The 54073-nt window shown below is 60.5% G+C and carries 46 protein-coding genes and 1 tRNA gene; 25 read left to right on the top strand and 22 right to left on the bottom strand.

The window, feature by feature from the left end; genetic code table 11:
- Nucleotides 1-60 precede the first annotated feature (60 nt).
- The 3 genes from ACKAMS_RS30520 to ACKAMS_RS30510 form a co-directional block, all read right to left on the bottom strand.
- Nucleotides 61-1674, bottom strand: coding sequence for a serine hydrolase (locus tag ACKAMS_RS30520; RefSeq protein ID WP_151531758.1), 1614 nt, complete (start codon nt 1672-1674; stop codon nt 61-63).
- A 97-nt stretch (nt 1675-1771) separates the two neighbouring features.
- Nucleotides 1772-3343 carry an MFS transporter gene (locus ACKAMS_RS30515; RefSeq protein ID WP_020970254.1) on the bottom strand — a complete coding sequence of 524 codons (1572 nt, stop codon included), beginning with the start codon at nt 3341-3343 and terminating at the stop codon, nt 1772-1774.
- Nucleotides 3344-3440: 97 nt separating this feature from the next.
- Nucleotides 3441-4004 carry a TetR/AcrR family transcriptional regulator gene (locus ACKAMS_RS30510; RefSeq protein WP_029255849.1) on the bottom strand — a complete coding sequence of 188 codons (564 nt, stop codon included), beginning with the start codon at nt 4002-4004 and terminating at the stop codon, nt 3441-3443.
- A 340-nt stretch (nt 4005-4344) separates the two neighbouring features.
- Between ACKAMS_RS30510 and ACKAMS_RS30505 the strand changes: the two genes are divergently transcribed.
- Nucleotides 4345-4815: a nitroreductase family deazaflavin-dependent oxidoreductase gene (locus ACKAMS_RS30505; RefSeq protein ID WP_153211883.1), complete on the top strand. Its 471-nt coding sequence runs from the start codon at nt 4345-4347 to the stop codon at nt 4813-4815.
- A 44-nt stretch (nt 4816-4859) separates the two neighbouring features.
- Nucleotides 4860-5579: an NADPH-dependent F420 reductase gene (locus ACKAMS_RS30500; RefSeq protein ID WP_020908517.1), complete on the top strand. Its 720-nt coding sequence runs from the start codon at nt 4860-4862 to the stop codon at nt 5577-5579.
- Nucleotides 5580-5628: 49 nt separating this feature from the next.
- Here the strand turns inward: ACKAMS_RS30500 and ACKAMS_RS30495 are convergent, their stop codons facing one another.
- Nucleotides 5629-7032, bottom strand: a complete 1404-nt coding sequence (locus tag ACKAMS_RS30495) for a class II fumarate hydratase (RefSeq protein WP_019744582.1) — start codon at nt 7030-7032, stop codon at nt 5629-5631.
- Nucleotides 7033-7133: 101 nt separating this feature from the next.
- Nucleotides 7134-8168, bottom strand: coding sequence for a class II fructose-bisphosphatase (glpX, locus tag ACKAMS_RS30490; protein WP_019744581.1), 1035 nt, complete (start codon nt 8166-8168; stop codon nt 7134-7136).
- A gap of 180 nt (nt 8169-8348) precedes the next feature.
- Between glpX and ACKAMS_RS30485 the strand changes: the two genes are divergently transcribed.
- A complete protein-coding gene (locus ACKAMS_RS30485; RefSeq protein ID WP_408989975.1) occupies nt 8349-8918 on the top strand; it encodes a DUF4245 domain-containing protein in 570 nt (189 codons plus the stop codon).
- Nucleotides 8919-8939: 21 nt separating this feature from the next.
- On the opposite strand, the gene ACKAMS_RS30480 is transcribed toward ACKAMS_RS30485, so the two are convergent.
- The 3 genes from ACKAMS_RS30480 to ACKAMS_RS30470 are packed head-to-tail and all read right to left on the bottom strand — an operon-like array spanning nt 8940 to nt 11016.
- Nucleotides 8940-9158, bottom strand: coding sequence for an exodeoxyribonuclease VII small subunit (locus tag ACKAMS_RS30480; RefSeq protein ID WP_003945276.1), 219 nt, complete (start codon nt 9156-9158; stop codon nt 8940-8942).
- The gene (gene xseA, locus ACKAMS_RS30475) at nt 9155-10420 is read right to left on the bottom strand and encodes an exodeoxyribonuclease VII large subunit (RefSeq protein WP_003945258.1); all 1266 of its coding nucleotides are present in this window, start codon (nt 10418-10420) and stop codon (nt 9155-9157) included. Before xseA ends, ACKAMS_RS30480 begins: the two co-directional genes overlap by 4 nt.
- On the bottom strand, nt 10417-11016 hold the full coding sequence (locus ACKAMS_RS30470; RefSeq protein WP_408989974.1) for a lipid droplet-associated protein: 600 nt from the start codon (nt 11014-11016) through the stop codon (nt 10417-10419). Before ACKAMS_RS30470 ends, xseA begins: the two co-directional genes overlap by 4 nt.
- Before the next feature lie 153 nt (nt 11017-11169).
- Here ACKAMS_RS30470 and ACKAMS_RS30465 point away from each other — a divergent pair, with 153 nt between their 5' ends.
- Complete coding sequence (locus ACKAMS_RS30465) at nt 11170-12183, top strand: 4-hydroxy-3-methylbut-2-enyl diphosphate reductase (RefSeq protein WP_408989973.1); 1014 nt, start codon at nt 11170-11172, stop codon at nt 12181-12183.
- Nucleotides 12184-12251: 68 nt separating this feature from the next.
- Here ACKAMS_RS30465 and ACKAMS_RS30460 read toward each other — a convergent pair whose 3' ends face one another.
- Nucleotides 12252-13208 carry a DUF6542 domain-containing protein gene (locus ACKAMS_RS30460; RefSeq protein WP_020908514.1) on the bottom strand — a complete coding sequence of 319 codons (957 nt, stop codon included), beginning with the start codon at nt 13206-13208 and terminating at the stop codon, nt 12252-12254.
- Between the two features lie 217 nt (nt 13209-13425).
- Here ACKAMS_RS30460 and ACKAMS_RS30455 point away from each other — a divergent pair, with 217 nt between their 5' ends.
- Together ACKAMS_RS30455 and ACKAMS_RS30450 are read left to right on the top strand one after the other, a co-directional pair.
- Complete coding sequence (locus tag ACKAMS_RS30455; protein ID WP_020908513.1) at nt 13426-14601, top strand: exonuclease SbcCD subunit D; 1176 nt, start codon at nt 13426-13428, stop codon at nt 14599-14601.
- Nucleotides 14598-17576, top strand: coding sequence for an AAA family ATPase (locus tag ACKAMS_RS30450; RefSeq protein WP_408989972.1), 2979 nt, complete (start codon nt 14598-14600; stop codon nt 17574-17576). Before ACKAMS_RS30455 ends, ACKAMS_RS30450 begins: the two co-directional genes overlap by 4 nt.
- Here ACKAMS_RS30450 and ACKAMS_RS30445 read toward each other — a convergent pair whose 3' ends face one another.
- The gene (locus tag ACKAMS_RS30445; RefSeq protein WP_003945249.1) at nt 17577-18770 is read right to left on the bottom strand and encodes an AI-2E family transporter; all 1194 of its coding nucleotides are present in this window, start codon (nt 18768-18770) and stop codon (nt 17577-17579) included.
- A 152-nt stretch (nt 18771-18922) separates the two neighbouring features.
- On the opposite strand from ACKAMS_RS30445, the gene ACKAMS_RS30440 reads away from it, so the two are divergent.
- The gene (locus ACKAMS_RS30440) at nt 18923-19327 is read left to right on the top strand and encodes a hypothetical protein (protein ID WP_019744573.1); all 405 of its coding nucleotides are present in this window, start codon (nt 18923-18925) and stop codon (nt 19325-19327) included.
- A gap of 6 nt (nt 19328-19333) precedes the next feature.
- Here the strand turns inward: ACKAMS_RS30440 and ACKAMS_RS30435 are convergent, their stop codons facing one another.
- From ACKAMS_RS30435 to ACKAMS_RS30425, 3 genes are all read right to left on the bottom strand, one after another.
- A complete protein-coding gene (locus tag ACKAMS_RS30435; protein ID WP_019744572.1) occupies nt 19334-19534 on the bottom strand; it encodes a YbdD/YjiX family protein in 201 nt (66 codons plus the stop codon).
- 2 nt (nt 19535-19536) lie between these two features.
- Nucleotides 19537-21819, bottom strand: a complete 2283-nt coding sequence (locus tag ACKAMS_RS30430; protein ID WP_019744571.1) for a carbon starvation CstA family protein — start codon at nt 21817-21819, stop codon at nt 19537-19539.
- Nucleotides 21820-21931: 112 nt separating this feature from the next.
- Nucleotides 21932-23509: an FMN-binding glutamate synthase family protein gene (locus ACKAMS_RS30425; RefSeq protein WP_024487321.1), complete on the bottom strand. Its 1578-nt coding sequence runs from the start codon at nt 23507-23509 to the stop codon at nt 21932-21934.
- 89 nt (nt 23510-23598) lie between these two features.
- Here ACKAMS_RS30425 and ACKAMS_RS30420 point away from each other — a divergent pair, with 89 nt between their 5' ends.
- Nucleotides 23599-24102, top strand: a complete 504-nt coding sequence (locus ACKAMS_RS30420; protein ID WP_020908510.1) for a CD225/dispanin family protein — start codon at nt 23599-23601, stop codon at nt 24100-24102.
- A gap of 70 nt (nt 24103-24172) precedes the next feature.
- Nucleotides 24173-25252 (top strand): redox-regulated ATPase YchF, encoded by a 1080-nt coding sequence (gene ychF, locus ACKAMS_RS30415; RefSeq protein WP_019744568.1) that lies wholly within the window; start codon nt 24173-24175, stop codon nt 25250-25252.
- A gap of 17 nt (nt 25253-25269) precedes the next feature.
- Here the strand turns inward: ychF and ACKAMS_RS30410 are convergent, their stop codons facing one another.
- Together ACKAMS_RS30410 and ACKAMS_RS30405 are read right to left on the bottom strand one after the other, a co-directional pair.
- Nucleotides 25270-26292 carry a site-specific integrase gene (locus ACKAMS_RS30410; protein ID WP_283383895.1) on the bottom strand — a complete coding sequence of 341 codons (1023 nt, stop codon included), beginning with the start codon at nt 26290-26292 and terminating at the stop codon, nt 25270-25272.
- Between the two features lie 139 nt (nt 26293-26431).
- A complete protein-coding gene (locus tag ACKAMS_RS30405; protein ID WP_283383894.1) occupies nt 26432-27100 on the bottom strand; it encodes a helix-turn-helix domain-containing protein in 669 nt (222 codons plus the stop codon).
- A 26-nt stretch (nt 27101-27126) separates the two neighbouring features.
- Here ACKAMS_RS30405 and ACKAMS_RS30400 point away from each other — a divergent pair, with 26 nt between their 5' ends.
- The 3 genes from ACKAMS_RS30400 to ACKAMS_RS30390 all read left to right on the top strand — a co-directional run bounded on the left by ACKAMS_RS30400 (nt 27127) and on the right by ACKAMS_RS30390 (nt 29726).
- Complete coding sequence (locus ACKAMS_RS30400; RefSeq protein ID WP_408989971.1) at nt 27127-27426, top strand: helix-turn-helix transcriptional regulator; 300 nt, start codon at nt 27127-27129, stop codon at nt 27424-27426.
- Nucleotide 27427: 1 nt separating this feature from the next.
- The gene (locus ACKAMS_RS30395; RefSeq protein ID WP_283383893.1) at nt 27428-27637 is read left to right on the top strand and encodes a hypothetical protein; all 210 of its coding nucleotides are present in this window, start codon (nt 27428-27430) and stop codon (nt 27635-27637) included.
- Between the two features lie 310 nt (nt 27638-27947).
- Entirely contained in the window at nt 27948-29726 is a 1779-nt protein-coding gene (locus ACKAMS_RS30390) for a hypothetical protein (protein WP_408989970.1), read from the top strand.
- A 530-nt stretch (nt 29727-30256) separates the two neighbouring features.
- Here the strand turns inward: ACKAMS_RS30390 and ACKAMS_RS30385 are convergent.
- Together ACKAMS_RS30385 and ACKAMS_RS30380 are read right to left on the bottom strand one after the other, a co-directional pair.
- Nucleotides 30257-33097: an NACHT domain-containing protein gene (locus ACKAMS_RS30385; RefSeq protein WP_408989969.1), complete on the bottom strand. Its 2841-nt coding sequence runs from the start codon at nt 33095-33097 to the stop codon at nt 30257-30259.
- Between the two features lie 142 nt (nt 33098-33239).
- Nucleotides 33240-34088: a pentapeptide repeat-containing protein gene (locus ACKAMS_RS30380; protein ID WP_283383890.1), complete on the bottom strand. Its 849-nt coding sequence runs from the start codon at nt 34086-34088 to the stop codon at nt 33240-33242.
- Between the two features lie 924 nt (nt 34089-35012).
- Between ACKAMS_RS30380 and ACKAMS_RS30375 the strand changes: the two genes are divergently transcribed.
- The gene (locus tag ACKAMS_RS30375) at nt 35013-35561 is read left to right on the top strand and encodes a recombinase family protein (RefSeq protein WP_283383889.1); all 549 of its coding nucleotides are present in this window, start codon (nt 35013-35015) and stop codon (nt 35559-35561) included.
- Nucleotides 35562-36896: 1335 nt separating this feature from the next.
- The gene (locus tag ACKAMS_RS30370; protein WP_408989968.1) at nt 36897-39176 is read left to right on the top strand and encodes a hypothetical protein; all 2280 of its coding nucleotides are present in this window, start codon (nt 36897-36899) and stop codon (nt 39174-39176) included.
- Nucleotides 39177-39901: 725 nt separating this feature from the next.
- On the opposite strand, the gene ACKAMS_RS30365 is transcribed toward ACKAMS_RS30370, so the two are convergent.
- Nucleotides 39902-40864 carry a pseudouridine synthase gene (locus ACKAMS_RS30365; RefSeq protein ID WP_408989967.1) on the bottom strand — a complete coding sequence of 321 codons (963 nt, stop codon included), beginning with the start codon at nt 40862-40864 and terminating at the stop codon, nt 39902-39904.
- Between the two features lie 187 nt (nt 40865-41051).
- Here ACKAMS_RS30365 and ACKAMS_RS30360 point away from each other — a divergent pair.
- Nucleotides 41052-41124, top strand: a tRNA-His gene (locus ACKAMS_RS30360).
- A 300-nt stretch (nt 41125-41424) separates the two neighbouring features.
- On the opposite strand, the gene ACKAMS_RS30355 is transcribed toward ACKAMS_RS30360, so the two are convergent.
- Nucleotides 41425-42489 carry a glycerophosphodiester phosphodiesterase family protein gene (locus ACKAMS_RS30355; RefSeq protein ID WP_408989966.1) on the bottom strand — a complete coding sequence of 355 codons (1065 nt, stop codon included), beginning with the start codon at nt 42487-42489 and terminating at the stop codon, nt 41425-41427.
- 95 nt (nt 42490-42584) lie between these two features.
- On the bottom strand, nt 42585-43454 hold the full coding sequence (locus ACKAMS_RS30350) for a PE-PPE domain-containing protein (protein ID WP_031331067.1): 870 nt from the start codon (nt 43452-43454) through the stop codon (nt 42585-42587).
- A gap of 107 nt (nt 43455-43561) precedes the next feature.
- Here ACKAMS_RS30350 and ACKAMS_RS30345 point away from each other — a divergent pair, with 107 nt between their 5' ends.
- The 7 genes from ACKAMS_RS30345 to ACKAMS_RS30315 all read left to right on the top strand — a co-directional run bounded on the left by ACKAMS_RS30345 (nt 43562) and on the right by ACKAMS_RS30315 (nt 48235).
- Nucleotides 43562-44527, top strand: coding sequence for an L-lactate dehydrogenase (locus ACKAMS_RS30345; RefSeq protein ID WP_020908505.1), 966 nt, complete (start codon nt 43562-43564; stop codon nt 44525-44527).
- A gap of 40 nt (nt 44528-44567) precedes the next feature.
- Entirely contained in the window at nt 44568-44954 is a 387-nt protein-coding gene (locus ACKAMS_RS30340; protein ID WP_019744552.1) for a phage holin family protein, read from the top strand.
- Nucleotides 44951-45316, top strand: coding sequence for a VOC family protein (locus ACKAMS_RS30335; RefSeq protein WP_020908504.1), 366 nt, complete (start codon nt 44951-44953; stop codon nt 45314-45316). The genes ACKAMS_RS30340 and ACKAMS_RS30335 overlap by 4 nt, the downstream gene beginning before the upstream one ends.
- Before the next feature lie 75 nt (nt 45317-45391).
- On the top strand, nt 45392-45886 hold the full coding sequence (locus tag ACKAMS_RS30330; protein ID WP_019744550.1) for an SRPBCC family protein: 495 nt from the start codon (nt 45392-45394) through the stop codon (nt 45884-45886).
- 32 nt (nt 45887-45918) lie between these two features.
- Entirely contained in the window at nt 45919-47247 is a 1329-nt protein-coding gene (locus tag ACKAMS_RS30325; protein WP_408989965.1) for a WS/DGAT domain-containing protein, read from the top strand.
- Between the two features lie 20 nt (nt 47248-47267).
- Nucleotides 47268-47831 (top strand): mismatch-specific DNA-glycosylase, encoded by a 564-nt coding sequence (locus tag ACKAMS_RS30320; RefSeq protein ID WP_195790677.1) that lies wholly within the window; start codon nt 47268-47270, stop codon nt 47829-47831.
- A gap of 53 nt (nt 47832-47884) precedes the next feature.
- A complete protein-coding gene (locus tag ACKAMS_RS30315) occupies nt 47885-48235 on the top strand; it encodes a hypothetical protein (protein ID WP_020908500.1) in 351 nt (116 codons plus the stop codon).
- A gap of 60 nt (nt 48236-48295) precedes the next feature.
- On the opposite strand, the gene ACKAMS_RS30310 is transcribed toward ACKAMS_RS30315, so the two are convergent.
- Nucleotides 48296-49993: a fumarate hydratase gene (locus ACKAMS_RS30310; protein ID WP_003945198.1), complete on the bottom strand. Its 1698-nt coding sequence runs from the start codon at nt 49991-49993 to the stop codon at nt 48296-48298.
- 114 nt (nt 49994-50107) lie between these two features.
- A complete protein-coding gene (locus ACKAMS_RS30305) occupies nt 50108-51229 on the bottom strand; it encodes a winged helix DNA-binding domain-containing protein (RefSeq protein WP_408989964.1) in 1122 nt (373 codons plus the stop codon).
- 272 nt (nt 51230-51501) lie between these two features.
- On the opposite strand from ACKAMS_RS30305, the gene ACKAMS_RS30300 reads away from it, so the two are divergent.
- The 3 genes from ACKAMS_RS30300 (at nt 51502) to ACKAMS_RS30290 (ending at nt 53945) form a co-directional block, all read left to right on the top strand.
- Complete coding sequence (locus tag ACKAMS_RS30300) at nt 51502-51627, top strand: hypothetical protein (RefSeq protein WP_019744544.1); 126 nt, start codon at nt 51502-51504, stop codon at nt 51625-51627.
- 330 nt (nt 51628-51957) lie between these two features.
- Nucleotides 51958-52962, top strand: a complete 1005-nt coding sequence (locus tag ACKAMS_RS30295; protein WP_020970238.1) for an alpha/beta hydrolase family protein — start codon at nt 51958-51960, stop codon at nt 52960-52962.
- Nucleotides 52959-53945 (top strand): alpha/beta hydrolase family protein, encoded by a 987-nt coding sequence (locus ACKAMS_RS30290; protein WP_020908496.1) that lies wholly within the window; start codon nt 52959-52961, stop codon nt 53943-53945. Before ACKAMS_RS30295 ends, ACKAMS_RS30290 begins: the two co-directional genes overlap by 4 nt.
- Nucleotides 53946-54073 lie beyond the last annotated feature (128 nt).

Raw genomic sequence — 54073 nt, 5'->3', positions numbered from 1 at the left:
TCACCTCCCGCCACGGGAGTCGTTGCTGCTTGACAACAAGATTGAGATGTCCTTGGCTGATTATTCGGCCGGTGTTGCCCGGATGAAGGTACCGAGATGATCGTGATCGAAGTACTCCAAGGTTAGCGAGTTTCCGTCGAAGGTGGCCTTCGAGACCGTCCCGGCCGGTGCGTTCTCGCCGCTGAGCGGAAACGTGAAGGTGTTTCCGTCCCAGTGGGTCAGCTGGTACGTCACCGCCGCGGGACCCATGGTCAAGGTCAGCGCACCGTTCTGCTGCGTCACGAGTGCGGGACCCCAGTACGGGTTGCCGTAGTCGCCGGTCAATTGGTTTGTCGGTGGGGCAGGCGCGGGGGAGGTCGGCGGTGTCTTCCCGGCAAGTTCGCCCTCGGGATCGGCTTGTGAGGCAAACGCCGCTTCGTACAGCGGGCGCCACTCGCGGGTGATCTTCCCGAACTGCACCAGATCGGCGAACTCGGCGGTCAAGGTCTCCGCGACGCCGGTGGGCGTGCCGTTGGTTAGAACGACGATGCCGACGTCAGCGGAGGGAATCGTCACGAAATTTGTCCCGGCTCCGACCAGGAAGGCGCCGGAGTGGCTGGCGGTGACACGGCCTGCGGCGCTGTCGGAAACGTTGAACCCGTAGCCGTAGAAGCCGGAGCGTTCCCCGATTTCCTGCGCGTGGCGCGAGACGATCTCCGGGTTCACTGCGGGCACGAGCGCATCCGTCTGAACGACCTGCTGCCCCTGATACTGACCGCCGGACAGCACCATGTCCAACCACTTGGCCAAGTCGTTCGCGGAGGAGCTGACTCCACCGGCGGGGGATTGGGCGTCGGCGTCCCGAACCGGCCCTACCTTGTACTTTCCGTCTTCGAGGATGTGGCCCACTGTTCGATTTTCTCGGGCCTGGTAATCGGCGAACCGCGAAGACGTCGATGTCATACCGAGCGGGCCGTAGATCGTGTTCTGCGACAGCGTTTCCCAATCGGTGCCCGCCGCAGCTGCAACGGCCTCAGCGCCGGCTGTGACGCCGAAGTTCGTGTACTCGTATGTGATTCGGAATGGATTGAGCGGTAGTTGGCGAAGCTTCTCGAGCACCTGGGCCCGGTTGTAGCCCAGGTCCTCCAGCCCGTCGCCGGCGTGGTCCGGTAATCCCGACCGATGCGTGTAGAGATCGGAGATCGTGAGGTGGTCGGTCACCCACGGATCGCCAAGCGCAAACCCCGGCAGTTTCGAGATCACCGGAGTGTCCCAGTCGACGGTCCCGATTCCGACTTCGTGGGCGACCACCGTGGCTCCTACCGATTTCGACACCGATGCCAGTTGGAACACGGTGTCGGCATCGACGGTGGCGCTCTTACCCAACTCGCGAACCCCGAATCCCTTTGCATACACAGTCTTACCGCCGTGCACCACGGCCACAGCCATGCCGGGGACGCCCGAACTTGCCATGAGATCGTTCGCGAGGCCGTCGAGCTTCCCGACCGCGTCGTCGATTTGCCCGTCCGGGATCGGCACCCCGGCGTCGAGACCGGGGCTGGCGTCGCTGACGACCGGCCCGGGCGCTGAGGTGGTGTCTGAATCGGACGAGCATCCGGCGAGCAGGGCGACCGTCAGTACTACCGGAACCGCCGCTGCCGACAGTCGCGAGCTGTTTCTACTGGTGATGGACACGAGATTCTCCCTAGCAGGGCTGTCGTCGGTACCACTCGGTCAATCCAGTATCGGGGAACGGCGGGCTGAGATACGGACAAATCGGGAAACCTTGTAGCTACTTCGGGGTCTTGGTCGCCAGACTGCCGAGAATGGAGCCTTCTGTGACCGGCTTCCAGGGGAGCAACAACGCGACCAGCAGCGCGGTGATCAGTGCTGCGCCGACCGTGAAGTACGACGCGATGGCGAAGCCTTCCAGGCACGCGGTCTTCATCGTGTAGATCAGACTGTCCTTCTGCTGCTCGAAGAGCGGACTGATGTCGCGCGAGCGGATCTCGATGACGCTGAGCACCGACTCACGAGCGAAGCCCTTCTCCTGTGCCGACATCACGGCGTCGGGAATGGCGTCGACGATCGGAGCCACCTTGGACGTGTAATACGAGGCGACGATCGAGCCGATGACGGCGACGCCCAGGGTCCCACCGAGTTCCCGCGTCGTGTCGTTGACTGCCGAGCCTGCGCCGGCTTCGTCGAGGGGCACCGAGGACATTATGGAGTCGGTAGCCGGTCCCTGGACAATTGCGAGGCCCAGACCCATGAGAACCATCGAGATCACGACGGGTCCGAGGTAGGGCGTCTCGACGGTCGTCTGGCCGGCCAGGAACATGCCGCCGCTGAGGACGAGGAGGCCGAACACCATCACTGCGGTCGTGCCGAGTTTCTGTGCCGCCAAGGTGGCGACGGGAGCGCCCACCGCAACAGCGGCGGCGAAAGGCAAAGAGTGGATGCCGAATTCGAGTGGCGAGTATTCGCGAACGCCCTGGAAGTACTGCGTGATCAGGAACAAGAACCCGAACATGCTGAAGTAGCTGACCGCAATAGCCAAGGCGGGGAATGAAAACCGCCGGATTCGGAAGAGATTCATGTTCAGGATCGGCGCATCGGTGCGCAGTTCCCATGCGACGAATGCCGCCAACAACACTGTTGCAGAGAGGTATCCCGTGATGCTGAATGGCGACACCCATCCGCGATGTGGCGCGTCGATGATGGTCCACACCAGAATGACGATGCCGAGGAGCGACAAGATTGTTCCGACGAAATCGAATCGGCCGACGTGAAGCGCCTTCGATTCCGGAACAACCAGCAGCACACCGACGATGACCAGCAACGCAGCCGGAACGTTCATCCAGAACACCGAGTGCCAGGAGAAGTGCTCGAGGAGCCAACCGCCTGCCGTCGGGCCGATGGCAATCGCGAAGCCGGCCATTGCGGTCCAGGCAGCGATGGCGATGGCTCGTTCTCTGGCGTCGGTGAAGATGTTCGTGATCATGGCCAGGGTGGCAGGAAAGACCGCTGCGGCAAAGACACCCATGGCAGCGCGCGCCATGATCACCTGTTCGAGGTTGGAAGCCAAAGCGCCGACGAGCGACATCGCGCCGACGCCGATCAGACCGATGATCATCACTCGGCGGCGTCCGAAGCGGTCACCCAGGTGGCCGAAAGTGAGTAGGAACCCGGCGAAGGTCAACGTGTACGCGTCGACGATCCATTGCAGGTCACTGACGCTGGCGAACAGGTCGACGCTCATCGTCGGCAGTGCGACGTTGACCACTGTGTTGTCCAGCACGACAAGGAGTTCGGCGAGGCAGATGAAGATCAGCGCAGTGAATCGACGGGACTTGGTCATCATGGGCACCGAGGGCGCCGGTGCAAGTGTGTGAGACATGTTTGTACGCCATCTCTGCTCCTGCGCGGACGGCAGCAGCGGTTGGAAGTAGAGGGGTTGGTCAGCTCGGGGAGACCAGAGCCTTGAGGTGCGCGCCGATCCGATCGAGAGGCGCGGTGGTGTGCTGAGCTTTTGCCATCAGAGTCGCGCCTTCGATCGACGCGATCACGACGGTTGCCCACTGTGCTGCAGTCTCGGACGGCTGTCCCTGCTGCCAGAAGAACGATGTGAGAAGCGATTCCCACGAGGTGAAGGATTCGCCCGCAGCAGTTAATGCCGCCGGCGTCGACGCGCCCTCCACCGCCGCGGCTGCGACCGGACAGGAGGAGGTGAAATCGCTCTCTACCAAGCTGTTTCGAAATATTGTGACAACCGCGTCGATGATCTCCGGTGGGGAAGACTGAGCGATCATCGAACTGATGGCGGCGCTGACGCCTCGGCCGAAGTAGGCAACTGCTTCGCCGGCAAGCTGTCCTTTGCCTTCGGGAAAGTAGTGGTACACCGACCCGCGGGGAGCTCCCGAGCGTTCGACGATCTCGGTGAGCGAGGTCGTCGCGATCCCGTGTTCACGGAAGGCATTGATGGCGCCGACCAGCATCAGAGTGCGGGAATCGGAGTCGGCCATCCCGCCATCGTATGCAATCGCAGAGCTGTTCGATTCATCTGGTGCCGCTGATTCTCTTGGTACTCCCCACTTGCGACGCGCTGCGGCGATCGGACAACGCGTCTGCGGGCCGGTCATGGCAACGAGGTGTCTCGAGGTGTGTTCATCACTGCCTCCCAGTATGTCGATCGGTATAGGAACGAATCTGAGACTAGATGTAACCGACAGACACAGTCAAGTGTTGTGTGCAGGTAGTGGGTATTGATCGATATTCATGGTGGCAAAACTCCCGGATCAGTGGTTATATCGTACGGTATAGAGCTGTTGCTTCGAGCGCCAGCTCCGGAGGAGAGGAAACGGCATGCCGGTACCGACGTCAGTTGCACGAAAACGAAGAATCGAAGTCGCAGTCGGGAAGTATTTCGCCAATCCGCTGGTCACCGGATTGAATCGGATCGGTTTGATGCCGTCGTTGATGACCGAGATCGAGACGGTTGGACGCCGAACCGGTCTGACCCGCCGAGTGCCCGTTGCGATCACCTACGACGGCGACGAGGCGTGGGTCATCGCGCAGCACGGCATCGACAGGGGCTGGGGCGCCAATATCTCTGCGACGCCGAAGGTTCGGATCCGTCGCCGCGGCGAGTGGGTGGACGGACAAGCCCAGATCATGCCGGACGACGACGTCCCGGCGCGGGTGAAGACATTCACGTCGGGGAAGTTCAGATCGGCGCTGACGGCCTCTGCCTTTCGCGGATTGCAGACCGATCCGGTCAGTGTTCGCATCAGGCTCGAACTCGATCCGTCAACCGATTTAATCAACGGGAGTTGAAGTAGTCGGTACGGAATGACCCGGTGCGTTCTCGTCGTTGACGAATGCAGCGGTGGCGCGATCGCCACTACACACGACGAAGGAGCAGGGTCATGCGCATCGGAATCATCGGAGCCGGTCAGATCGGTGGCACGCTCACACGTAGGCTCGCTGCGCTCGGTCACGACGTGCGCGTCTCGAACTCGCGGACACCGGACACCCTTGCAGAACTGGAAGCGGAGACGGGCGCGAAGGCAGTCCGCAGCACCGAGGCCGCCGAGGGCGCCGAGCTGGTCATCGTGAGCATTCCGCAGAAGAACGTGGTCGATCTACCGGCGGGGATCCTCAGCGGTGCGGTCGCCGGTGCCCCGGTCATCGAGACCAACAACTACTACCCGCAACAGCGTGACGGTCTGATCTCGGCCATCGAGGACGGACAGACCGAAAGCGGATGGGTGCAGGAGCGCCTGGGTGTACCGGTATTCAAGGCGTTCAACGGAATCTGGTGGAAGCATCTCCTCGAGAAGGGGCTTCCCGAAGGTGCAGAGGGGCGCATTGCGCTACCCATCGCCGGCGACGACGACGCGAACAAGCAGGTCGTGTTCGATCTGATCAATCAGTTGGGCTTCGATCCTGTCGATGCGGGAACGATCGACGATTCCTGGCGTCAGCAGCCGGGAACTCCGGTGTACGGCAAGGACTTCGATCGAGAAGCGACGTTGAAGGCATTGGCCGAGGCGAGCCCCGATCGCACCGACGAGTGGCGCGCAACCACTACGGTGTAGGGAAAAGAGTGGCGGTTTCCGAAGTGGAAACCGCCACTCTGTTGTTTGTTCAGTCCTTGACCTTCGCCATCGCCAGAACGTCGAGACGCTTGTCGAGTTCTTCCTCGCTCAGCTTGTCCGGGACGAGTCCGCGCTCGATGACGACCTGGCGGATCGTCTTCTTCTCTTTGAGCGCCTGCTTCGCGACGGCCGCGGCTTCCTCGTAACCGATCGCCGAGTTGAGGGGCGTCACGATCGACGGTGAAGATTCGGCGAGTGTCTTGAGGTGCTCCTCGTGTGCGACCAGTCCGCTGACACACTTGTCGGCGAACAGTCGAGAGACGTTGGCCAGCAAGGTGAACGACTCCAGCAGGTTGCGAGCCATGACCGGGATGTAGACGTTGAGTTCGAACGCTCCGGCAGCGCCGCCCCACGCGATGGCGGCGTCGTTTCCGATCACCTGAGCCGCAACCTGAGTGGTTGCCTCGGGCAGGACCGGGTTCACCTTGCCGGGCATGATCGAGCTACCCGGCTGCAGATCGGGGAGTGCGATCTCGCCGAGTCCGGTCAGCGGGCCCGATCCCATCCACCGAATGTCGTTGGCAATCTTCGTCAGTGAGACTGCGATGGTCCGCAGCGCGCCCGACGCCTCGACCAGTCCGTCACGCGCGGCCTGTGCTTCGAAGCTGTTCTTCGCCGGAGTCAGCGCGTCGACGCCTGTCGACTTGACCAGCTCGGCAACAACTTTGGGGCCGAATCCATCCGGAGCATTGAGACCGGTGCCGACTGCTGTTCCGCCGATCGGCAACTCGCCGAGGCGGGGGAGTGTTGCGTTGACGCGCTCGATGCCGGCCTCGATCTGACGTGCGTAACCGCCGAACTCCTGACCGAGCGTGACCGGCACAGCGTCCATCAGGTGGGTGCGTCCGGATTTGACGACGGTCTTCCACTCGGACGCCTTCGTGGCAAGCGCAGCATGCAGATGTTCCAGTGCCGGAACAAGATCGGTGACCGCTGCTTCGGTAGCGGCGACGTGCGTGGCGGTGGGGAAGGTGTCGTTGGAGGACTGCGACATGTTGACGTGATCATTGGGGTGTACGTCCACGCCCGCGGCCTTCGCGATGGACGCGATGACCTCGTTGGCGTTCATGTTCGAGCTGGTTCCCGAGCCGGTCTGGAAGACATCGATGGGGAACTGATCGTCGTGCTTGCCTTCGGCGATCTCGTTCGCGGCGGCGATGATTGCGTCGGCCTTGTCCGCGTCGAGCAGTCCGAGGTCCTTGTTGACCTGCGCACACGCTGCTTTCAGCAAGCCCATTGCGCGGATCTGGGTGCGCTCGAGTGGGCGCCCGCTGATCGGGAAGTTCTCGACTGCACGCTGGGTCTGTGCCCGCCACAGCGCGTCGATGGGCACCCGAACTTCGCCCATGGTGTCGTGTTCGATTCGGAACTGTTGATCGTTGCTCTCCGTCATGGCTCCACATTGCCACTTTTGGAGGGCGGGTAGGGGACTACGTCCCCCGTGAGCGGTTAAGGAGTGCAGGGACTCCCTAACCGCTCACGGGGCGGAGCCCATCAGAACGTCGGGGGAACCGCGCCCTCTTCGCCGTCGAAGTCGACGGAGCTGTACTCGCGCAGCTTCTCGAGACGGTGGTACGCGTCGATCATGCGAACGGTGCCGGACTTGCTACGCATCACGATGGACTGCGTGCTGGCGCCGCCGCCGTAGTAACGGACACCGCGCAGCAGGTCACCATCGGTGACGCCCGTGGCGCAGAAGAAGACGTTCTCGCCGGAGACGAGATCTTCGGTGGTCAGGATCCGATCGAGATCATGACCGGCGTCGATGGCCTTCTGGCGCTCTTCGTCGTCGGTGGGTGCGAGCTTGCCCTGCAGCGATCCACCCATGCAGCGCATGGCTGCTGCGGCGATGATGCCCTCAGGCGTTCCGCCGATGCCGACGAGCATGTCGGTGCCGGACTCGGGACGCGCTGCGGCGATGGCGCCGGCAACGTCACCGTCGGAGATCAGACGGATACGAGCGCCGGTGTCGCGCACGTCCTGGATCAGCTGGTTGTGACGCGGGCGGTCCAGGATGCAGATCGTGATGTCGGAGACCGACGCCTTCTTGACCTTGGCGACGCGCTTGATGTTCTCGGCGATCGGTGCGCTGATGTCGATGACATCTGCAGCATCCGGTCCGACAGCGATCTTCTCCATGTAGAACACGGCCGACGGATCGAACATCGCGCCGCGCTCGGCAACAGCCAGAACGGAGATCGCGTTGGGCATGCCCTTGGACATCAAGGTGGTGCCGTCGACCGGGTCGACGGCGAAGTCACAGTCGGGACCGTCGCCGTTTCCGACCTCTTCGCCGTTGAACAGCATCGGCGCTTCGTCCTTCTCGCCCTCACCGATGACGACGATGCCGCGCATCGAGACGGAGGAGACGAGCTGACGCATAGCGTCGACGGCTGCTCCGTCGCCGCCTTCCTTGTCGCCGCGGCCTACCCAGCGGCCGGCAGCCATAGCACCGGCTTCGGTGACTCGGACCAATTCGAGTGCGAGGTTACGGTCCGGGGTCTCACGATGAGTGCTGCTGGCCGTCATGTGCGGTGCCTCCTGGCGCGGTCGCGGTCGACGGGGTGTGTCGACGCAGTGGTTTCTTCAGGCGTCATTGTCCCAGATGGGAGCGGCTACGTGCGCTGTCGGGTCGCCGCTGCGACGTTTTGTCTCGCTCGAAGGGGACCGGGAATCGTATCTACTGCGCAGTACCTGGATACTGGGGGTGTGGCATCGAAGAAACCCCGCATTCTCGAAGACAACAAAGACATGGTCTGGTCTCTCGTACCGTTGGTGCTGTTCTGCATCATCATTGCGGGCATCGCCAGCCAGTGCACGTTCAGTCCTGGCGGCCCGACGCAGGGGCCTATCCCGAGCGTCGACGTGGACGCAGCTCTGAACTACGACGCGAAGGAACTCGGATTTCCCATCCGTAATCCCGGTGTTCCGGACGGGTGGACCCCGAACTCCGGCAGTCGCAAAATCATCTCCGGCGACGGCGGCGGAGATTCGAGCACTGTGGGATTCATCACGACCAGCGGTCGCTACATTCAGCTGACACAGAGCAACGCCGAGGAATTCCCGTTGGTGTCACACGTTGCCGGTGGACAGCGATTCGCGACCGGAGTCGAGACCGTCGGTGCCGACACGTGGAACGTCTTCGACGGCGAAGGTGTCGAGTCGATCTGGGTCACGGACGTCGGGGATGTTCGCCTGTTGCTCACGGGCGCGGCGACGCCGGAAGAGTTCCGGATTCTTGCCGAGAAGGTCGGCGCAGCGCAGCCGATCACGCCATAGGATTTCCGGTCGGAGCGGACGTTACTCGTCCGCTTCGGCCAGAGCTTTTTCGACGCGAGCCCTGGCGCCGGCCAAATGCTCTTCACAGCGCTTGGCCAACGCTTCGCCTCGCTCCCACAGTGAGAGTGACGCGTCGAGGTCCAGGCCGCCCTGTTCGAGAATCTTCACGACGCTCACCAATTCGTCGCGGGCTGCTTCGTAGCCGAGTTCGTTGATGTCGGTGTCGGTGGCGTTGCTCATTTTTCTCTTCCCATCACTGCGGCGCGAACGGCGCCGTCTGCAAGTCGAACTCGAATCTGGGTTCCGGGTGGCGCGTCCTCGACCGAGCGCAGAACCTCCGGATCGCCGTCGGCGACAACACGTTGCACGACTGCGTACCCGCGGGCCAGCGTCGCGGCGGGGCCGAGAGTGGTGAGCCGGGCGCGCAGATGCTCGATCGTTCGGGACTCGGAGTCGATCAACCGAGTCACATCGCGTCGCCCGGCGGCCTGGAGCCTTTCGACCTCTTCGGCGCGACGGTCCACCGCGAGCAGCGGTGATGCCATGACCGGTCGAGTGCGCAACTGTTCGATCAGATGAGACTCACGCTTGACCCAGCTGCGCAGTGCCGCAGCGCTGCGGTCACGAAGATCGGCAACCAGAGCAGCTTCCGCAACCGCGTCGGGTACGACGCGCTTGGCCGCGTCGGTGGGTGTGGCTGCGCGCAGGTCGGCGACGTGGTCACTGAGCGGGCTGTCCGGCTCGTGGCCGATGGCACTGACGATCGGCGTCGTGCAGGCCACGATGGCGCGGCACAGCGCTTCGTCGGAGAACGGCAGAAGATCCTCGACGCTACCGCCGCCGCGAGCGAGGATGATGACGTCGACTACCGGGTTGGCGTCGAGTTCCTTCAGCGCTTCGATGATCTGGGGAACAGCAGTCGGGCCCTGCACCGCGGTGTTACGCACCGCGATAGCCACTGCGGGCCAACGACGGTGGGCGACCGAGACGACATCCTTTTCGGCCGCGCTGGCTCGGCCCGTGATCAGGCCGATCGTGCCGGGCAGAAACGGAAGAGGCCGTTTGAGTCTCGGATCGAACAAGCCCTCCGCGGCGAGCAAGGCGCGCAGTCTCTCGATGCGGGCCAGCAGCTCACCGATACCCACGGCGCGAATCTCGGTGACACGCAACGACACCGTTCCGCGTCCGGTGTAGAACGAGAGCTTGCCGAACATCACGACACGCGAGCCCTCGGTCAACGGCACCGGAGAGTTGTGCAACAACTGTGGTGAGCATGTGATCGACAGCGACATGTCTGCCGACGGATCACGCAGAACGAGAAAGGCCGTTCGGGTACCGGGGCGTGCATTGATCTGGGTGATCTGACCTTCGACCCAGATGCTGCCGAGTCGATCGATCCAGCCGGCGACCTTGGCGGAAACCGTGCGGACCGGCCACGGCTGTTCAGCGCTGCTGGCGCCGGACGATCGCTGCGATGAAGCGGGGGGCGTTGCGGAAGTCACTTTGCCTTGGCTGTGGTGATGCGGTTGGTGAGCATGGTCTGGAACGGTGCGCGGGCGAGCGTCGCATTCTCGTAGTCCAGGACGGCGGTCAGCTCGTCGATGCTGAGCGTCCGGATGCGCGCACGGAGCTGTGCGAGTGTGAGGTTGGGGTAGTCGAGTTCGGTGACGATCTCGGGCTCTTCGGCAGGTCCGTCCGTCGTAGCTGCCGCGGATTCGGACTCGGCGCCGGGTGCGGGCTCCTCGATGGGGGCAGTCGGCTCGAGCGAGTAGAGCGCGAAGCGTCCGGCATTGGTCGGGGTGTCAGCGGTGGTCGACCCGGTGGAAGGCGCCGAGTCCGCGGGAGCGTCGGCGTCTTCGTCGAAGACCGCCCACTCGGGCTGTTCGTCCTCGGAAGACCAGTTGATCAGTGCAAATGCCTGATCGCCCTTGATCGCCAACGAGGTGATCGACTGCTGCACGCGCATGCTTGTCTGCAGCATCTGGCTCACGGCGGTCATCGGCAGGGCGACAGCGGTGGTGGGCAACTTCTTTGCCTCTTCCATCGCGGTGACGGCGAGTCCCGCGGCAACGCGCGCCACGAACGGTGGTCGGATCATTCCCACAGCTTGCCGCAAAGCTCCGACAATCGGTAGCCGACTTGCCTGTGACGGCCGTACTCGTTTACTTCGGAACCTTCGATCGGAGCCCGAAACCGAGGTGTTCACGTTTGCCGGAGTGTCTCACGTTCGAGGTGCCAGTAGGCTGGTCACATGTCTTCGGCTGTTCCTCTCAATCTCGGTATCGCGCACTCGGCTGATTCGCCGTCCACCCGCAAGGGCAGCGCCAAGCGCGTGCTCCTCGCCGAGCCTCGCGGCTACTGCGCCGGCGTCGACCGCGCGGTCGAGACCGTCGAGAAGGCGCTCGAGAAGCACGGCGCACCCATCTACGTGCGTAAGGAGATCGTCCACAATCGCCACGTCGTCGAGACGCTCGAAGATCAAGGCGTGATCTTCGTCGACGAAACCGACGAGGTTCCGGAAGGATCACTCCTCGTGTTCTCAGCGCACGGTGTGTCTCCGGCCGTCCACGACTCGGCCGCCGAGCGGAACCTGCGCACGATCGACGCTACGTGCCCCCTGGTCACGAAGGTGCACCAGGAAGCAAAGCGATTCGCTCGCGACGATTACGACATTCTCCTCATCGGCCACGAAGGCCACGAGGAGGTCGAGGGCACCGCAGGTGAGGCTCCCGATCACGTCACCATCGTCGACGGCCCGGATTCGGTCGACGCGGTCACGGTTCGTGACGAGTCGAAGGTCATCTGGCTTTCCCAGACCACACTGAGCGTCGACGAGACGATGCAGACTGTCGCGCTCCTGCGTGAGCGCTTCCCCAATCTGCAGGACCCGCCGTCCGACGACATCTGCTACGCCACGCAGAACCGTCAGGTCGCGGTCAAGGCGATGGCTCCCGAGTGCGATCTCGTGATCGTGGTGGGTTCGCGGAACTCGTCCAACTCGGTTCGCCTGGTCGAGGTCGCGCTTGGTGCAGGCGCTGCTGCGTCGTACCTGGTCGACTACGCCCGTGAGGTCGATCTCGCGTGGCTCGAGGGTGTCCAGACCGTCGGCATCACGTCGGGCGCATCAGTGCCCGAGGTGCTCGTGCGCGGCGTGATCGAACTTCTTGCCGAGCATGGATACAACGACGTTCAGCCCGTCACCACAGCCAACGAGACCTTGGTGTTCGCTCTTCCCCGTGAATTGCGAGCAGCGCGCACGTCGTAGAACAAGAAAATGCGGGGCACCTTCCATCTGGAAGGTGCCCCGCATTTTTTTGCTGCTGGGCTCGTCTGTCAGGGCTCTTCGCGATCGCGGTACCGAACTCGCGGCGGCGGATACGCCGGAAGATCGACTCCGGGTGGGCGGCGCCGAGGGGGCAGCGGCGGTGATACGTCGTCACCCGAAGCGAAGAAGGGCTCCATTCGCTCCTCACGCCTGGGCGACGGACTGGGCTCGGGCGCACGGCGGCGACCGTACGACGGGTAGTCGTCGTCTGCTGTCGGTCTGCTGTCCGGCTGAGGGCGACGCGTAGGCGGTTGGTGCGTGCGATCGACCCTGGGCGGCAGTGGGCTTCTCCGGGGCGGCAGCGGGCGATCGTCTTCGATCGGTTCGCGCCTGGGAGCGCTTCGGTAAGCGGGCTGTTCGTCCACCTCGGGGGCGCGGCGACGCGGGGGCCCGGGGACGGGCGCGTCCGAGACTCTGCGGCGACGCCCGGTCTCGGGTGCGGATTGTTCTCGCGTGGCAGCCGCAGAGGATTCTCGAGTGGCGGTCGCCGAGCGGCGGGAGCGGGTCGAGCGCGCAGGCCCGGTGGGACGCTGATTGAGGAGGAAGTACCGGAAACCGCCGATTATCAGCACGACGACGGTTGCGGCCAACATGATCGGAAAGCGGTTGACCAACGGGTACGCGATGTTGATCGCGATGTCGCGCAGTGCGGTGCTGTTGTCCTTGCCGATGAGCGTGTGCCCGATCGGCACCGCAGCGAAGAGCAGCAACGGAGGTTGGGCCATCGCGGTGAAAAGAGCCTTGTTCGAAGCGGCAACCACAGCGAAGAGACAGCCCAGGAAGTAGAACGTCGAGAACACCGCGGTGAGCTCGCCGCCGCCTCCGGTTGCATCGATCAGTACGCCGACGGCGGTGACACCGGCAGCAAGCAGGATCACTCCCCACCAGGGCAGGCCGGGGACGGTCACGATGAGCGATCGCTTGTCCAGCGGTACCCCGGAGCGAGCACGTTGGGTTGCAGACACATAACGACATTAGCGGTTCTTGCGTTGTCGGCCGTGTTTGTGCGGGTCGTGGCTGGCGCATTTATCGGCGCGTTGGCGCGATGGTTTCGGGTTCTTCGCCAAACGAACCGGACGGATTGTGTGCAGGGTCACCGGACGTTCGTGGGTTGGGGCACACCGTCGAAGCCGTCAGCGTGGGAGATCGGCAGTGTCGGTGGGCTGCTCTACCGTCGGATTCATGAAGATTCTGCACACCTCCGATTGGCACATTGGTCGCACGTTTCACGGCGTCGATCTGTTGGCCGATCAGGCGAGTGTGCTCGGTTCCATCGCGGATTCCGTCCGCGAACACGGTGTTGACGTCGTGGTCGTGCCCGGTGACATCTACGACCGCTCAATTCCCAGTTCCGACGCGGTCACGGTGTGCAATCGAGGCTTCGAGGCAATCCGGGCGGCCGGAGCGGTCATCGTCGCCACGTCCGGCAACCACGATTCCGCGGTGCGGCTCGGTGCCGGGGCGTCCTTTGCAGCTGCCGGCGGATTGCACTTGATCACCCGAGTCGGCCAGATCGGTACTCCGGTGATGCTCAGTGATCAGTTCGGGCCTGTCGCGTTTTACGGGATTCCGTATCTCGAGCCGGAGATCACGCGCGTCGAGTTGGACGTGCCCCGGGCTCGTACTCATTCCGACATCCTCGGTGCGGCGATGTCGCGTGTTCGGCGAGACCTCGCCGAACGAACAGCTACCGATCCGTCGACTCGGTCGGTACTGCTCGCGCATGCCTTTGTCGTGGGCGGTGAGGCGTCTGAATCGGAACGCTCCATTTCGGTCGGCGGAGTGGAGACTGTCGCAGTGGGCGAGTTTGCCGGTGTCGACTACGTTGCGCTGGGGCATCTGCATTCGCCCCAGATGCTCTCGGAGAGCGTTCGCTACTCAGGTTCACCGTTGCCGTATTCGTTCGGTGAGCGCAGCCACCGCAAGGCTGCGCTTTTGATCGAACTCGACGCAGCCGGTCTGTCGTCGGTGCAGCGCCTCGATCTTCCGGTGATTCGAGGGCTGAGCCAGGTGACGGGAACTCTCGAGGAACTTCTCACCGAGTCGAAGTACGCCGATTCCGAGCAGTGCTACGTCTCCGCTTTGCTCACTGATCCGGTTCGTCCCGTCGATGCCATGAGGCAGCTCCAGGCACGCTTCCCCTTTGCCGTTCACCTCGAATGGCAAAGGCCGGAAGGACAATCGGATCTCAAGTATCGCGACGCGGTACGGGGTCGAACCGACATGGAGATCGCGCGTGGCTTTGTCTCGGCCGTGCGTAGTGACCCGTCCGAGCGGGAGGTCACGTTGATGGCCGAAGCGCTCAGCGCTGCCGCGCGCGCCGAGGAGTCCACGGTAGAACTGAGTGAAACCGCGTGAGGCTTCACAAACTCGAAGTCAGCTCTTTCGGGCCCTTTGCCGACACTGTCGAGGTCGACTTCGACCGATTGGGTGCTGACGGGCTGTTCCTTCTGCACGGCGACACCGGTGCAGGCAAGACCACGATCCTCGACGCGGTTTCCTTTGCCCTGTACGGGCGGGTTCCGGGTGCGCGCAACGAGGGCAAACGGCTACTGTCCGATCATGCGCCTGCCGGTTCGGTGCCGCGCGTGGAACTCGAAGCGACCATCAGTGGTCGCAGAATCAAACTTGTTCGTAGTCCAGAGTATTCGCGCCCGAAGAAGCGTGGCACCGGTTCGATCACAGAGAATGCAAAGGCCACACTGACGTGGTTGGACGGCCGCGGCGAAAACCTTTCGCGCATCCCTGACATCGGTGACGAAATCAACCGCCTCATGGGCATGAGCGCTGATCAGTTCTTCCAGGTGGTGCTCTTGCCGCAGGGTGAGTTCGCCAAATTCTTGCGTGCCGAGAGCGACGAGCGAGGCAAACTGCTCGAGCGTCTGTTCGACACCAAGCGGTTTGTCTCCGTCGAGGCATGGTTCGACGCCAAGCGAAAGGCAAGTGCGACCGCGCTCGCGGCCAGGGAGCAATCCGTGCGGCTGCTGCTCGCGAAGGTCGAGACAGCTGCGGGACTCGAGGTAGGCGCCGAGGCACACCCACTGGAATGGTCGCGCAAACTCCTCGCCGAGGCTCAGGACACCCGCGATGCAAGTCTCGCGGAGCTGGTGACCGCGAAAGATGCAGCAGCCGAGGCTAATCGGGTTCTGTCGGCGGCGCAGCGAACCGCAGATCTGGTAGCTCGCCGTAATCGTGCGACCGCTGAACTCGCAGCATTCAATACGGGCGCCTCCCAAAGAGCTGTGATCGGCGCCGAACTCGAGACCGCCAAGCGTGCACTACCGGTGGCCGCTGTCGCCGGCGATGTGGACGCTGCCGGCTTGCATCTCGCTGCCGCACTCGAATCGATGACCACAGCGATGTCGACCTACTCCGCACTCGACGGTCCGGAGATTTTTGTGCCGGAGGTGTGGCCACCCACCGACGATGAGCGTCAACGCGTCGTAGCTCGGATCCGGACCTGGCGTGACGAGATCGTTCGCCTGGACGCAATGGCGGAGGACGCTCGCCGAGCCGATGCGGCAGAAGCCGAGATCGAGAAACTCGGAGTTCGGCGAGACTCCCTGTCCGAGCGCATCGATGCCATCGCGGTTGAACGCACACAACTGCCAGAACTGGTGCGCTCGGCCGGCCAACGACTGGAGGATGCGCAACGCGCGCACGCGGCTCTGCCTGGCCTCGAGGCTGCACTCGTAAAAGCGTCGGATGCTGCGACGGCGGCCCATGAAATCGTTTCTCTGCGTGCGCAAGCCGAGAAGATTCGTGTGCAGGTGTTGGATGCGCGCGACGCCCATCAGAGTGCTCGCGGGCGCTGGCTCGACCTGGTGCAAAAGCGTATCGAGGGCATGGCGGCGGAGTTGGCGAGTTCCCTCGCGCCTGGTGACCCATGCCAGGTGTGTGGTTCGCGTGAACACCCTGCGCTGGCTCAGTCGGATGTCGTCACGGTCACCGAGCCCGATCTGGAAGCCGCGTCAGCGGCCGAGCGTGCGGCCGAGAAAGCCCTCAGCAAGGTGGCCGATCGCCAGGTAACCGTCGAACGTGACATCGACCGGGTGATCGCGCGCGGCGGAGACGGCGATTCCGAAGAACTCGACAGGCTCCGCGCCGAGGCACGGAACGCCGTCGACGAGGCGACACACTCTGCCGGTCAGGTTGGAGTGCTGGCACAAAAACTTGCGCAACTCAATGGGCGTGACACCGAACTACAACAGGAATCCGCTTCTCTGACAGCCGAATTGGCGGCACTTGCCGAGCGTAGGACGACTCTGTCAGCGACGGTCGAGCAGATTCGAGCGGCGATCGTTGCTGCGGTGGGAGAAGATTCGACCATCGCTGCTCGGCGCTCGCGGTTCGAAGGCCTTGCATCCGCTGCCACGGCGGCGTCCGAAATGCGCGACGACGCCGTTCGTGCGCAGGCCCGATCGGCGGAACTGTCGGCCAAACTGTCCGCTGCTGCGGCCGCTGCCGGATTCGATTCGGTCGAGGCTGCGATCGGAGGGGTGAGATCGCCTGCCCGAATCGCGGCGATCGAAACGGAACTTGCCAAGGCGCGTGACCTCGAGGTTGCCGCCCGGACTGTCCTCGACGACCCCGAGGTTGTTGCGGTGGGTGAAGTCGAGACCGTCGACGTGGACGGCCCTCGCGGCCTCGCGCTTCAGTGCGCCGAGGTAGTGAACGCGACTGTTGCGGCCGCTTCCCTGGCCGAGAACCGTGTGTCGGATCTCGAACGGTTCAGCGGACAACTCGAGAAGGCCTACGAGGCGGTTGCACCTGAGCGTGAACTGCACGACGAACTCGCTGCTCTCGCAGACGTGATCGCCGGCAAAGGTCAGAACAGTCGCAAGATGTCGCTGAGAGCGTATGTGCTCGCTTCGCGGTTGGAAGAGATCGCCGTGTCGGCATCGGTTCGTCTGCAGCGGATGTCCGGGGGACGGTACGAGTTCGTGCACAGTGACGAGGCAGGATCTCGGGGTCGCCGCGGCGGTCTGGGACTCGACATCCGGGACGACTTCACGGGCGTCGTTCGCTCGGCGAAGACGCTCTCGGGCGGTGAATCGTTCTTGGCGTCATTGTCTTTGGCGCTCGGACTCGCCGATGTGGTTGCGGCGGAGTCCGGCGGAATCGTTCTCGACACGATGTTCATCGACGAAGGATTCGGCACCCTCGACGCCGACACCCTCGACTCGGTGATGGCTGTGTTGGACGAGCTTCGCGACGGAGGACGAGTGGTGGGCATCGTCAGTCACGTGGACGAGATGAGGCAGCGAATCCCGAGTCGCCTGCACGTCATTCGCGGACGTGCAGGCTCCTCGGTGAAGGTGATCGCGGGCTGATCAGGCCTTTTTGTTCTCTACCTCTGACTCGGCGTCGTCGTCTTGATCTTCGAGGATGTCCGAGGCATCGCCGGCGGGCATCGGCTCGTTGTCGCTTGCGCGTTCGTCGATCTGCTCTCCGATGTAGCGGATGACAACTGCTGCAACAGCGGCGACGGGCACTGCGAGGAAGGCGCCGACGATGCCGTACAGCGAGCTACCGGCGGCCACGGCAAGCAGCACGATGACGGCGTGGAGTTTCATCGACTTGCTCTGCAGCACAGGCTGAAGGACGTTTCCTTCGATCTGCTGAACGGCCAGGATGATGATCAGCACGATGATGGCGGTGGTGAGGCCGTTTGCCACCAACGCAACCAACACAGCCAGGGCGCCGGCGACAAACGCACCGACGATCGGGATGAATCCACCGATGAACGTCAGAATTGCCAGCACCGGTGCCAGCGGGACCCCGAGGATGAGCAATCCGGCGCCGATGAAGACCGCGTCGATCAGGCTCACCAGTGCTTGAGTCCTGATGAATCCGCCGAGCGTGTCCCACATGCGGGTGAGGACCTCTTCGAGATGCCGACCGGCGCGGCCGCCGCCGACAGCGTGCAGCCAGGGGATGAACCTCGGTCCGTCCTTGATGAAGAAGAAGGCGAGAATCAGGACCAAACCGAGCGTGACCAACAACGAGCTCGCCGTGCTCACACCGCTGAAAACGCCTGAAGCGATGGCGGTTCCACTTTCCTGCACCTTCGTGATGACGGCATGGACTGCGTTGTCGATCTGGTCGTCCTTCAGATTCAGTGGCGGACCCTGGAGCCAGTCCTGAACCTGATTGATGCCCTCGGTGGTCTTGTTCGCGAGCTCGGGGGCCTGGCTGACCACTGACGGAACGATGCCTGCGATCACACCGGCCAAGATTCCGATCGAGAGGACCAGGGTGATGCCGGCTGCCGCGGCCGGTGGCATACCGCGCTTGATCATTCCGCGGGTCGGCGGCCACATGACTGTCGCAACGACGATTGCCAGAGCCACCGGCAGGATGATGACCCAGAGCTTTTCGATCAGCCAACCGAAAATCCAGGCGCCCAGCGAAATCGATGCCAACACCAACGACCACTTTGCGAGCCACATACCCCCTTGCCCGATGATCTCGCCGCGGTCGCGCTTTCGCACCCCTGCGGACGTCCCCTTGTCTTGCTCGCTCACTGATCGTCCTTTCCGTCGGCGCAGGGATCTCCTCGCCGATGTGAGAATCCGGTGATCTAGCTGAGCTGATCGTAACGACTGCATGCGATAACTCGTGTGTTGCGCTTCAATACTGTGTTTTGAAGCATGCCAGGCGGACTAACATTTCCGTCATGAGAATCGCAGCAGCAGTCGGGGCAGCAGCAATCGTCGTTCTCGGGCTCACCGCGTGTAGCACCGAGGATCAGGACAACGCGCAGAACAAGATCAGCGAGGCAGTCACGAGCGGGCAACAGGCGCTCGAGACGGCGAAGCAGTCAGCGGGCAACGCCATCGACCAGGGCAAGACGGCGTTGTTCGTCGCCACCTTCCGTGGGGCTTACGCACCATTGGCGGAGAACCGCGACGACGCAGACATCGAGGAGATCTTGACGACCACGTGCACCGAGGTCGCCAACGGCACGGACGAGGCGGAGGTCAAGTCCAAGATCACCGACCTGGCCGAGAACAACGGCAACAAGCCCACCGACGAGCAGGCCGGCCACATTTACGAACTCGCGAAGGCCACCTGCCCCTGACCGGATTCAGCAGCAGCGGGCGCCCGGGTTGGCGTCGGCTGCTGCATGCCGGCGGCGCCAGAACTCTCGTTCGCTGATTACCGGTGAGTCGGCGTGGTGGCGTCGGGTGTGCTCGACGTAGCGCTGATAGTCGAGATCACCCATTACCGAGCGAACCCACCACAGCGTTCCGCGGAACGCTGTGGTGAGTTTTGCCGTCATGGTCATGGTCAGTGCCCACCTCCGTGCGCGGCGCCGGGTGCCCGGACTTTCCCGGCTTTGATGAGCTCGTCCCATTCCTTCTGGATTTCCTTCTCCGCGGGCGTCGGAATGAAGCTTGCGGGACCGAAGATCTTCGACGGTTCCTCCGGGGACTCGGTGGTCGGCAGCCCGCCGGCCCGGATTGCCTTGGCACATACGATGATCCCGGCGATGACCACGACGATCACCAGAGACGCGAAGATGATCGAGAGCGTGCCCTGAATGAAGGTGTTGCGGATGACGGCATCGATGGCCTCTGGAGTCTTCGCAGAACCGTGTGCCGTCTCACCTGCTGCCTTCGCATCCTTGAACACGTTGTGCTGAGCCCAGTAACCGATCGCGGGGTTGTCGGAGAAGATCTTCTGGTACGACGCGGTCATAGTCACGACCAGGTCCCACACCAATGGCACGCCGGGGATCCAGGCCCATTTGAACAGGCCCTTCTTCATGACGATCGTCATGACCACCGTCAGTGCGATCGCGGCCAGAAGTTGGTTGGCGATGCCGAAGAGCGGGAAGAGCGTGTTGATTCCGCCGAGTGGATCGGTGACACCCATGAGCAGGATCGCGCCCCACGCAGCGACCACGATCAGCGAGCACAGCCACGCACCGATGCGCCACGACGGGTCCTTGAACTTCTTTGCCGGACCGCCGAAGTTGCCGAGCGAGTCCGAGAGCATGAATCGAGCGACGCGAGTGCCGGCATCGATCGTGGTGAGGATGAAGAGAGCCTCGAACATGATCGCGAAGTGGTACCAGAACGATTTCAGCGAGTCGCCGCCGAAGACGTCGCTGAGCACTTCGGACATGCCGAACGCGAGCGTCGGGGCGCCGCCGGTTCTCGAGATGATCGATTCTTCCCCGACGGCCTCGGCTGCCTGCGTCAGCACGTCCGGTGTGATGGGGGCGGTGCCGAGGGGCAGATTGTTGACGTATTCGGCTGCGGTTTCCGGTGTTCCACCGGTCAGCGCCGCGGGAGCGTTGAGTGCGAAGTACAGGTGCTGATCGAGGATGCAGGCGGTGACCAGAGCCATGATCGCGACAAACGATTCGGTCAGCATGCCGCCGTAACCGATCATCTTGGTCTGGCTTTCCTTCTCCAGCAGCTTCGGCGTCGTGCCGGACGCGATCAGCGCGTGGAAGCCCGAGAGTGCGCCACAGGCAATGGTGATGAATAGGAACGGGAACAGTGAACCGGCAAAGGCGGGGCCTTCGCCGTTGGAGGCGAACGGCGTCACTGCAGGCATGTTCAGCGCGGGTCGTGCGACCAGAATTCCGATGGCCAGCAGCGCGATGGTGCCGACCTTCATGAACGTCGACAAGTAGTCGCGCGGTGCCAGGAGCAGCCAGACGGGCAGCACCGAAGCGGCGAATCCGTACGCGATCATCAGCCACGCAATGGTGACCTTCGAGAGTGTGAACCAGTCTGCGCCCCAACCGGTATCGGCTACCCAACCACCGGAGACGATGGCCAGGAGAAGCAGGACGACGCCGATCAGGGAGACTTCGGAAACCTTGCCCGGCCGCAGATACCTCAGGTACACGCCCATGAACAGGGCGATGGGGATGGTCATCGCGATCGAGAACACACCCCACGGGGACTCGGCGAGCGCATTGACGACCACAAGTCCGAGCACCGCGATGAGGATGATCATGATGACGAACACGCCGATCAATGCGGCGACGCCGCCGACGAGGCCGAGTTCTTCGCGGGCCATCTGACCGAGGCTGCGCCCGCGGCGCTTCGACGAGATCCACAGGACCATGAAGTCCTGCACCGCCCCGGCGAACACCACGCCGACGATGATCCAGATCGTTCCCGGTAGGTATCCCATCTGCGCGGCCAGGACGGGTCCGACCAGGGGGCCGGCACCGGCGATTGCCGCGAAGTGGTGACCGAACAGCACCCGACGGTCGGTCGGCATGTAGTCGGCGCCGTTCTCCATGATTTCGGCGGGAGTTGCGACGTCGTCGCGAGGCTTGACGATCTTGCGTTCGATCAACCGCGCATAGAAGCGGTAGGCGATCAGATAGGTACAGATTGCGGCCAACACGAACCACACAGCACTGATGTGTTCACCGCGGACGATCGCAATCATGTACCAGGAGCCCGCGCCGACCAGTCCGAGAACGAGGAAGACGACGCGCGCAGTCGTGGAGATGGGTGTTTTGTCGATGACCCCGACAGGTGGCAGGTCAGGATCGGTTTTCAGGTACTCGACATTTGGTTCCGGCGCAGTCGTCAAGCTCATCGTCGAACTCCGTCCACTAGTGCACGTGTGGCCACCGTCACAGCGGGCCATCTGTCACTGTAGGACCAGACGGGTGAATCCGCGCGATCTGTGGCGCGGGAGTCGACCGGCGTCAGAATCGGTGAGCGTCGGCGTCGATCCAATCGGTGAGCCAGCTCTGCGGCGGGGAGTCGAGCAGTTCGCCCGGCATCAGCCAGTCGAACAGGTCGGCATAGGTACGCGTGGTGAGACCGTCGACGCGGCGGTTGAGCATTCCCGGTTGCAGTTGGTCGAACGAATCGATGCCCATCGACGCGATCATCTGTTGTGCGCTGGCGACTGTTGCCTTCTGGAAGCGGTAGACGCGCTCGCTCTTGTCGGGGATGTCGAGTGCGCGGGTGCGTGCCGGATCCTGAGTGGCAACGCCGACCGGGCAGCGGTTTGTGTGGCACATCTGGGCCTGAATGCAGCCCACTGCGAACATCATTGCGCGGGCAGCCATCGTGAAGTCTGCGCCTTGGATGATGCGTTTGACGATGTCGGAACCGCTCGCCACCTTTCCGGAAGCGCCGACTTTCACGAGAGCGCGCAGACCGGTTCCCACCAAGGCGTTGTGCACGAGCATCAGGCCTTCGGTCAACGGCATGCCCATATGGTCCTCGAATTCCACCGGACCTGCGCCGGTGCCGCCTTCGGAACCGTCGACGATGATGAAGTCCGGCGTGATGCCGCGTTCGATCATCGCCTTGCAGATTCCGAGGAATTCACGACGCGAGCCGACGCACAGTTTCATACCGACTGGCTTGCCTCCCGACAGTTTTCGCAGGGTCGCGATGAAATCGACCAGTTCGACCGGAGTGCTGAACGCGGTGTGCGCGGGTGGCGAAATCACGGTCTGGCCGACGGGTACCCCGCGGGTTTCGGCGATTTCGGGGGAGACCTTGACTCCGGGAAGCACGCCACCCAACCCGGGTTTCGCACCTTGCGAGAGCTTGATCGAAATGGCCTTCACCTGATCGAGGCCGGCACGCTCGGCAAACCGGTCAGGATCGAATCGGCCGTCCTCGGTTCGGCATCCGAAGTATCCCGAGGCAATTTCCCAGATCAGATCGCCGCCGTGTTTGCGGTGATACGGACTGATCGCGCCTTCGCCGGTGTCGTGGGCGAAGCCGCCTTTGGCGGCGCCGGCGTTGAGGGCCTCGATTGCGTTGGCGGACAACGACCCAAAGCTCATCGCGGAGACGTTCAATAGAGCGATGTCGTACGGCTTCGTGCAATCGCGTCCGCCGAGCCGAACTCGCGGAACGGTGTCGGGGGCGGTCCGTGCGCGAATCGAATGCGTCATGAACTCGTAGCCGATCGCATTGACGTCGCGCTCGGTCCCGAAGGGCTCTTCCGCCAGTGTTCCCTTTGCACGCTCGTAAACCAGATCTCGCGTTTCGCGATCGAATGGCATTCCATCGGTGGATGATTCGACGAAGTACTGCTGGATCTCCGGTCGAATCTTCTCGAGGAGGAATCGCGCGTGCCCCAGGACCGGATAGTTACGGAGGATGCTGTGGGACTTCTGAGTGAGGTCGTAGGTGCCCATCGCCGCCAGCGCGAGAGTGACGACAGCGATCACCCACCATCCGGGCGAGGCGACAATTGCGAGCGCGGCGGTGCCGAGACCCACTATCCATATCAAGAGCACGATCAGCATCCGAGTCACCTCGAGAGCGTAGGCGCCCACTGTGACACGGCAGCGGTAAGTCTCCACTAGGTTCTGCGATAGAGAACCGAATCCGACTCTTTGGGGGAATGATGACCGAACCGCAATATCCGACCGACCCGCAGGATCCGAAGGAGCAGCAGTATCCGGCGGGCCAGCAGTATTCAGCCGGTCAGCAATATTCAGCAGGCCAGGAGTATCCGACGGGCCAGCAGTACCCGACCGACCCGCAGTACTCAGCCGGACAGCAGTATCCGACCGGTCAGCAGTACAGCGCGACCCAGCAGTACAGCGCCGCACCCACGTACGCGGCGCCCCAGTACGGTCCGCCGAAGTCCAACGCGGGATGGGCCGTCGCGTCGATCCTGTTCTTCTGGCCTATCGCGTTCGCCGCGTTCAACCATCTCCACGACATCTACCCGAAGTGGGCGATGGGCGATCACCAGGGCGCACAGTACGCGTCCGAGCGCGTGAAGAAGCTCGGGCAGATCTCGCTCCTCATAGCCGTCATCTGCTGGGTGCTGTTCATCGCGTTCTACGTCATCTTCCTGGTTGCGATCGTGTCGTCCGTCGATTCGTATACCTACAACTGATCACCTGCCGCGACGTGACGGTGGGGCGAGTACCCGTCACGTCGCCGCGAGGCCGTAGAATCCACAGACCGTGAGCCTTACCCTCGGAATCGTCGGACTGCCCAACGTCGGCAAGTCCACCCTTTTCAATGCACTGACCAACAACGACGTGTTGGCAGCGAACTACCCGTTCGCGACCATCGAACCCAACGTCGGCCTGGTTGAGCTGCCCGATCCGCGGCTGCAGAAGCTCGCCGAGATCTTCGGCTCCGAGCGCATCCTCCCCGCGACCGTGTCGTTCGTCGACATCGCGGGAATCGTGAAGGGCGCGTCCGAGGGCGCAGGCCTTGGTAACAAGTTCCTGGCCAACATCCGTGAAGCGGACGCCATCTGCCAGGTAGTTCGCGTCTTCGCCGACGACGACGTCATCCACGTCGACGGCAAGGTCGACCCGGCCTCCGATATCGAAGTCATCGAGACCGAGCTCGTGATCGCCGACATGCAGACCTTGGAGAAGGCTCTCCCGCGTCTGGACAAGGAAGCTCGCAAGAACAAGGAGCTCAAGCCGGCCCACGACGAGGCACTCAAGGCTCAGGCCTTCCTCAACGAGGGCACGACGCTCTTCAGTGTCAAGGACAAGCTCGACTTCTCGCTGCTGCGTGAACTGAGCCTGCTCACCACCAAGCCCTTCCTGTACGTCTTCAACGCCGACGAGTCTGTGCTCACCGACGCAGCGAAGGTTGCGGAATTGCGCGCATCCGTCGCTCCGGCCGACGCCGTGTTCCTCGACGCGAAGGTCGAGCAGGAACTCCTCGAGCTCGACGAGGAAGACCGCCAGGAAATGCTCGACTCGATCGGTCAGACCGAGCCGGGCCTGCACGCTCTCGCGCGCACCGGCTTCCACACCCTCGGGCTGCAGACCTACCTGACGGCTGGTCCGAAGGAAGCTCGCGCCTGGACGATCCATAAGGGTGACACCGCGCCCCAGGCTGCCGGCGTCATTCACACCGACTTCGAGCGTGGCTTCATCAAGGCTGAAATCGTGTCCTTCGACGACCTCGTCGAGGCCGGTTCCATGGCCGCAGCCAAGGCTGCAGGCAAGGTCCGCATGGAGGGCAAGGAATACGTCATGGCCGACGGCGATGTGGTGGAGTTCCGCTTCAACGTGTAAGGCCCCAGGTCAGCGCCCTATTCGGTACCCTCGGTACGCAGAGGGTACGCAGTAGATTCCGTAGAGGATTTGAATAGGGCGTCGGCCGCCTTGCGCGTCTTGTCGTCAGCGTCCGGCCACAGGTGGCTGTACGTGTTCAACGTGACGGTTGCCGAGCTGTGTCCGAGCGCTCGTTGCACGGTCACCACATCGCACCCTGCAGCGATCAGGCCGGACGCGTAGAAGTGCCGCAGGTGATGCAAGTGAAGGTGCTCGGCCCCGACGCCCTTGCGCGCAGCTCGCCACCGGTACCCCACAGAGTTCTGATGCCATGGGTGTTTACCTTCCCCAGGGAACATCCAGCGAGTCGGTTCATTGCTCTCGTGCCGCCAGTGCGCAATGTGAAGCGACAGCAGCTTGAGCAGCCCATCGGGAACCGGGACGGTTCGTTCACTCCCGTACTTCGGTGCCCGGATCTCGACAGCGTGACCGTTCGCCCGTTGCACCTGCCGCTCGACGTTGATCTCCCGGCGCAGGAAGTCGATGTCACCGACCTGTAGTGCCGCGGCCTCTCCAAGCCGGAGGCCTGCAAAAGCGCACAGTCCCACGAAAGCATTGAACTCGATACCCGCTTCGGTGATGAGCGCACCGACTTGTTGCGTCGTGGGGATGACCATTGCTGCATCTGCACGTCGCCGCCGGGGGAGTGTGATCCTCTCGGATGGATCTTCGCCAAGCACCTTGTCACGCTTCGCAGCTCGCAGCACTGACCGAACATTGTTGAACCGAGTCTTGATCGTGCTGGGTGCAAGCGGCTTGTCTTGCATTGCCTTAACCCATGTTTCGAGGTGCGACGGACGTAGGTCTGCCATCGCTACTGTCGAGAACGTGACGCTGCCGGCGGCAAGGTTCATCGCCCTTACTGTGCCCGGTACCCACACCTGACGAGACGACCAATCCTTGTAGAAACTGGCGAACGTGACCTTGCCACGCGCCGGGTCCACATAGCTCCCGGTGACCTGGCTCGACACGATGGCTTCGAGCCACTGTTTAGCGTCCACCTTGAGCGCAAACCGTTGCGTTCGCTCTCGGCTGTCATTGTCTACATACCTTGCGCGCCAGCGCTTTCCCTCTCCATCAAGCTTGAGAGGCGTGCCGTCGGACTTTCTCTTCCAGAGATCCTCGACGCCCGAACGCCGATTACGCTTTGGTGGCACCTTCAGCCCTTCCTTGACGCAGGTAATCGATCAATCCCAAGTAGTGCACAACCTTGTCCGACACATCCTCCTCGTCGAGATCAAGGCTTTCTGTCGTCTGAAGCTTCGCCCACGAATCCGCCTTCGAACCCTCTTCCTCGGAGACGAGTTCGTGGAAGATATCCATAAACGAAACTTCCAGATAGCCTCCAGTTCCGAAGCGGGCGAGCGTCTCGAGGTCAGTCAATTCATCGGCTGTAAATCGTTGTTCGCTCCCCGAAGTGATCGCCAGGCGCGCCGCAGCTGCCGCAGCGACCGAAACGTGCTCGATATCTTCCTCAAGTTCAATCACCCGCGCTTCGGCCAGAATTCTTTCTCGTCGCAGCCCTCCTTCCGTGAATTTGAGATACATCGCCGCGAGTTCTACTGGCGAATCACGTCGCCCGGGAAGGAGATCGTGAACTGGAACCCCGAAGACGTTTGCGAGGGCATATAACTCGAGGATGGTGGTCGGCCTAGACCCTCGCTCCATCCGAGTGATTGTCGTGGGGTCGACATTCTTTCCGAGTTCCTCGCTGAGTCGCGTCGCTAGCGCGGTTTGACTCAGGCCTTTGTCTGTACGAAGTCGTGTCACGAGCTGACCGAAGAGTTCGCCTACGTCAGTTTGCTGCATGAGGATCAGTATGCAGACTGCTTGCCATGCAGGCAAGTGTGTGCAATCCTATTGCTGCACGAGACGCAGCTTGCGATCTGCATGACATGCATTATCTGATGCACTACACAGGAAGGTTGTCGACTTTGGCAACGGAAATCATCACTACGAAGCAGCTCTGCACGGAATACGGGATTCCGGAGGCCACCCTGAGGTGGTGGCGCCATACGGACCAGGGACCTGCGTCGTTCAAGCTCGGCAGGAAGCGCGTCGTCTACCGCAGGGGCGAAGTGGAGAAGTGGGTCGCATCGCAGGAAATCGCCACCATCCGGGGCGGGGTTGCCTGATATGGCTGACTTCATGGCACACGGATCCGCAGCAACCGAGGTGGTTGCAATGCCCTTCATGGGTAAGGTCAGTCTCCGCCTCGGACAGCACTTCACCTTGATCTTCACGGTTGACGAAGCCCGCACCGCTATCGCTCAACTCGCTGAAGGCGTGAGGAAAGTTGCTGAACGCCAGACGGCGCTTCGGTCCAGCGCGCAGAAGATCGAATGATGGCCAGAGACGAGAAAAACGGATCCGGCCAGGGATCCGCTTCTCGAATTCTCAGTTGCTATCAGACAACCAATCAGATTCACGCTAACACAGAGAGTTTCGAAATCTTGATCAGCCATGACCCGTATTGCAGGCGTACCAGGTGTCAGTGCGCGACACGCGCGAAGTCGGAGGCCACTGCGTGAGATCGTTCGAACGTGTAATTCGGGCATTCGAGGACGCGGGAAGCACCGTCGACCTCAACTCCTCTGGCGATCGGGCCGCGATTCAATCGCCTGGTCACAGCGGTAAGGACAGGTCGATCAGTGTTATGTACGGACGAGATAGAACTCTGATTTACAGCCATGCGGATGATCGCGACGAGGTGCTTTCCAAAGTCGGTCTCACGATGCACGACCTATTTGACAATCCGAGTGGTGTGACCTACCGATACCAAGGTGGGCGGGTTGTGAGGCGCACGCCGGAGAAGCAATTTCCGCAGTCGGGAAACAAGGATGATCGGTCGCTCTATCGCGTTGAAACCCTCCCTGAAGATCGAACCTCAACCGTTTACGTTACGGAAGGTGAACAGTGCGCGGACGCGCTCGCTGTGCTTGGTGTGGCGGCTGTCTCGCCACCCCAGGGTGCCAATACTGCAGCAAGTCGTTTTGACTGGAATCCGCTGTCCGACAGGAATGTTCAAATTGTTGCGGACAAGGATGCGGCTGGGCGCAAGCACGCCCAGGACGTCGCGAAGAACCTCAATGGGATTGCCAAGGATGTATCGATCGTGGAAGCGAAGATCGGAAAGGACGCTGCAGATCATGTGACAGCGGGGCACGAGGTCCACGAGTTTGTTCCGGTGGCGGTCACGAACCACGAAGATCCCGATGACGAATTCTGGAATGGGCGACCGGCATTGACACATATCCGGGACTTTGCACGAGCACGTCGAGCTGGTCCATGGTCGACGCTCGGCGTTGTACTCGCCCGTGCCATCGCCTCGCATGAACCCAACGTGATGCTTCCTCCGACGGTGGGAGGCGCTGTGTCGATGAACCTCTTTCTCGCCGCAGTAGGGGCTTCGGGCGCGGGTAAGGGTGCATCGGACGGAGCAGGGTTTGCAGCTGTCGAATTCGCCGACTTCGCAGGCCACAAAATTGAGATTGATCAGCCGAACATCGGCAGTGGTGAAGGACTTGCTCGTGCATTTCGGGCACCCGACTCCGATGACCGTGAATCATCTGCACGAACACGTGCGTTGATTGCGGTGTCGGAAATCGACACACTGGCAGCTCTTGCAGGTAGAAAGGGCGCCACCTTGATGGCTGAGTTACGGAAGGCCTACATGGGTGAGTCGATCGGATTCAACAATGCGTCGAAGGCCACGACGTCGGCAGTCGGGGCCCACTGCTACCGCCTCTGCCTCACTGTCGGTGTGCAACCAGAGAACGCCGCCCCGCTGCTTGATGACGCGGGTGGTGGAACCCCGCAGAGGTTCGTGTGGCTTCCTGTAAACGACCCATACGCACCTGACGTGCGACCGTCTGAACCTGCACCGTGGGTGGTCAAGTTTCCGCGGTGGGAGGCTACTCAAGAGCTTGTCGTTATTCCAGATAGAGCTCGTGAGGAGATCGACTCTCACCGATTGAAAGTACTTCGTGGGAACGCCGAGAATCCACTGGACGGGCATGTGATGCTCTGCCGACTCAAGGTCGCTGCCGGATTGATGGTTCTTGATGGCCGCAGTGTCATGAGCGACGACGACTGGCGATTGGCAGGAGAGGTAATGGCCGTATCGAGTCGCACCCGGGGTGGCATTGAGCGTGATCTGTTCGAACGGAACCGAAAACGGCGCACGGCCAACGCTGTCGCCCGGGGTGAGGACGAGGACACAACCGCGGCCACCCGGATCGACAAGCGGCTTGATCGCATTGCCAAAGGCATTACTCGCCAACTCCAAAAGGAGAAGATGTTGCGAGGTCCGTTGCGTCGCGGCCTCAGTTCTGCGGACCGAGACGATTTCGATCTGGCTATTGCGCGCATGGTTGAGGAGGGAATAGTCGTAAACCACACCGAGGGAAATAAGGAGTGGTACGAGCTTTCCTGACGCGTGGGGTGGAAACCTCCACCTTGGTTTCCACCCCGATTCATACAGGTCAGCGCCCAAATCTGGGGGTGGAAGGAAGGGTGGAGATTTCCACCCTTCCTGTGGTGGGTGCTCGCGATCCTGTTGCACTACGTCGACAGACAGTGGTTGGTGTGAAACCTGGAGTCAGAGGGTGAACCGGCCGTGAGTTGAGATGCTGGAAGCGAGGCGCGGTGATTGCCAGCTCTATACAAGTAAGTATCAGGTGCTTGCAAATGTCCGCATTCTGATGAGGATCGAGCGAAAGCTTCTACGATTTAGTCAGACTGCAGCTCGCCCGGTCCGAGGACATGTCACCGCCACCGCGAAGCTGGGGGCATACCTTGGCGTTCGAGGTGAATGCGTTTCCGAATACGAGTCTTATGGTGTCAGTGACGTATCTTCGGGCTTCCGCGCCGAAGTTATTTTTTCCTCGGTCTGTGCACCCAATGTAGTTTCATACGGAGTCACTCCGCCCTGCCGTCGGACGTTCTCCCTCGGCACAAGTTCCCTTATTGACGTCTCCTGACATCGTCGGACCACAGCACGAATGCCCTTCTGCCGCTTACCCAATGCTGCAGCCACTGAGGAAACTGGCGCATAAAGTCGCGAGCTTGTCGCTCCTGGCTCCTACTAGGGCGCTCCGCGGTTAGAACATTGAAGTCTCTTAGCTTCAATACCGAAACCAGGCCGTTGCCGAAGAATTTTGAAGTCGAAGATACGAGGAATTCGACGTCTTCTCCCCCTTCGTGAAGTGCAAAGATTACATATAACAGGACATTTGTGAGAGTTTCGTCCAAAGGTCCGTTTGGATATCCCTCGGGGGGCTGCCAATCCAAAAGTTCGACACCGGACCAAAATATGTACGAGCGAAGTCCCTCGAGTAGCGGTGCAGGGATCTTCTCGCCGCTCGATATTTTTTCATACGCGATACATATCGCCTTATCCCGGAACTGATTCTCTCTTAATTCCTCCGATCGGCCCAGGCGTGCGTCGATATTCCACCAGATGAGGCCCGGAACAGCGCCGTGATTGCTCATACATACAACAGCATCCCAACCATGCCAATCGTAATTCCTGGGCTCAATATTTAGGGATATCAACCAGTTTGCGGCGGCCTGAGAGTTTGGCGTAACTTTACGTAGCGCCATTTCTTGTGCGATTTCCTCGATTATTGGAGTCCAATGATCATGAAATCGAGAACGAGATCCGCTGAGCGCTAGACCCGACCATGCTTCAAGAAGACATGATCGAGCTTTGTCATGGTCGGGACCTGCATCCGATGATAGGAATTCACGCACGAGCTGTGCGCGTGCCTGCTCGTTGAGGCACAATACAAGTTCCAGCTCACGAGGAGGAACCCATTCGTAGTTCGCCCAGTTCGCAAAAATGTTACTGAAAGCCTGCCTTCTGAGATGTGAAGGCATTCCTATGCCCTCCATCAGGCGGAGCAGGAGCAGGTTGTGAGACCCTTCTCTTAGTAGCTCCCTGAATACTGCTGTCCCACCCCCTTCCCGGCGAAAGTCATAGGCTTGTATAAGTAGTTCTGGAACAACAGATGTCGCATCCTCCTCGTATACCCGCTGAATTTCCTTGCAAATTTCATCTTGCGATTCCGATCGCTTTACGAAAGATTCAGCGGAGAAGTATTCAAGGAATGTTCTGTGGGTAAACCTGAAGATTCTTTGACCTCGATAGTTCGTCCCAAAGCTTGCGAGTAGCCAGGCGCGGCCGGCGCAGAATTCTACAAAACTTCTGGAATCCCGCTCAGCATCCGTATGGTCGAACCCGTCCCGATCAACTAGAGAATGTGCAAGAACCATTACGAGTTGCTGCTCTTCTATTCCATCTTGAAGGGCGGGTGAGGAATATACCCAGCGGGCAATTTCCTGCATGAGGCGCTCCGCGTATTGCGGCATAGCGCCGGACTGTTCGATCTGCCGGTGATCGTCCCAGCGGCGGAAAAGGAGATCAGCGCATCTCGCATATACGCCCCGCCGATCAGTAGGAAGAGATCCATGTTCTCGGTACAGTGCACACAACAGGGAGAGCATGAGCGGGTTGTACCTCAGATCAGTTACCGATTCTGAGTCATGTATAAAGCTGGATACCAGGTCATTCCGGCCCTTCTGATCGAACCAACGCTCGCAATATTCTTCGAACTGGTCATCGTTGAACTGATCAAGGCGAATATGCGAAAAAATTAGGGAGGGGAGGGGAGCTCGATCGTATCCCAGCAAGCGCGTTGTTACCAGAATTGAGCAAACGGGATATTGACTTGCAATACTCTCAATACGTGAGATCATCTGAGATCGCCGAGACTGCTCGGTTATCTCATCCAGACCGTCAAAGACTAGACATACCCTGCCCAATAAAAGGATACTCTCAAAATCTTGGTTAGATAACGTAGTTGAGTGATCCGCGTTTATAGAGTCGACAGCGTGCGATGTGACTGATTTATCCCAAGCTGTTTTTGCGTAATGTCGGCATACAATTTCCACGACCGGGACCGACGACTCTGATCCCGAAATTTCCTTCTTGAAGTGATGAACAAATGTTGTCTTTCCAGCTCCTGGATCACCCATGACGACCGCCCTGAATGGAGACGAAGAAGGGTTCAATTCTTCTGCGGTGACAAGTTGCTGATCATCGTCGCGTATAAAGTTTCGGCGGATATAGAGTGATTCAAAATCAGATGAACTGTCGAGTTCCGTGTGGGTAATTATTGGTTGATGTTGGATGGAGCCAATCATCCGAGCTAAATCTCTGCTGGTTTCAATTGCCCGAGCTAGACGGGGAAGGTCCTTCATTAACTCCACAAGTCGCTCAAGATGTCGTCCGGAATTGGAATTTCTTTCAGATCCATTGAGTATGGGGGAGTTGACAAAGTTTTCGTAGTCATCGAGTACATCGGTTGGTATGGATTCGGAATGAAATCCGAGCGAGGTGTCGTACAGGGACTGGACTCTTTTTTGGATGTCTTTTTTTCTTTTTTTCCATCTTCCCCCACTGTCGGCAAGCCATCGGTCTGCTTCGTTGTCAAATACAGTAGAGAAGGTGGACAGTGCTTGTTCGCGACCGGGGGAATTCTTCGAAATTTCGGTTATAAGTAGAAATGCAAGAACCGGCTCCATTTGCGGCGAGGAGAGGAACTTTTCTATATCAAGGACGTCGGCAGCTGACAGTCGAAATTCGGCGTCTTTTTGGAGAGATAACCATTCAGGTTCAAAGGTTCCCAGCAATTGAAAATGGCGTCGCAACGCGCCAAAACCTTTACTGGCATTCATCGTGAGCGTCATGCCCGCATTTGCAGCGCCAATCGCGACTGCAGCACTTCCAGGATCCACCATCATGGAAATGTACCCCTTGAGATCTGGATCATGGAAACAGGTTGGAAAATGGAAGTTCCGGCACCTACTTCCCCTGAGATGTGTTACGCCCTCTGGTGTGTCAGTAACGATTCAGAGGCACGGAAGAACTGTTAGGCCTTCACCGCTACGGACGGTCACGCGAAGCGGGAAGGACGGCTCCTTCGGGCCAGATTGTGGCAGCGGTGTAGTAGATGTTGCTCAGCTTCGTTCCGTCGATGTTTGCGCACGCAAGGTTTGCCTCGTGCAGATTCGCTCCAGACAGGTTCGCTCCGGAAAGATTAGCGTCCATCAAATCCGCGCCGACCAGTGTTGCGGCGGTCAAAACCGCGCCGATCATAAACGCGCCGGACAAGTCCACCCCGGTCAAATCCATGCCGGACAGGTTCACGTGGGACAGGTTCGCACCCGACAAGTTCGCGCGGGACAGGTCCGCATCGAATAGTATCGCGGCGGACAGGTCCGCGTCGAAGAGTCTCGCGCCGGTCAGGTCCGCGCCGGTCAGGTCCGCGCGGACCATGATCGCTTCGGACAAGTCCGAGAAGGCCAGTTCCGCGCCGGTCAGGTTCGCGCCGGTCAGGTTCGCGCCGGTGAGGTTCGCGAGGGCCAGGTCCGTGCCAGTCAGGTTCGCGAGGGCCAGGTTCGCGCCGGTCAGGTTTGCGTCTTCCATACTCGCGTCGGTCAGGGCCGTGTAGGTCAGGTTCGCGGCGGTCAGGTTCGCATTGGACAGGTTCGCGCTGGTCAGGTTTGCGGCGGTCAGGTTCGCATTGGACAGGTCCGCGCTGGACAGGTCCGCGGCGGTCAGGTCCAATGAGCTCAGACTCATGTTGGATATGTCGGCATTGGTGATCGTGCAATCAAACCCGTTCCAGCTCTTCGGGTCCGAAGCTTCCGCAGAAGAGTGTTTATGCAGCGTGAGGAGAATGGTTCTACGTACTTCCAACTCTCCGGTGTCAGGTAGTTTCGCGGCGATCAATACAGGCGTGTGAATGTTGGGGGTCCGGAGGTACGCGCGAAGTAGGTCGATGGCAACTTGTTTCTCATCGCGCTCGTTCTGTTGCTGCCAGTCGTCAGCGAGGGAGGCGAGTGCGTAGACGCCGGCGAGTCGGATTGCGGCGGATTCGTGGGCGAGTTGTTCGGCGCAAGTTGTGTAGCGGGATCGTAGGTCGCGGACCACTTCTCGTCGATGGGTGCGCTCAAACGTCTTTGACTGCTCCGCCCTAGCGATCTCGGCTTGGTGTCGTTGCTCCGTGAGTTGCTTCTCGTGTCTCGCCTTCTCATCAGCAGCGACAGTTCGTGCGTGTTCGAGTTCGGTTTCTGCGTGTGCGAGTGAATCGGCGGCGGTTCTCTCCGCACTGATTCGAGTGTTGTGTGCGGATCGGAAAGTTAGGGCACCTGCTCCGAGAACTCCAGCGCCGCCGAGGACTGTCGCAACGGGCTGCGCGACACCTGACTCACCAGAAAGGATTGCGAATCCCGACACGATGAACAGAGCGACGCTCGTGGTCACTAGCGCGGTGCCAGCGAAGATCCCGATCCTCGTGCCGCGTGATTCAGGTGACGGTGTGGGAACCGGAGGCTTATCTACCGGCGAACCACCGGAGGGCGAACCTGCTGTTGTCATTTGAACATTGTGCGGTGCTGATGGCGAGTAGGTGCTGACCCGGTCCCATCCAGCTTCACCGTCAGCGTTGACCGCACTCCGCATCGGCTCAAGAGTCACGAGTGTCTCGCCGTTCCGTTGTCTCATTATCGATCGATTGATGCGACTGCGACCACCCAAGTCGGTCAATTCGGTTTCGCCTGGTCGTCGTGGCGTGCCACCGTCTTGTAATCCCGTCTCATAACTTATAGTCTCATAACCGCGATGTTGACGGGATAATGAGACGGAAGCGAGACAATGGCAGTCATCGGATACGCACGAGTGAGCACCACCGAGCAGAATGCGCAGCTTCAGCTAGACGCGCTCAAAGCAGCGGGTGCCGCCCGGATCTTTACCGACCACGGCGTCTCCGGTTCCAAGACCACACGCCCCGAGTTGGATGCGTGCATCGACCACCTGCGCGAAGGTGACGTACTCACCGTGTGGAAGCTCGACCGACTCGGCCGCAACACCGTCCACGTCCTGCAACTCATAGAAGAACTCACCGAGCGCGGGATCGGATTTCGTAGCGTCACCGAGGGCCTGCATACCGATGGGCCGATGGGAAAGGCAATGCTGACGATCATGGCCGCATTCGCACAGCTCGAACGAGACACCATGATCGAACGCACACGTGCCGGACTGGCTGCAGCTGCCGCGAACGGACGCAAGGGCGGGCGACCCCGCAAGGTGACAGATGCCGACGCGATCAAAGCTCAACAATTGCGTGAAAAAGGCATCAGTGCGCCTGACATTGCACGGATGCTCAACTGCTCGCGTGCGACGGTCTATCGATACCTCGCATAACTTCTGGAGCCGAACTCGACAAGCTGATTCGCCTGCGAGGTTTGGCCTTTCGGCAGTGTTACCTGGTTTCTGGTGTCGATGATGGAGCGCTGCCCACTCGCCAGGTTGACGGCTTTTGAGATCGGAAGGTGTCCCCGCTGAGTACCTGATCTCGGTTTGCAGCCATGGCCCGCCGGGCGGTGGCTTCTTGCGCTTCCCATCCGTGACTCTTGTTGCGCTGAGTGGGGTTACGTTGCACCATGCCTCGCGCGTAGTCGTCACGGCACTTCTCATGGGCAGGTCGGCCGTTCGACAAGTTCACCAGTGCAACCGTGTTCGCGATTTTCTTCCGGCACAACACACACTTACGGACTGGCGGTTTGCCCGCAGTGCGTGCCGCTTTGATCTCGCGCTGACGTGGCGTGTTGCCCATAGTGACCTCTTGAATGGATGCGGCGGGGTGAATCTTGCAGTGTCTCAATATTTCAGACATCACAACATGCCAGCGCTTAGGGTTCGCCCGGCGCGTGGCCTAACTGCTTGCGTATGCGTGCCAATCCGGTGCGAACGTCACTGCGGATTCGGTCTGGCGAATGGGAAAAACCTGGTCGCGGCGATCCCTCAGACCTGAATTCGTTGTGCCGCCTCGTATGCCAGTTCCTCGTGTTCGCTTTGTTCTGCATGGCTTCGGTTGTTGCGGTGACGCCTGCGGTGAAGGCCAGCTTTTACCTTTTATCACAGTCATTGGTACCCCCGGGGGTACTACCCCCCAGGCGCCGATCACGCCCCCCAGTTCGCTATGTAGATCGCAAGATGTACGGGTTCCCAGGTCTAAAAGTGCATCGAACGTATCTGTCCTACTGTGCCAGTCCGTGGTAATCGGCCTCGTCGCGATTGGAAGATCTCACGTCGACTGATAGTCGCGCGATATCGTGTGTGGCACTTGCTAAACCGAATCCACTCTCTTCGCATGAGCAAACCCGTGATGACGCGGCAGATTTCGTCGAAGCCGTTGAGCGGCACCGCCCGGCAGTCGGGCAGGACGCAGTCGTCGATTCGGTGGTCCGCAATCGTGAGATCGGGAGATCACGGCGATTCAATGTCAATATTTCGAGTCAATGGTGGCGCTCGCACGGGACGTGCAGAACGGCAGATTCGAAGCGCCCACCACTTAGTGAGTGGGCGCCTGGTGCCACCATTGGTATCCTCGATTGCCGAACCTTTCCGATGAGTCGGCAACCCGACGATGACGTGCGCTTTGCGGAGTGGGCCGCGGATCAAGCGTGTACAAGGGAAATTCTGTATTTGGGTACATGGCCGCTTCGACGGCGGGCATGACCAGGGCATACTGCCTCTATGCGCAACTTCTCAGTCCTTAGTGATCTCGACTTCGAGTCGGTCGTCTCCGACCTTATCGCTGGGGAAGTCGGCACCCATGTTGAGCGATTCGCGCGTGGCGCGGACGGAGGCATCGACTTGAGATGGCGCCTCCCTGGCGGGCAGTTGGCAATAGCGCAATGCAAACACTATTTCAAATCGTCCTTCTCTCAATTGCTGGCATCGGCAAAGGATGAGGTTTCAAAGGTGAAGAAGCAAGCTCCGGGCGAGTATCGCTTCTACACCAGCTTTGACCTGACTGTAAGTCAGAAGCAGAAAATCTATGAGTTGTTTTCGTCATGGATGTCAGGACCTGAACTCGTCTATGGTGGTCGCGACATTGATGGCGAACTTACCCGGAACGGTGAAGTTGAGCGCCGGCACATTAAATTGTGGCTGTCTACCGGGACGGAGCTGTTCTGGGCCACGAATTCCGAACTCGCTTCACGATCAAGCATGCTTCGAACAAGGCTTGAGCGCACACTGAACACTTACATTGAGGGTGATTCATACGAGGAATCCATGAAGATTCTCGATGAGCATAACGTCTGTTTAATAGCAGGAGTTCCAGGAATCGGAAAGTCTGCACTCGCGCAGATGCTCGTTGCCAGCTATCTAGCCCTCGGCTATCAACCAATCGAAGTATCCGAAGATATCAAGGAAGCCTGGGCGGCGTTGGATACGAAGCACTCACAAATCTTCTTCTATGATGATTTCCTAGGGCAGATTTCCTTCAGTGAACGCATGGGGAAGAATGAAGACTCAAGATTGGCGAACTTCATTGATGCCGTGGGAGGTATGAAACACAAGAAGTTGGTGATGACAACCAGGGAGTACATTCTCCGAGACGCTCGGCGCGACTATCGTAGACTCGTAGATCTCGGTGATGACCTCCATTTTATCCTGGAACTCGACGATTACTCGCGTCTCGATCGAGCTCAAATTCTGTACAGTCACCTCTGGCATGCCGATGTTTCCGTGGAATGCCTGGCCGAACTGTCGGACGGTGGATGGAAGAGGATTGTCGATCATTCCGGGTATAATCCGCGGCTGATCGAATACTGCACAGGGCCCAGTTTTGACTCCTCATCTAAGGGCTATCTGGATCGGTTCGTTGATATTTTGACGCACCCCGAAGAACTTTGGCGGAACGCGTATGAACGCCATCTCATCGATAGTCAGAAGGCGTTGCTACTGACCTTGGCTTCAATGCCAGTACAGGCGTCGCACCCTGACTTGCAAGCTGCGTACCTCTCCTTCTGTTCAGAGTCTCATCTGCACGCAAACGCTGCAAGCTTCCGTTCTTCGCTTGAGATGCTGGAAATGACCTTCATCTCGATCGCTAAGCGGGGTGCTGAAGTCATGGTGTCATTTCATAACCCTTCTGTAGCCGAGTTTATTCTCGATCAAATACGAGAGGATCCCGCCACACTCTCCTCTCTAATAGCAAGCGTTGTATTTTTTGAACAGCTAACCGCCCTGAGAAATGCGACCGGCGAGGATTCTTCATTCTCGACGAGTGCTAGCAGTGGCGTCGTGCGCCACATGCCCATCAATCTATTTGGTGATGAGTTTACTGAAGCATTGATGGGGACGTTCGAAAGTCCGAGTCCGGTCAAGATCCTCAACCAGTCAGGATACGTAACTGGTTACGAAGATCCGTACGGACTCTTCGAGAATCGACTCGAGGCTGTGCTCGGCCTGGAACCTGAACTTCGACCACCAAACACGTGGATCGAATCACGACTAGTCTTCTTGGCGGATCGATGGAAAAATTTGCAGGGAGAAAAGTCTGACGCAATCCGTTTGTATCGAAAAGTCTCGAAACTTCAAAAAGATCGTTCCATTTCTGTTTCCGAAGAAGTTCTTGCCGAGTTTCATGAAACTCTTGAGAGTTGGCTTAGCTCTTCGCTTGAAGGGACGTCTGATTGGAGTGCCTTCGTGGATTTCAATTCGTTCGAAGATGTCGATGACATTGATGATGATATTAGGGATCAGTTCCTTGACCATGCACTGAGCGAATTGGACGCGTGGGATCCGTCGCCACCAGACCTCAACGATCTCGTAGAATTGGCAGAACTGTTTGATGTCTATCCAAGCATTGAGGAAAGTGTTGCGGAAGCCCATCAGCGCGAAGAAGAACACGATGCGAAACAAGAGGACGATTCTCACGCTACACGTTACCCCCGAAGTCGGATGTCTGAGACGGGCGGGGACATAGACGAAATGTTTAATCGCTTTAAGGCGTCAGAGTCTTGATTTGCCTGCACGCCTGAGCGATATTCTTCCTGTCGCGAGGCTGATGGTGGTCGAACGGACTGCGCGCCGCTGTGACCGCATAAGGGAGATGAGGCAAAAACTTGCACGAAAATCAGAGCTCACCTTGGAGCCCGCCGAGTAAGCTGCCGACCAGAGCCATCGAAGGATCATCTACCACCTCCGGCTTCGGGACCTCGTGTCTACGATTGTTGCGTTTTTCGGCTATGGCCTCGTCGTCGATCCAAGCAGCGGTAAGCGGGTGAGTTGCCTGGCCTGCGCTGAGGCCCGTGCGAGCCAGTGAAAGTTTCACAACTCATGCCGATTCAGAGGACGCTAGATTCAGGGTGACACAACCCCTTCCGAGATCCAGCGCACCGGGCGCCAGAACAGCGAGTGAACGAACACACAAGTTGCCGCGACTCTCGCAATCGTCGCACAGATCGGATCCACACAAATCGATCTTGCAAGGGCGTCATTGATCCTCAATCCTTCCGAATCGGGTGCTTTCTCCGCTGCAGTCGAGGGAAGTGCGCGTTCGATCCGGCAGGCAACTATGAACACCGATCAGTACGCAGTGAGTACGCAGGAGATCCGAAACCATCCGAATTGCGCCAACGGAAGCAAACTCTGAACTTGCTGGTCAAGGGTTGTTCTCGTATCAAGTCAACTTCGACAAACGCCCAGCACTGAGTTCCGCTTCAACGTCTAAATCCGGCTTCCGGTCGTCACCCCACGGGCATCTCGCTGAGCGTCCGACGTGTCACAAACCGCCGCGCTTTCCCCGACAACGGGTCGGTGAATTCGAGTTCCCTCGCGAGCAATTGGAGTGGGAGGGAATGATCGTCCGGGGCGTCGGGAAGCAGGTCGGGGTATCGCCGGTCACCCAGGATCCCGGCGCCGAGAGCCGCCAGATGCACCCGCAACTGGTGCATTCGTCCGGACTGCGGACGTAGAACCGTGTGCAGCACAGCACGTCCGGAGGCGCTCACGCCCGTCCCTCGTGCCTCGATCGTGGTCTCGGAGTTGGGTTCACGGCTGTCGTCGACGACGACCCGCAACTCGCCGCGTCGAGCTTCGATGTGGTTGCGGTAAACGAGAGGGACGTCGAGCGCTGGCGCATCCTGGTCCCACCGGGACGGTCGCGCCGACACCGCCTCGTAGACCTTCGTGACCTGCCGCTTCTCGAACAGTGACTGGTACGCGCCGCGCGTCGCGGGGCGGGCCGAGAACATCACCACCCCTGCGGTGCCGCGGTCGAGTCTATGGATCGGGGTCAGATCTGGGTTGTCGAGACGAACCCGCAGTCGGACGAGCGCCGACTCGCGGAGGTAGCGCCCGCTGGGGGTGGTCGGGAGAAAATGTGGCTTGTCGATGACGACGAGATCGTCGTCGATGTGCAGGATCTCCTCGTGGAACGGCACGGGGTCCTCCGCCGGCAACTCACGGTAGTACCAGACGAACCGGTGCGCGCTGAGCTCGGTGCTCCGGCAGATCGACTGGCCGTCGATACCCACGAACTCGCCGTCGTCGAACCGCCGATACAGGTTTTCGGCGTCCAGATGGTCGAACTTGGCTACGACGTACTCGGCGATCGTCGTCCACGGCCCAGAGAGCGGGATGCGTAGGCGCGTCGGGCCAACCCCGTTCTTGACGGGCAGCGGTGGGGACATGGACACACAGGTAATCATCCCATCGACTGCTGGTCAGCGGTGATTCGGTGCGGCCTTGCCGGAGACGTCCCCGCGGGGACGTGGGGACCAACTCGGAGCGGTGATCACCAGAGATCGTCGAGTCGAAAATCAGTAGCGCAGGCGAGATGCGGGCCCGTATGGTTCGGCAGAGAAAGATCGCAGTCGAAAAGCACTGCGGTCCATACCTTCTGTAGCTCAATTGGTGAGAGCACCCGACTGTGACTCGGGCGACGGCGGATCGTAACCGCCCAGAGGGACTCAGTTCAGATACGGCTGACGTGAGGACTCTAGGCGCAGAGACCGGCAGCCCTTTGCCTGCACAGTTGTCGAACGAGCCTCAGCCGGTATTCCCTGAATCGCCGAACAGCATTCCAGTCACCCGCCATTTCCGCGTCGGCAAGTAGGTATTCGCAGTTGTCCAACTGATCCTTCAAAGACATCATCAGAATTCACCTCCGATCACCCGAGCAAGTACCTGTCCAGGATGCGTCCGGCGACACCCCGCGGACATCGGCCGAAGTACCTGTTCAGGTACCTGCTTCGGTGCGCGGTGGAGGTTACTTCTTGACCGCAGGCGCTGGTAGCGGCATACCGCGCTCGGACAGGACGGCGCGGAGACGGTCAGGGTAATCGGTGATGATTCCGTCGACACCCAGGTCTATGAGGGCGTGCATGGTGGCGGGATCATCGACGGTCCACGGGATGACCTTCATGCCACGCGCATGTGCGCTCGCGATCATGTCGGCTGTCGGGTACAAGGCGAAGCCGGGGGCGCCGACCTTTCCACCCTGGGGAGTTCCTTGGACAGGGGAGTAGGCGGAGGCGCCGAAGGTTGCCACCGCCGAGATGCCGTCGCCACCGAAATCATCGATGTCCAGACCGCCGAGCCACGGTGACGCTCCGTCCTTGCCTACCTGGAGAAAGTCCCCGTTGGTGAGCGCGACCACGGGCACACTCGGCGCGAGTTGACGGGTGAGCATGAGCGAGCCCCAGTCGAAGCTCTGAATGGTGACGCTGTCCAACAATCCGGCTGCCCGGATCGTATCGAGGACTACAGAGACGAACTGCTCACGCGGGGCGGTCTCGTGGGGCGCTCCCGCTTCCACCTTGGTCTCGATGTTGAGCTTGATTCCGGGTGCGTTGTACGACTTCACCAGGGCGAGCACTTCTTCGAGCGTCTGCATTTTCGCTCCCGGAACATTCTGCTGCTCAGGGTATCCGGCAAGGGGGAGGGTGCCGCAGTCCATGGTCTTGATCTGTTGCAGGCTCAGCGTGTTGACGAATTTTCCGACGTACGGGAACTCCGGGTCACCCGCAGTTGCGGGCTCGGTGTCGAGGCATTTCTTGTTCGAGATCTTACGATCGTGCGTGACGACAGCGATCCCGTCTTCGGCGATCTGGGTATCGAGTTCCAGTGTGCTGACGCCCATTTCGAGAGCATTGGAGAACGCGGCCAGGCTGCTCTCCGTGTACAGGCCGAGCCCGCCGCGGTGGGCTTGGACGTCGAACGTCGAAACCGGCTGGGGTGCTGAACTACCGAACGAACCGGACCAGTCGAGACTGCCGGTTGGCGATGCGCCGGCCGGGGTCGCCAGGGCGGTGAGGGGGAGTGCGACGGTCACGGCGGCACACGACAATATTCTGCTCAGTTGCATGAAAGGAACGTAAGGGCGTCGAATGGCTCGCCGGGGTTCGTTAGGTAAACTAACGGTAAAAGTCAGGCTGCGTGAACGCGCTGCTCGACGCCGTTTGCCTGGACCTTCATCCACGACGCCAGAAGCTCGCACCCGGTCAGTCCGCTCTCGTCGAGAGGTTCGATCGCGTAGCTGATGTGTCTACCGCCGCGAGGGTTCTCCAGCTGAAAGCGGTTCAGGTTCAACCGCGTCGGCAGATAGCCGAGGACTTCGAGGAACGCGGTGCGAATGCGTCGTAGATCGGTGCGCCATTGTTTCGGACTGAAACGAGTCTTCTGCGCATTCTGGAAAGCATTGCTACGAAGTAGTTCCCAAACTTTTTGTGCCCACACGCGTGCCTGGGAGAAGGACATCCAGCGCGTCAAGTCTGCGATGTCGCGAATGTAGCTGTCGTCGCTGGCATTACAGATCATGTCCTGTGGGTGCCCGATCCACTTGACCGGAATCCACGGCTGGACTTCGGGTCCGTCGCCGGCAACTCCGTGTCCCTCGCAACCTTCGATGACGCCGGTCGGTTGTTGTGGATCGGAGATCAGTCCGACTCCGATGATGTTGGCGCCGTTCAGCGTCGGAGAAGTCGTCGGAGAAGTAAAAGTCGGAAGAGCCGCGCGGATCACGGTGCATCCCTGTGAGTATCCGATCAGCATGACTGGGCCGTCTGTCTCTGCGATTGCGGTCGAGAGGGCCTTCACACCCATCGCGGTGCTGTGCCGAAAGCTCAGGCCGCCGTCGGCGACCGGGCCATACGACGCGGGATAGGCGACCCAGCGAGAATCGAATCGACTGTCGAGTTCGTCGGTGACGGCACTGAGGAGTCCGCGCACACGCGCGCCGTGGTCGCCGACGTGGGATTCGCCGGTGCCGCCAACTGCAAGAACGGTTACCTCAGCCATGCCAGCGATGATCCACGTCAATTCTGAGAGGTCGGCATCCAAACCCTGAGAAGAGACTGGCAATCCGTTGTGCTGCGAAATCGTTATCGAGCGAGCACCATTTACCCATGACGACGCCGAATCGTTCATCCAGGCGAAAAGTGTCCGTTGTCGGTGCGGGAAGCGTCGGCACTGCGATTGCGTACGCGTGCTTGATACGCGGATCAGCCGACGCGCTCGCCCTCTACGACACCAACAGTGCAAAGGTCCGTGCCGAAGTTCTCGATCTCAACCACGGAACCCAGTTCACACCGCCGTGCACCGTCGAGGGAGGTGATGACATCTCGGTCACCGCGGGATCCGACTTGGTTGTCGTCACCGCGGGCGCAAAACAGCATCCCGGCCAGTCGCGGCTCGAACTTGCCGCGGTGAACGTCAAGATTGCACAGACTCTGACCGAACAACTATTGGCGGTGTCACCGGACGCGGTTCTACTCTTCGTCACCAACCCGGTCGACGTGGCGACCTACGCAGCGATCCAGGCTGCGGGACCGTCGTACCGTAGCCGAATTTTCGGATCGGGGACGGTGCTCGACACGGCCCGATTGCGATTCCTGCTGGCCACCGAACTCGGAGTCGCGGTCGAGAACGTCCATGCCTTCATCGTCGGCGAGCACGGGGACTCCGAGATTCCGCTCTGGTCGAGCGCAACCATCGGCGGAGTGCCGGCAACCTCGTTCGTGGGACCGTCGGGCGGCGTCCTCGGCCCCGACTTACGCGCGAATGTCGCGAAGTCTGTGGTCGAGAGTGCCTACGAGATCATCGAAGGAAAGGGTGCGACCAACCTCGCCATCGGATTGTCGAGCGCATTCATCGCGGAAGTCGTGTTGCGGGACGAACAACGGGTTCTTCCGGTATCGACCTTGCAGACCGGTGTCCACGGACTCGATCGCGTTTGCCTGTCCCTTCCCACGATGGTCGGTCGTGCGGGTGCCGGTCGAGTCCTCGAGGTACCGCTTTCAGAAAAAGAGGCTTCGGGGCTCCGATCTTCTGCCCGTACATTGCGAGAGGTGCAGGAATCTCTGGGATTGTGAATATCTGTTCTGCTCGATATCCGACATATAGGATCAACAAATGATCAGCTTCCTGATTCGCGCCGCGATCTTCCTGGGTTCTGCCGCTGTCGGGCTTCTTGTTGCGTCGTTGATTCTTTCGGGCTTCTCGGCGCCCACATCCGGATTCATCGTTGCGGTCGTGATCTTTGCGATAGCGCAGTCGGTCCTGGCGCCGTTCATCGCGACAGTGGCAAAGCGCCACGCACCAGCATTTCTCGGCGGAATCGGATTGGTGTCGACGTTTGTCGCTCTGTTGGTGGCGTCGCTCTTCTCCAATCTGTCGATCTCCGGTGTCTCGACGTGGATTCTGGGAACAGTCGTCGTGTGGCTGGTAACAGCACTTGCGACGCTGGTGCTTCCGTTGTTGTTCGTGCGTAAGAAAGTTCAGGAGAAGAAGGCTCAGTGACGCGTCCGAACATCGGTATGGACTACGCAGTCCTGGACTGCCCGGATCCGGCTGCATTGGCCAACTTCTACGTCCAGGTCCTCGACTGGAAAAGCGTTCGGGACGAAGATGATTGGCACGTGATCGAAGGACCCGCCGGCGAGCGGCTCGCGTTTCAGCTTGCTCCGGATTTTGTTCCGGTCGACTGGCCGACATCCGGCGTCGGAATCCATCTGGATCTGCTCGTCGATTCTCTCGACCCCGCGGAGGCTTGGGTGATCAGCCTGGGTGCGCAGCGGGTGACCGGCATCCCGGAGCATCAGACTTTCCGCGTCTACCGCGACCCGGTCGGTCACCACTTCTGCCTGTGTCTGCGCGACTGAGTGTCGACTCGCCCCGATCTCGTCGACCGTGGATAATTCCGAACACTTGTCACGCCCGAGAATTGGAGATCGACGATGGCTTCGCAGAATTCCGACGAATTCCTGGTAGAACGTACGACGATCGTCAAGGCAGAAGCATCGGTCGTCTTCGCGTTGATCAACGATTTCCACCAGTGGACGCAGTGGTCGCCCTGGGAAGGTCTCGACCCGGCAATGCAGCGCACGTACGCGGGTCCTGACGCGGGCGTCGGGGCCTCGTACGCCTGGGCCGGCAACAAGAAGGCAGGTTCCGGTTCGATGGTGATCACCGAATCCGTCCCAGACGAACGCGTAGTTTTGGACCTGGCCTTCCTCAAGCCGTTCAAGGCACAGAACGTCACCACCTTTCTCATCTCTCCGAATGCCGGTGCCTCTCCCAATGCCGGTGAAGTTCAGGTGACGTGGAAGATGACTGGAAAGAAGAATCTGTTCTTCAAGATCTTCGGTTTCATCTTCAGCATGGACAAGCTCGTCGGAAAGGATTTCGAGAAGGGCCTGTCCCAGCTGAAAGCTGCTGCCGAAAAGGGCTGACGAGCCGGTGGTACCGTCTCCCGGTGTTACGGATGACGCCCACCGATGCCCAAACCTTCTGGATTTCGGAGAAGATCCCCAACGATCAACTACTGCTCTACTGTTTCGACGGGCAGAGCCAGTCGATCGACGAGCTACGACGCTCGGTGGTGGAAAGAGCGTCGCTCATTCCGGATCTCAATGTTCGGATTCGTGAATCACCGTGGCATCTCGACTATCCGCTCTGGGATCCCATGCCGGTCGATGCCTCGTTGGTGAGTGTGCATGAGCTGCCGGATGACTCGTGGCCATCGTGTATTCACGGAATCGAAAAGCTTCTCGAAAACCACGTCGACCCGCGTGAGTCCCCGTGGACGCTTCACCTGTTCCACGGCGTCACCGGCGCGCCGCGTTGTAGCGGCCCGGCGCTGATCGCAGTTCTGCAGGTCGCTCATTCTCTGGCGGACGGCAAACGGGCGTCGGCGATTGCTCGCCAGCTGTTCTCGCCGCAACCGCCCGCGCAGCAGAAGACGGACGTGCGGCGTAGCGGATCAGCCGAGATTCTGGGCCGCGCCGCCTTGCGCCTGCCGGGTCAACTCGTTTCACTGTTCCGCGACGGCCGGGCGGGGCACCGAGCGCAGTTGCAACTGCAGGCCGACACCGAATCGGGAGTTGTTGCGCCGCAGGCGGCGAGCCGTCCCAAAGTGCGCTCCAACATCCCTCCCGGACCTCACCGATTGGTGCGCATGGTCGTGCGGGACAGCGCAGATTTCCGTGGCGACGGCGTATCCGTCACGGTCGGAGCGATGACAGCTATCTCGCTGGCGATGGCGAACTACCTCACCGAGCGAGACGGCACGGTACCGCCGGAACTGGGAGCCGAGGTGACCATCGCCAAGGCGGGTACACCCACGGCGCGCAACCACTTCCGCAATGCAGGTGTCGGACTGTTCCCGGATATCGATGACCTCCGTGAGCGAGCTCAACGGATCAAGGCGTCGATGGACGAGCGTCGCGCACGGGCATCCCATCCGTCCAGCGCAGCTTCGGATCTCGCGCTGAACGCGGTTCCCGGCCCGCTGGTCCGTTGGGGCGTGCAGCAATACGATTTCACGGCAGTGCCCGACGAGGTCACCGGCAACACCGTGGTGTCGAGTGTCGCGCGCGGTGACGCGGATCTGGTGCTCGGAGGCGGCGTCGTTCGGTTCACAGCGGGCTTCCCGAGTTTGTCACCGGTCATGTCCTTGACCCACGGCGTACACGGGATCGGGGACACGGTGACGATCAGCATCACCAGCAGTCCGGCCTCGATCGCGGACATCGACGTGTACGAGCAGATGATGCACGACGCGATCGACGAGGTACGCGAAGCGCTGTCGTGACGGCCTGATGTACTGGGAGCATGGGATTCACGCGCGCCGAGCTGGAGTCTTTCCGAGACGCCGAGATCGAGGATCTGATCGGGCCGAATTGTCGGCTGCTGTTCGTCGGTATCAATCCGGGACTGTGGACTGCCGCGACGGGCGCGCATTTCGCGAGGCCGGGTAATCGGTTCTATCCGGCACTGCTGCGGGCAGGCATCATCGAGCGTGCGATCGATCCTTCCGCGGGTATGTCGGACGCCGATACGCAGCACCTGATCGATCGCGGCGTCGGTATCACCAATCTCGCCGTTCGCGCGACGGCCAGAGCCGACGAGTTGAATGCAGAGGAACTTGCCGCCGGAGGAGTGCGGGTGCGGGCAGTCGTGCGTTCGACCAAACCGAAAGTGGTTGCCTTCGCCGGAATCACCGCATATCGCACTGCTTTCGCTGACAAACGAGCCAAAGCGGGGCGGCAAGATCAGCCTTTCGAAGATGCTGCTCTGTGGATCGTGCCCAATCCCAGTGGGCTGAACGCACACGAGACGGTGGATACGTTGGCCGCCAAATACCGTTCTGCTGCAGCCGAAGCCGGGATATTCTGACAGGAACTCTCAGTTCCGTTCGCCTGGAACGAAGTACGGGATAGAGTGATCGTATGTCTGTTCTTTACAACATCTTTGTAGTGATTCACCTACTCGGTATGGCTGCCCTGGTCGGTAGCTACTTCACCGTCCTCAAGGCTCCTTCGATCACCGAGGTCATGGTGTGGGGTGCCAGGATGCAGTTCGTGTCCGGCCTGATCATCGTCGGCTTGGGCGAAGGCGCGCTGGACAAGAACTACATTCACGCGAAAATCGCTGTGAAGCTGGTGCTTTCGCTGGTGATCGTGGCGCTGGCCGAGATCACCCGGGCGAAGCAGAAGAAGGGGCAACCCAATCCGAATCTGGTGCACGTCGTCGGCGGGTTGTCGATCGTAACCGTATTCGTGGCCGCGCTCTGGACCTGACAAAGACACAAAAGAGCCCCGGCGATCGAAACTCGCCGGGGCTCTTTGCTGTTGACGCGTCTACAGGCCCGGACGCTTGCCGATCGTCAGGGTCACTTCACCGGTGTGGGCGAAGAAGTCGTTGCCCTTGTCGTCGACGACGATGAACGCGGGGAAGTCCTCGACGTCGATCTTCCAGACGGCTTCCATACCCAGTTCGGCGTACTCGAGGATGTCGACCTTCTTGATGCAGTCGAGTGCCAGGCGAGCCGCCGGTCCACCGATCGATCCGAGGTAGAAACCTCCGTGGGTGTTGCAGGCGTCGGTAACCTGCTTGGAACGGTTTCCCTTGGCCAGCATGATCATCGAGCCACCGGCGGCCTGGAACTGCTCGACGTACGAGTCCATACGGCCGGCCGTGGTCGGGCCGAACGAACCGGACGCCATACCGTCGGGCGTCTTGGCTGGGCCGGCGTAGTACACCGGGTGATCCTTGAGGTACTGCGGCATCTCTTCACCTGCGTCGAGACGCTCTTTGATCTTGGCGTGCGCGATGTCGCGTGCCACGACGAGCGGACCGGTGAGCGACAGACGAGTCTTCACCGGGTGCTTGGAAAGCTCGGCGAGGATCTCGGCCATCGGCTTGGTGAGGTCGATCTTGACCGCAGCACCCTTGCCGGTACCCGAAATGCCATCGGTCTCTTCGTCGAGCTGAGCGTCCGTGACCTCGGGCAGGAAACGGCCCGGGTTGAATTCGAGCTGTTCCAGGAACACGCCCTCCGGCGTGATTTTGGCCTTCGCCTGTCGATCGGCCGAGCACGACACCGCAATGGCGACGGGCAATGAAGCGCCGTGGCGGGGGAGTCGAACGACGCGGACGTCGTGGCAGAAGTACTTACCGCCGAACTGTGCGCCGATGCCGATCTTCTGCGTGAGCTCGAAGACCTTCTTCTCGAGTTCGTGATCGCGGAAGCCGCGGCCCGTGATGGCGCCTTCGGTGGGGAGCTCGTCGAGGTAGTGCGCGGACGCGTACTTGGCTGTCTTCATCGCGAACTCGGCCGACGTGCCGCCGACGACGATTGCAAGGTGGTACGGCGGGCAGGCAGCGGTACCGAGCGAGCGGATCTTTGCCTCGAGGAACTGCATCATCGAGTCGGGGTTCAGGATCGCTTTGGTTTCCTGGTACAGGTAGGACTTGTTGGCGCTGCCGCCGCCCTTGGCCATGAAGAGGAACTTGTACGAGTTCTCATGTCCGGCAGCAGTATCGGCGTACAGCTCGATCTGCGCGGGCAAGTTATTGCCAGTGTTCTTCTCGTCCCACATCGTGATGGGGGCGTTCTGCGAGTAGCGCAGGTTCAGACGCGTGTATGCGTCGTAGACACCGCGGGCAATGGACTTCTCGTCGTCGCCGGGGGTGAGTACGTGCTGTCCACGCTTGCCCATGACGATGGCGGTTCCGGTGTCCTGGCACATCGGCAGAACGCCGGCAGCGGCGATATTGGCGTTCTTGAGCAGGTCGAGCGCGACGAACTTGTCGTTGTTCGACGCTTCGGGATCGTCGAGGATGCTCGCGAGCTGCGTCAGGTGATCCGTGCGCAGGTAATGAGAGATGTCGTGCAGCGCCGTTTCGGTCAGCAAGCGCATCGCTTCCGGCTCGACCTGAAGGAAGGTGCGGCCGTCCGGTCCCTCGACTGTCGACACCCCTTCGGTGGTGAGCAATCGGTACTCGGTGGTGTCATCACCGATCGGCAACAGGTCCTCATAGAGGAAGTCGGCCATCATCTCTCCTGAACAAGGGTGCGTGCGAAGGTCGCATTCAGGTTATCGTTGGGGGTTTCCTTCTCCGAATCGGGGCGGGTGTGAGCTGGAATTATCCGGATGCCACTGGCTCGATCAAGATACTTCGACCAGTTCGGAGAGCTCGACGCCGCGAAATTCGGCAAGTATTTCGGCCTGCTCGGCCACTGCTGCGCGGGCCGATCGTGACCACGTTCCCCACGGGGTGATCGCGACCTTCAGCTTCTTTCCGGATGCTCGTGGTCGCCACAATCCGGTGATCGTGCCACCGACCACCACCGTGCCCGGTCGCCCGAGGGTCGGCCACACTGTCTTCTGGGCGGTCGGATCGGGAACCAGGGTCTCCCGATCCTTGAGCTGTACATACGGATCGAAAGGCCCGAGCAAGCGCGTACTCGAATCGGTGGGGGAGCCGAACAAGTCTTCGCGGTCTTGTTCGAGAATCCACCGCTTCTCGCCGTTCACCTCGATCTCCTCGGCATCGACGGGCCAGTGGGCTTTGACGTCCTTGACCGGGGCATCGAGAAACGACGCGACGTGAGCAGGGGTGGCGGGGCCGTAGAAGTGCAGATACCCGCGGATCACGTCGAAGCGGGGATCGGCGTCTGAACCTGAGGCTGTGTACGGGCGTCGGCGCCAACCCGGAATGCGTTCGAGCACTGGGGGAGATGTGCCCGGCTGTAGCTCGAGGCCTGCCTGGAGTGCCGCGAGCCGGAACGGCATCTCATACAGATGAGTGGCGTTGCACGGGCGGCAGAATCTCAAATAGGGCTCGGTGACCCGCGTGGTCAATTGCGCGGACATCTCGCCCTTGACGGTTGGTTTCGAGACGATGTCCCGCATCGCAGTAGCAACTGTTTGCAGGGCACTCAGCGTCGGGATGCCGGCGGCCTTCAGGGGCCGATTCGCGTCGTAAATGCGCTTGGCTGCATCAGCCTCGCTGAACGGCGACGTGGCGACGGCGATGGCAGGCAGGTCGCCCCGACGGTAATAGTGGGGAGCGCCGCGCAACGTCCAGGCGAGAGCGAGCACAGTGACGTCGCCGCGGACGCCGCGGATCCGCAGGGCCCAGGCGGCTCCGTCAGGTCCGGTGTTCTGAATCCCGAGATCGAGAATGCTGCAATCGCTGTGATCGGCGTCACCGGCAGCCGCTCGGTCGAGTTGATGGCGGTGACACCGGAAATTAGCTACCTGCGTGAGTGAGGTTGCGCTAGACATGATTTCAGTTTACTGGTGGGTAACCGCAGGATTTGGGACAGTTGATCAATGCGGCGACAGAATTGGTGAAATTCGACCGATTGTCCGGAATTTTTTCAGTAGCAGACCTTATTAGTCGAAATAATGACCCCATTGTCGGAATCCTTTGCCAACTGGTCGTTCGTATGATTACTGTTACCCACGTCACGGATACATTACAGATGTGACGCAGCTGTCACAGCACTGTCGGGTGCTTTTCGGCAGCTGACCTCTGACCTCTCAAGGAGATTCACATGGGTTCAATGGAAGGAATTCTCGGCGCTGTTGTTCAGGGCCTGGGATCACTGTTCAGCGCTGACGGTCTGCTCAAGACCTTCATGGGATCGGTAGAGACCATCTCCAAAGACCCCACCCCCTAATTCAGCGCGACTTTGCCACGCCCGCTCCGGGTGTAGTTACTTCAATTTCGACAAACTGCAGGAGGAAACTCATGGGATCTCTCGGTGAAGCCATCGGAAGCGTCAACAACCTCGGTCAGCGTCTTGTCGACGCACTGACCACGCTCAGCGGCGGCACGGTTACGCCCAAGTAAGCGTCGTCTGACGAGAAAGGCTCACGCACTCGGTGCGTGAGCCTTTCCGTGTCGATCGGAACTAGGTCGACCGGATCGAGTTTTTCCGATCACGTCGGGTTTGCCTCTTTCAGCCGGTACCGTTCGAAAGGTTCCGCTGCCGAAGAGAGTGACCCGGATGATCGAGACTCGTGCTTTGCGAACGGTTTTCCGCGTCTTCGTGGCGTTGGCCACGGCAGTATGTGGGCTCCAGCTCCTCACGGCACCGGGTCACGCTCAGTCGGTGGACAGCAGGCTGGTCGACATCTCGGTGTACTCACCGTCGATGGGGCGCGACATTCCGTTGCAGGTCTTGCGGCCGGCTGATACCTCGACGCCCGCTCCGACGCTCTACCTACTCAATGGAGTGGACGGAGGAAAAGACGACGCGACGTGGTCGGTGCGGACCGATGCACCGAAGTTCTTCGCGGACAAGCACGTCAACGTGGTCACCCCTCTCGGTGGAGCATTCAGCTACTACACCGATTGGGAGCGGCCGGACCCCGGCCTCGCGAAATCCGGCAACAACAACGGGGTCAACATGTGGACCACGTTCCTGACGGAAGAACTACCGCCAGTCATTGATTCGACGTTCGGAACGACCGGCGAGAACGCACTTGCCGGCTTGTCGATGGCAGGCACGTCGGTACTGGATCTGGCTATGGCGGCGCCCGCGCTGTACAACAGTGTCGGGTCCTTCAGCGGGTGTGCGATGACGAGTCCAGGCATCGGTCAGGACTTCGTGAAACTCGTGGTCGCAGTGGGTGGTGGCAACGCGGAGAACATGTGGGGTCCGTACGATGGCCCGGGTTGGCCGGCTCACGATCCGGTTGTCAACGCGGACAAGCTACCTCGAATCCCGATGTACATCACTACCGCAACCGGGATTCCGGGTCCGTACGACACGCTTGCCGATCCACGGATCGACAACGACGTCACAGATTTGGCGTTGCAGCTTGTACTCGGTGGCGGAATCGAGGCGGCAACTCACTACTGCACCACCCAGCTTGCGGACAGGACGAACGCATTGGGTATGAACAACATTCGCTACAACTTCAAGCCGGCAGGAACGCATTCATGGGGATACTGGGAAGACGACTTACACGACTCGTGGCCGATGATCGCCGCGTCGCTCGGCGTGTGAGGCCCCATCGAGCAAGCCTTCGAAGCGTCGTTCTCGTCGGCGCGCTCGCCTTGATTTCACTACTTGCGTTGCCCTCGACTGCGCTCGCCGACGAGACCCCGAAGATAACGAGTGTCACCGAACTGTCTTCGCGCTTGGTTCTTCTCGACGTCGCGAGTCCCGCCATGGGGCGCACCATGCAGGTGAAAGTACTGCTTCCTGCCGACCGCTCGGAACCGCGCGGGACGCTGTATCTCCTGGACGGCAATTCCGGGCAGATCGAAGAGAACAACTGGCTGGCTCCGGCTAACGGCGATATCGTCCCGTTCTTTGCCGACAAGAACGTGAACGTCGTACTCCCCATCGGTGGAACCGGCACCATGTACACCGATTGGCAGGAAGACCACCCGAAATTCGGTCGTCTGAAATGGGAGACGTTCCTGACGAAAGAACTTCCCTCACTGATCGACACGAGGTTCGCAACCAACGGGCACAACGCAATCGGCGGGATCTCGATGGGTGCAGAGGCCGCGCTGATCCTGGCCCAACGCTCGGCCGGGTTGTACGACGCGGTCGCGGGCTACAGCGGCTGCTACACAACCGTCGGAGGATTCGGCAAGGCGTTGACCGATCTTGTGGTCATCAACGGAAATGCCCGTTCGGAGCAGATGTGGGGTCCGGCCGGCAGTGAGGCTTGGCAAGAGCACGACATTTTCGCCAATGCCGACAAGCTGCGCGGCACCAAGGTGTATCTCGCCTCGGGATCGGGACTACCAGGCCCGCACGAAACTCTCGATACTCCTGCCCTGGGCCGGGTACTGGTCGTTGGCGGGGTCATGGAACTGGGATCGAACCTGTGCACCGACCAGATCACGCAGGTGTTGCGCGATCGCGGAGTCGATGTCACCCGCAGCGCTCAACCGGTGGGGACGCACGGTTGGCCGTACTGGCGCGACGAACTCGTTCGCTCCTGGCCGATGCTCGACTCTGCGTTGTCGGCTTGAGTAATTCCTTGCGATGAGTTTCCGCTTCGGGCCGGGTCTATAACCCTGTACACCTGATTCGTAACCTCATCGACAAGGACATCTCAATCTTGTTGTCAAGCAGCAACGACTCCCGTGGCGGGAGGTGA

Source organism: Rhodococcus sp. 5A-K4 (assembly GCF_046097995.1).
Lineage (GTDB): Bacteria > Actinomycetota > Actinomycetes > Mycobacteriales > Mycobacteriaceae > Rhodococcus_F > Rhodococcus_F erythropolis.
Note: the sequence above shows the minus strand (reverse complement) of the source record. Positions and strands in the feature narration are given on the sequence as shown.

What these genes read in the sequence shown, in the direction of transcription:
- ACKAMS_RS30515 (WP_020970254.1), bottom strand. Translation starts at nt 3,343, where the DNA reads ATGATGACCAAGTCCCGTCGATTCACTGCGCTGATCTTCATCTGCCTC.
- ACKAMS_RS30510 (WP_029255849.1), bottom strand. Translation starts at nt 4,004, where the DNA reads ATGGCCGACTCCGATTCCCGCACTCTGATGCTGGTCGGCGCCATCAAT.
- ACKAMS_RS30505 (WP_153211883.1), top strand. Translation starts at nt 4,345, where the DNA reads ATGCCGGTACCGACGTCAGTTGCACGAAAACGAAGAATCGAAGTCGCA.
- ACKAMS_RS30500 (WP_020908517.1), top strand. Translation starts at nt 4,860, where the DNA reads ATGCAGCGGTGGCGCGATCGCCACTACACACGACGAAGGAGCAGGGTC.
- ACKAMS_RS30495 (WP_019744582.1), bottom strand. Translation starts at nt 7,032, where the DNA reads ATGACGGAGAGCAACGATCAACAGTTCCGAATCGAACACGACACCATG.
- glpX (WP_019744581.1), bottom strand. Translation starts at nt 8,168, where the DNA reads ATGACGGCCAGCAGCACTCATCGTGAGACCCCGGACCGTAACCTCGCA.
- ACKAMS_RS30480 (WP_003945276.1), bottom strand. Translation starts at nt 9,158, where the DNA reads ATGAGCAACGCCACCGACACCGACATCAACGAACTCGGCTACGAAGCA.
- ACKAMS_RS30470 (WP_408989974.1), bottom strand. Translation starts at nt 11,016, where the DNA reads ATGATCCGACCACCGTTCGTGGCGCGCGTTGCCGCGGGACTCGCCGTC.
- ACKAMS_RS30465 (WP_408989973.1), top strand. Translation starts at nt 11,170, where the DNA reads ATGTCTTCGGCTGTTCCTCTCAATCTCGGTATCGCGCACTCGGCTGAT.
- ACKAMS_RS30455 (WP_020908513.1), top strand. Translation starts at nt 13,426, where the DNA reads ATGAAGATTCTGCACACCTCCGATTGGCACATTGGTCGCACGTTTCAC.
- ACKAMS_RS30440 (WP_019744573.1), top strand. Translation starts at nt 18,923, where the DNA reads ATGAGAATCGCAGCAGCAGTCGGGGCAGCAGCAATCGTCGTTCTCGGG.
- ACKAMS_RS30435 (WP_019744572.1), bottom strand. Translation starts at nt 19,534, where the DNA reads ATGACCATGACGGCAAAACTCACCACAGCGTTCCGCGGAACGCTGTGG.
- ACKAMS_RS30430 (WP_019744571.1), bottom strand. Translation starts at nt 21,819, where the DNA reads ATGAGCTTGACGACTGCGCCGGAACCAAATGTCGAGTACCTGAAAACC.
- ACKAMS_RS30420 (WP_020908510.1), top strand. Translation starts at nt 23,599, where the DNA reads ATGATGACCGAACCGCAATATCCGACCGACCCGCAGGATCCGAAGGAG.
- ACKAMS_RS30405 (WP_283383894.1), bottom strand. Translation starts at nt 27,100, where the DNA reads ATGCAGCAAACTGACGTAGGCGAACTCTTCGGTCAGCTCGTGACACGA.
- ACKAMS_RS30400 (WP_408989971.1), top strand. Translation starts at nt 27,127, where the DNA reads ATGCAGGCAAGTGTGTGCAATCCTATTGCTGCACGAGACGCAGCTTGC.
- ACKAMS_RS30395 (WP_283383893.1), top strand. Translation starts at nt 27,428, where the DNA reads ATGGCTGACTTCATGGCACACGGATCCGCAGCAACCGAGGTGGTTGCA.
- ACKAMS_RS30390 (WP_408989970.1), top strand. Translation starts at nt 27,948, where the DNA reads ATGTACGGACGAGATAGAACTCTGATTTACAGCCATGCGGATGATCGC.
- ACKAMS_RS30385 (WP_408989969.1), bottom strand. Translation starts at nt 33,097, where the DNA reads ATGATGGTGGATCCTGGAAGTGCTGCAGTCGCGATTGGCGCTGCAAAT.
- ACKAMS_RS30375 (WP_283383889.1), top strand. Translation starts at nt 35,013, where the DNA reads ATGGCAGTCATCGGATACGCACGAGTGAGCACCACCGAGCAGAATGCG.
- ACKAMS_RS30370 (WP_408989968.1), top strand. Translation starts at nt 36,897, where the DNA reads ATGCGCAACTTCTCAGTCCTTAGTGATCTCGACTTCGAGTCGGTCGTC.
- ACKAMS_RS30365 (WP_408989967.1), bottom strand. Translation starts at nt 40,864, where the DNA reads ATGATTACCTGTGTGTCCATGTCCCCACCGCTGCCCGTCAAGAACGGG.
- ACKAMS_RS30350 (WP_031331067.1), bottom strand. Translation starts at nt 43,454, where the DNA reads ATGGCTGAGGTAACCGTTCTTGCAGTTGGCGGCACCGGCGAATCCCAC.
- ACKAMS_RS30345 (WP_020908505.1), top strand. Translation starts at nt 43,562, where the DNA reads ATGACGACGCCGAATCGTTCATCCAGGCGAAAAGTGTCCGTTGTCGGT.
- ACKAMS_RS30340 (WP_019744552.1), top strand. Translation starts at nt 44,568, where the DNA reads ATGATCAGCTTCCTGATTCGCGCCGCGATCTTCCTGGGTTCTGCCGCT.
- ACKAMS_RS30330 (WP_019744550.1), top strand. Translation starts at nt 45,392, where the DNA reads ATGGCTTCGCAGAATTCCGACGAATTCCTGGTAGAACGTACGACGATC.
- ACKAMS_RS30325 (WP_408989965.1), top strand. Translation starts at nt 45,919, where the DNA reads ATGACGCCCACCGATGCCCAAACCTTCTGGATTTCGGAGAAGATCCCC.
- ACKAMS_RS30320 (WP_195790677.1), top strand. Translation starts at nt 47,268, where the DNA reads ATGGGATTCACGCGCGCCGAGCTGGAGTCTTTCCGAGACGCCGAGATC.
- ACKAMS_RS30315 (WP_020908500.1), top strand. Translation starts at nt 47,885, where the DNA reads ATGTCTGTTCTTTACAACATCTTTGTAGTGATTCACCTACTCGGTATG.
- ACKAMS_RS30310 (WP_003945198.1), bottom strand. Translation starts at nt 49,993, where the DNA reads ATGGCCGACTTCCTCTATGAGGACCTGTTGCCGATCGGTGATGACACC.
- ACKAMS_RS30305 (WP_408989964.1), bottom strand. Translation starts at nt 51,229, where the DNA reads ATGTCTAGCGCAACCTCACTCACGCAGGTAGCTAATTTCCGGTGTCAC.
- ACKAMS_RS30300 (WP_019744544.1), top strand. Translation starts at nt 51,502, where the DNA reads ATGGGTTCAATGGAAGGAATTCTCGGCGCTGTTGTTCAGGGCCTGGGA.
- ACKAMS_RS30295 (WP_020970238.1), top strand. Translation starts at nt 51,958, where the DNA reads ATGATCGAGACTCGTGCTTTGCGAACGGTTTTCCGCGTCTTCGTGGCG.